The sequence below is a fragment of the Streptomyces sp. NPDC006879 genome (assembly GCF_042869595.1).
Taxonomy (GTDB): domain Bacteria; phylum Actinomycetota; class Actinomycetes; order Streptomycetales; family Streptomycetaceae; genus Streptomyces.
This window is the reverse complement of sequence record NZ_JBIAGC010000004.1, coordinates 1-55,575: the sequence shown is the minus strand read 5'-3', so window position 1 is coordinate 55,575 and position 55,575 is coordinate 1. Positions and strand designations below refer to the sequence as shown.

Below are 55,575 nucleotides of genomic sequence, written 5' to 3'. Positions count from 1 at the left end.
GGCCGACCACGCGTCGCTCGCCACCCGCGCCTTGGGCCTCGGTCTGCCCATGCTGATCTTCCACGGCCCCGACGACCGGATCGCCCCCTGGGGTCACTCCAAGCGGCTGGCCGAAACCCGACCCGCCGTCACCTTGCACACCGTGCGGGGCGCCTCCCACGGCGCCATGTGGAACCCTCGCCCGCCGGCCTATGAAGAGGCGCTGCGCCGGTTCCTCACGCCCCTCATGTGACACCGCTCGAAACCGGCCCGGTGCCGCCTCATGCCAGGCGGGCGAGTTGTCCCGGTCTGTCGGGGGCGGGTCGGCGGCAATGGCTGGTTCCGTTTGGGCTTTCGGTCGGGTACGGGCGAGACTGCTCTCCGTGACGTCCCGAAAGCCTGATGAGCAGTTGGCGCGCGACTCCAGACTCCGACTCGTCTCCCCGCGTTCGGTCGCGGCGGCCCGCAAGGCCGTGACGGACCGCCGGACCCGCCCCGCGCCCAGGCCGCCAGCCGGCACCCCGGCCGCGCCGGAGCTGGCTGCCCGAGCCAGGGTCTCACTCGCCGACGCCGTGCGGCTGGCCCGTTGGGCGGACGAACGACTCGGCCCCACCTCCACCCACCGCCCCGGACCCGGCGGTGCCCTGTCGGAGGCAGCGGTCGAGGAGGCCGCGGTGAGCCTACGGCTGGACCCCGGGCAGATCCGCACCGGCTGGGACCGCGCGCGCCTGGCCGGGCTGGTGGAGGTGCACGGTGACAGTGCCCGCCCCGGCTGGCGGCTGCGCGCCTGGGACCGCGACGACACGGCCGTGCTGCGCGGCTGGGTCGCCCTCTTCGACGCCTGGTCGCTCTTCCACCCGGCGCCCGCGGACGTCGACGCCGCCGCCGTGGCCCAGGTGGTCGAGGCCGTGCCACAACTCCTGTCCCTGCTCCAACTCTCAGCGGGGCCAGTCACCTTCCCGGCTCTGCTGGATCTGCTCGAACAGCGCGTCGCGGAACTGCGCGACGAGCGCTGTGAGATCCCCGACGCGGACACCGAGGCGCCGATCGGCCCCGCCGTACCCCAGGGCGCCCCAGCGCCGACGGGTGACGCCCCGCTCCCGCCGCTGTTGGACTGGGCCCTGGACGGGCTGGCGGCTGTCGGCGCACTCACCCTGGAACGCGCGAGCCGGGCTCACGCACAGGCCACCCTCACCCCGCTGGGGAACTGGGCGGTGTGGGTCAAGCTGGAACAGATCTGCGTGGCTGCCCAGAGCCCCGCCGGGAACATCGAGCAGTCCGCCGCCGCCATGCTCCACGGGTGTGCCCGGCTCACCCCCGGCCCTGCCCGCGCCGAGTACCGGGCCTGGCTCGCCGCCCGGCCCGTCGGCAGTGCCGTCGCTGAACTCCTCGAAGCGGCCCGCGGTGAGGACGCGCTGCTCCGCGGGCTGGCGTTCGAGGCCCTGCGCGTGGTCGGCGCGCCGGCCGAGCCGGAGGTGCGTGCCGCCCTCGACGAGCCGGCACTGCGCCCCTACGCCCTGCTGTGGCTGGCTGAGTACGAAGGGGCCGACCCCGAGGACGCTCCCGCCGTGCTCACCCGGGAGGAGGCCACGTGGCTCTGGGTGGACACCGCCGCCGCCGTCGCTGACCACGGGGAGACGGAGCTGTTGGTGCGCCACCTCGACTCCGCCGTGCACACCACCGTGCCCCGACTGCTCCAGGAGGTCAGGGCCGTCGGGCACCCGCGGACGGTCCAGGTGCTGGTTGCCCTGGCCGCCGCCCACCCCGACCCGGCCCTCGCCAAGGCCGTCCGCCGGGCGGCCTTCCAGGTCCACACCGGGGGAGCCTGATCCCCTCGCGTGGGCCCGCCCCGCCGGGGGAGGGCTTGGTCAGGGGGCCGGTGCGTAGGTCCCGAAGCTCCAGATGTTGCCCTCGGGGTCCCGCGCCATGTAGTCGCGGGCCCCGTAGTCCTGGTCGGTCGGCTCCATCAGGATCTCCACCCCGTGCTCCACCGCCCTGCGGTAGTGCTCATCAACCCCTTCGACGACCACGTACACACCCGCCGCGCCGCGGTGCGCGCCCATCGCCTGCGCGAACAGGCTGCCGGTTTCGCTGCTCCCCAACATCACCACGCCATTGCCATAGGACAGTTCGGCGTGAGTGATCGAGCCGTCCTCCCCCTCGTGAACGGCCACCTGGGAGAACCCGAAGGACTCCGTCAGGAGCTTGATGGCCGCCCTCGCGTCCCGGTACAGCAGGGTGGGGCAGATCGACGGAGCTCCTGCCACGGCACCCACCTCCTCTCATGAACCGCCCGGCTGCGACCCGGGCCGTCTCGATGTGATCTACGGCACAGTGTTGCAGGGGGCACTGACAGTCAGTGGAAGGCGTTGCGCCGGGCCCTGCCGCCGACCCGGTAGCCGCTGGTCAACCACGCCGGCCACCATCGGGCCGATGTGTGCGTCCACGCGCCCCCGGAGCCTGTGCCGCGGGGGCCGTGATGGCGAAAAAGGGGTTGCGGCCCACCGGTAGACTGGCTGCATGGCGAATCTCCTTGTGCATTAGCGGCGTCGAAGCCCCGCATCCCGTCCCAAGTGCGCTGCCCTTCCGCCGCCCATACCGCCCTGGAGTATTTCCGTGATCACCGCCACCGGCGTCGAGCTGCGCGCCGGCGCCCGCGTCCTCATCGAGTCCGCTTCCTTCCGCATCGCCAAGGGCGACCGCATCGGCCTGGTGGGCCGCAACGGAGCGGGCAAGACCACCCTCACCAAGTGCCTCGCCGGCGAAGGACAACCCGCGGCCGGCAGCATCACCCGATCCGGTGAGGTCGGCTACCTTCCGCAGGATCCGCGAACCGGCGACCTGGAGATCCTGGCCCGCGACCGGATCCTGTCCGCCCGTGGCCTCGACGTACTCATCCGCAAGATGCGTATGAACGAGGAGCGCATCGCCAGCGGTACCGGTGCCACCCGTGAGAAGGCGTTGCGCCAGTACGAGCGCCAGGAGACGGAGTTCCTCACCAAGGGGGGCTACGCCGCCGAGGCGGAGGCGGCGACCATCGCCGCCGCACTGGGGTTGCCCGACCGCGTGCTCGGCCAGCCGCTGCACACCCTCTCCGGAGGCCAGCGGCGCCGGGTCGAACTCGCCCGCATCCTGTTCTCCGATGCCGACACCCTCCTCCTCGACGAACCCACCAACCACCTCGACGCCGATTCCATCGTCTGGCTGCGGGACTACCTGAAGACCTACCGCGGTGGCTTCATCGTGATCTCGCACGACGTCGACCTGGTCGAGACCGTGGTCAACAAGGTCTTCTACCTGGACGCCAACCGATCGGTGATCGACGTCTACAACATGGGCTGGAAGCTGTACCAGCAGCAGCGGGAGGCCGATGAGAAGCGTCGCAAGCGGGAGCGTCAGAACGCGGAGAAGAAGGCCGCGGCGCTGAACTCGCAGGCCGACAAGATGCGCGCCAAGGCCACCAAGACCGTTGCCGCGCAGAACATGGCCCGCCGCGCCGAGCGCCTGCTGTCCGGTCTTGATGCCGTGCGGGTGCAGGACAAGGTGGCCAAGTTGCGCTTCCCCGAGCCCGCCCCGTGCGGCAAGACCCCGTTGACCGCGGAGGGGCTGTCGAAGTCCTACGGCTCGCTGGAGATCTTCACGGATGTGGACCTCGCCATCGACAAGGGCTCCCGGGTGGTCATCCTCGGGCTGAACGGCGCGGGCAAGACCACGCTGCTGCGCCTGTTGGCCGGGGTGGAGAAGCCCGACACCGGAGAGGTCGCCCCGGGGCACGGACTCAAGCTCGGTTACTACGCGCAGGAACACGAGACCCTGGACCCGGAGCGGACGGTGCTGGAGAACATGCGGTCCTCTGCGCCGGACCTGGACCTGGTCGAGGTCCGCAAGACGCTGGGTTCCTTCCTCTTCTCCGGAGACGACGTGGACAAGCCGGCGGGGGTGCTCTCCGGTGGTGAGAAGACCCGCTTGGCCCTGGCCACCCTGGTCGTCTCCTCCGCCAACGTCCTGCTGCTGGACGAGCCGACGAACAACCTCGACCCGGCCAGCCGCGAGGAGATCCTGGGAGCCCTGCGCACCTACAAGGGCGCGGTCATCCTGGTCACGCACGATGAGGGAGCGGTGGACGCGCTGGAGCCGGAGCGGATCATCCTGCTTCCGGACGGCGTGGAGGACCTGTGGGGTAAGGAGTACCGCGATCTGGTGGCGCTCGCCTGATTTTCGAAGCCGGCAGCCGGCGTGCTGCCGGCCCGCCAGTCGCTTGATCGAAAGCCGGATGGATCATTCGGCGCATCGGCGCTCCTTCATCTGGGTGAGTAAGTCTCGTACTGCGTGACTCTGGACTTCGGGGCCGCGGATCCGGAATGGATCCGCGGCCCTTCGCGAGTGCCGCTTGCTCCTGGGGCGCTGACCTGCTGATTCGTTCATGGATGCAACCGGAAGCGATCTTCGAGATAAGTGGAACCTGGAATTCCCATTAGGTTCGCGTCCACCGCGCAGGAAAATGCCGTCCGACCGACCTTGCCGAATGGGTGGCCATCGAGCCCGGGAGGGGTGATCATGAGAAGTCCAGAGCGCACTTCCCATGAGGAGGACCGGGTGGCCGAGACTCTGAAGAAGGGCAGCCGGGTAACCGGCGCCGCGCGCGACAAGCTCGCGGCAGACCTGAAGCGAAAGTATGACTCCGGTGCGAGCATCCGGGCGTTGGCCGAGGAGACTGGCCGCTCCTACGGCTTCGTCCACCGGATGCTCAGTGAATCCGGAGTGGTGTTGCGCGGGCGCGGTGGTGCTACGCGCGGCAAGAAGGCGGCCACGGCCTGAGATCATGGCCGTGGTCGGTCGGGCCTGGTAGCGGGGTCTGACCGGAGAACCGCAGTCGGATGATCCTTGCAGTCTGGTGACCCCCGGTCGGCCGGCAGGCCGTCCGGGTGGTTACTGTGCAGTCACTTACTGCCTACTGCTCTCATCCGGAGGCGTTCATGGCTTCGCTCGAACCTGCCCTCGTCCTCGACAAGGACGGCGTACGGCTCACCGTCGACGACGCGGTCGCCACGGTTACGTTGACCAACCCGGCCAAGCGCAACGCCCAATCTCCCGCACTCTGGAGGGCGCTGTCGGAGGCCGGGCGGTCACTGCCCGGTGACGTAAGGGTGGTCGTACTGCGAGGTGAGGGCAAGTCCTTCTCCGCAGGGCTCGATCGACAGGCCTTCACCCCCGAAGGCTTTGAGGGGGAACCGTCCTTCCTTGATCTGGCACGCGGCTCCGACGCCGCGCTCGACGCCGTCATCGCCGAGTACCAGGAAGCCTTCACCTGGTGGCGGCGTCCGGACATCGTGTCGATCGCGGCCGTTCAGGGCCATGCCATCGGTGCGGGCTTCCAGCTGGCCCTCGCCTGTGACCTGCGGGTCGTTGCCCAGGACGTGCAGTTCGCGATGCGTGAGACCAGCCTCGGTCTGGTGCCGGACCTCACCGGTACCCATCCGCTGGTCTCCCTCGTCGGCTACGCCCGGGCGCTCGAAATCTGTGCCACGGGGCGTTTCGTGCACGCCGCGGAAGCCGAGCGCGCTGGTCTCGCCAACCTCGTGGTGGAGGCCGAAGAGCTGGACGGCGCGGTCTTGGACCTGGCTGCGGCCCTGATCGCCGCCCCACGGGACGCCGTGATCGAAACCAAGGCGCTGCTGGGGGGCGCCGCCAGCCGAGACTTCGAGCAGCAGCGCACCGCCGAACGAGCCGCGCAGGCGCGCAGGCTCCGTGACCTCGCGGGCGTCTCCGACTGACCCCCTCCGACCAAGGACCGTCGGGTCCAGCACATGCGTCCACGCCCGGCCGGGTTGACTCCGGCCGGGCGTCCTCATTGCTCCAGACACCCGCATAGCCGGGGCGCCAGGGGGCATGCGCACCTACTGTGGGCGAACAGAGCGAACCGTCAGGCCCGAAGGGACGCATGGCGATGACCGACACCCAATCAGGCCCTCTCTTCGACCAGCCCCCCCGAGGCGGCGGAGATCCGGCGACCCGCGGTCGCACCACCATCGCCGACGGCGTGGTGGAGAAGATCGCCGGGCTGGCAGCTCGGGAGGTGACGGGCGTGCACGCGCTCGGCGGTGGCAACTCCCGCAGTTTCGGTGCGGTGCGCGACCGGGTGCCCGGTAGTGGCTCGAAGTCCCTCACCCGTGGGGTTAAGGCCGAGGTCGGAGAGGTGCAGACCGCCCTCGACATGGAGATCGTCGTGGACTACGCGGTATCCATCGCCGCTGTGGCTCGGGACGTCCGGGAGAACGTGATCTCGTCCGTGGAGCGGATGACCGAGTTGGAAGTGGTCGAGGTCAACATCGCCGTGACCGACGTCAAATTGCCGGATGAGGACGAAGAGGCGCCGGAGTCGAGGCTTCAGTGAAGGGTTGGGCTGAGAGGAGCTCTGGATGAGTATGGCTGTGGCCTTCATGCTGGCCGGCATGGCCCTCGGGTTCGCCGGGTACTTCGGCGGGTTTCCTGCCTTCCTCTTGGTGGCGGCGCTGGGGGCGATCGGGTTCGTGGTGGGCCGTTTCCTGGACGGTGACCTGGAGCCGGGTGACTTCTTCCGCCCGCGTGAGCGCGACGAGCGGGGACGGTGAGCGGGGTTGGGTCAGCCGGCCGGAACACCGGTACCCCGGGCCGTAAGGGTCCCGTCCGCCGAACGTGGGGCCACTCACATCGCAGACCGGGTGGTCGCGAAGATCGCCGCACGGGCGGCCCGAGAGGCACTGACCGAGCACTCGTCCCTCCAAACGCCTCCGCACGCAACGGTGACCGTGCACCATGACATTGCTCGTGTACGCATCACATTGGAGCTTGACTACCCCTCCGATATTGGTGGCCAGTGTGCCGCCGTTCGCCGGGCGGTCGCGCACCGGATCGAGGAACTGGCCGGAATGGCGGTGCCGGAGGTGGACATCGAGGTGGAGCGGTTGCACGAGGTGCACCCCCTGCCGACCGTGCGAGGGAGGCTGCGATGAGCGCTGGCGCGCAGCAGCATGGTCTGCCCGGTACCGAGGCCACCCCCACCGAGGTCACCCCCACGGAGCGGGCCGCGGGCAGCGGGCGCCTCTGGTCGACGCGCCGGCTGCCAGCTGCGCTGGTGGCCTTCTTCATCCTGGGCACTACCGCCCTCTTCCTCTACGACCTCGCTGAGGTGCGGGCCCATCGCCCGGCGATGCACTGGCGTCGGGCGCTGACCGCGACGCTTGCCGAGCACCGGCTCGACGCGGGCTGGGTGGTCGCGGGTGCCGTGGGCTCACTGCTGCTGGGGGGCGGGCTGGTCTACCTCGCGGTGACACCGGGTCTTCGAGACCTGCTGCCCATGCGGCAGCCGGAGGGGGCTGAGGGCGTACGGGCCGCTCTGGACCGGAAGGCAGCCTGCGTACTGGTGCGGGACCGGGCCATGGAGGTGTCCGGAGTGCGAGCTGTACGCGTTCATATGGCTCGGTCACAGGTGACGGTGCACGTCGACTCGCATTTCCGGGAGCTTGCGGACGTACGGTCCGACCTCGACCACGTCATGGCGGTGGCGGTGGCGGAACTCGGCCTGGCAAGGACGCCGCAGGTGCGAATCCGAGTGAACCGCGCCAAGGAAAAGAGGTGAACTGGGCATGCTGAAGACGGTCAACCGGGCCCTCCTCGGGCTGACCGGGATCGTACTCCTGGCCTTCGGAGCCGTGCTGCTGACCGGGTCCTGGCCCTACGCGGGACGCACGGACGTCCTCCTCGACAGGGCAGAGCCGGAGCGTTGGCAGAGTGCGGGGTGGTGGTGGCCGGTGGTGCTCACCGGGCTCGCGCTGGCTGTCCTGCTCGCACTGTGGTGGTTCCTCGCCCAGCTCCGCCGCCCGGGCCCGGCCACGCTCCTGGTGGACACCGGCGACGGAGCGGGTGCGGTCCTTCGTGTACAGGCCCTTGAAGAGGTCATGGACCGGGAGGCCGAGCAGGTCGACGGCGTGGTGCGAGCCCGCATCACCCTGCACGGCCGTCGGGACGCGCCTACTGCCCGTGTCCGCCTGCTGCTCGAACCCTATGCGGTGCCCGCGGACGCCCTCACCGCACTGACCGGCCGGGCGCTCCTGCATGCCAGCCGTTCGACGCGCCTGAGCGGCATTCCCGCCGAGGTCCGTCTGACGGCTGTCAGCCGACGGGCTCGGCGGGTTACCTGAGGGCCCATGCCCCGGGCCACCAGAGCCCCGGCCGAAGGTCAGAACCCGTGGCGGGCGCCTCCGTCCACCGCGAGCATCGTGCCCGTCAGGTAGGAGGCGGCGGGGGAGAGCAGGAAGGCCGCGGTGCGTCCGAACTCCTCGGGGGTGCCGTAGCGGCGCAGTGGAATCTGGGACTCGTTGGCCGCGCGGGACGCGTCGGCGTCACCTGACAGGGCATCCAGCTCCCGCACCCGGTCCGTGTCGATCCGCGAGGGCAGTAGCCCGACGACACGGATCCCGCGGGGGCCGAGCTCGTCGGCCAGCGATTTGGCGAAGCCGGCCAGGCCCGGACGCAGGCCGTTGGAGACGGTCAGGCCCGGGATCGGCTCGTACACCGAGGCGGACAGCACGAAACCGATGACCCCGCCGTCCCCCAGCGAGGCCGCGGCGGCGCGGGCGAGGCGCACCGCACCCAGGAACACCGACTCGAAGGCGGTCGTCCACTGGGCGTCGGTGATGTCCGCCACGAAGCCCGGGGCCGGGCCGCCCACGCTGATGAGGACGCCGTCGAAGCGACCGAACTGGTCGCGGGCGGTGGTGATGAGCCGCTCGGCCGCACCGGGGTCGGCGTTGTCGGCACCCAGACCGATGGCCTGTGGGCCGAGTTCGGCGGCGGCGGCCTTGGCGCGCTCCTCGTCCCGGCCGGTGAGGACGACCTTGGCGCCCTCGGAGGTCAACTCGCGGGCCGCGGCGAACCCGAGACCACGAGTGGCTCCGGTCACCAGGTATGCGCGGTCTTTCAATCCAAGATCCATGCGCCCATCCTGCCGTGCCGCCACGGCGACTGACCAGTGCCCCCGACGGAGCGGGCCGGAAGCGCACCGACATCCCAGGCCCCACCTGCATGGCTTCGGGAGACGTGGAAACCCGCCGTGGCCGGGAGGACTTGAGGTCGGGGCCAGTGTTTCGGCCGCAGGGGTTCGCGACGGCTCGCCGACCCTTTCGCCACGGCGCTAGGACGCGGCGCTACCCACCGGCTCGGAGGCCGCGGTGGATGCGTTGCGGTGAGCGGCACGCTGTTCGCGTTCCCGGCGCTCGCGCCGTACCAGGATGATCCAGCCAAACGGTACCGCCGCCGCGAAGAGCCACCACTGTACGGCGTACGCCATGTGGGGGCCGATGGAGTCGTGATCCGGGTCGTTGATCGTCTCGGGGCTGCCACCGGGCGGGGCGGGGCGGGTCAACTCCACGTAGCCGCCGAGCACCGGGCGGGAGAGCAGGGCCGCCTGTTGGGTGCTGTTGATGAGCATGACCTGGCGGTCGGGAAGGCCGCTGAGGTCTTTGATGCCACTGGCGCCGGAGGTCTCGTCGGCCTTCAGCCGACCGGTGATCGTGACTTCATGGCCGGGGGCCGCAGGCACTGGGGGGAAGGCCCGCTGATCCTCCCCGGCGGGGACCCAGCCGCGGTTGACGAGGAGGACCTGCCCGTCGCGCAGGACCAGTGGGGTCAGGACGTGGAAGCCGACCCGGTCGTCGTTGGAAGTGCGGCGGCGTACGACCACCTCGTGCGACCTGTCGTAGGAGCCGGTGGCGGTGACCTGGCGCCAGTAGTCGGACCGCGGGACGGTGTGCCCGGGTGAGGTGAGTTCGGTGACGGGTACCGGTCCGGCGGCGAGGTTGTGCCCGAGCAGGTCGTTCTGGGCCACCCGGTGCTCATGACGGTGGAACTGCCAAAAGCCCAGCTTGACCATCGCGGGGATGAGGAGCAGGGCGAGCAGCGTGAAGCACACCCACTGCCGGGTCAACACAAAGCGGTACACCCCACGACGGTACCTCCCGGCCGTGGGGTGCTTGGGTGCAGGGGGCCTCACACCCTGTCCACGATGCCGGCCCTCCCCTCGGCGCGCGCGCAGTGTCCGCCGCAGTACCAGTGCCCCTCGACCTCGACGCCCTGGCCGATGATCTGGACCCGGCAGTGCTCGCAGATGGGTGCCATCCGGTGGATGGCGCAGGCGAAGCAGTCGAAGACGTGCACCGCGCCTTGTGCGTGGACCTCGAAGGACATGCCGTAGTCGTTTCCGCAAACCTCACAACGTGCCATGCGCCACAGGGTGGGACGCTTCGACGGTGCGGAGCGAGCGGACGGCGGGCGAGTCGCCCTTCAATCACCCGTCTGCCGGGGCCACGTCCCGGAGCAGCTGGGTGAAGGCGGCCTCGTCGACCACCGGCGTGCCGAAGGTCTTGGCCTTTGCCGTCTTGGAGGTGGCGGATTCCGGGTCGTTGGTCACCAGCAGGCTGGTCAGCCGGGACACGCTGGTGGCGACGTGGAGTCCGGCTTCGACCGCGCGGTCCTCCAGGAGCTCCCGGTCCACCGAGGTGTCACCGGAAAAGGCAACACGCATGCCCTGTTTGAGTGGTTTATCTGTCTCGTAGCGTCCAGGATTGGGGTACGGGCACGGCGGTCGCTTCCTCGAAGGTCGCCAACTCGTCGCCCGATAGGAAGCCTGTCGCCCGATCGTGGGGCGGGCGGGCGAATCCGACCACTCCGTCAGCGGCCGACATTCGAGCAGGGGGAGGCGTACTCCCCCGCGCGCCGCGGCGTGCAGGGAGGGCCGGAATGCCTCGGCGAGGACACGGGCGTCGTCCAGGGCGTGGTGGGCGCGTTGTTGGACGACCCCGAAGTGCGCGGCCAGCGACTCCAGCTTGTGGTTGGGCAGCGGAAGCCCGAGTTCCTTGGACAGCGCGATGGTGCACAGTCGCTGGCGCACCGGCGCGGAAGCCCGCGCCCGGGCGTACTCCCTTGAGATCATCTGCCAGTCGAAGATGGCGTTGTGGGCCACCAGCACCCTGCCCTGCAAGCGGGTGGAGAACTCGTAGGCGATGTCCCCGAAGAGCGGTGCGTTCTCCAGGGCGTCGCTGGTCAGGCCGTGGATCCAGACCGGTCCGGGGTCCCGCTGCGGATTGACCAACGTATACCAGTGGTCCTCTACGTTGCCCTGCGCGTCGAGCCGGTAGACGGCCGCAGACACTATCCGGTCGTCGCGGGCGAGGCCGGTGGTCTCGACGTCGACGACCGCGTACCCCTGCGGGTAGCTGGTCGGCCACGTGGCTGCTGCGGTGGTGCGGTCGTCGTCGAGCATGGTCACAGAGGATACGGGCCGTCGCCGACAGGTACCGCCCCGATGGGGCGATGGCCCTGCGCCGCCGGCCCCTCGCGGGGGACGGCGGCACCCCGCGACATCACGTCGCCAGCAAGGACCGCACCAGTGCCCGTACGGACAGGGTGAACAGTCGTTCCGGATCGGGTGGCCTGGCCAGTGCCCGGACGAGGGCGGGGTCCTCGGCGGGGTCGTGGTCCCCGGTGTCCCACAGTTCGCCTTCGGCCGGTGACTGGATCGGGGCGCGTTCCCGGTTGCGTTCGACCAGGACGAAGCCGACGATCTGGAACTGTACGGCCCGCACCGCCTGTGCGGCGCGGGCGCCGCGCAGGCCCGCGGCGTGCACCTCGCGAACCAGGGCGCGCTGGGCCGGCAGGAACATCTGGTCCGTCAGGCCGCGCTCGTGGACCATGGCGATCAGATGGGGCCGAGCGCGCAGTTCGTGGCGGAGCCCGCGGGCCACCGAGACGATACGGTCGGTGGGGGTGCGGCCACCGGGGCGGATCGCGCCCATCTCCTGTAGGGTCCGCTCGACCAGGGCGTCCAGCAGCGATTCCCGATTGCCGACGTGCCAGTAGATGGAGGTCACGGCGGTGCCGAGTTCGGCGGCGAGCCCCCGCATGGTCAACCCCTGCACACCGTGCTGTTGGACCATTTCGGCAGCCGCGTCGAGGATCGCGGTACGTGTCAGCGGGCTTCTCGCCACTGCCGCAACCCCATATCCAGTGAGCTGTCGAGCCGTCAGTTCGTTCTCTGCAAGCCCCTTTACCCTTCATCGGGCGCGGTGTAACTGTGTTACAGAACCGACCGAAGGGTGGTGCCGGCGATGGCACGCATACGGTACGGAGCGCGCACCGAAGCCGAGATCGCGGCGGCGCGCGAACGAAACGCCAAGCTCCCCGAGATCTGGTCCACCGGCGTGGTCGCGCTGTGGGAGAGCGACGCGGAGGTGGTGGCCGCGGTCCTGCCGCCACCGTTGCAGCCCACCGGGCGGCCCCTGGTGCGGGCCGCCATCAGCACCGTCGAACTACCCGGGTACCCCCTGGGGGCCGGCTCGGTGGCAGTGGCCGCCCGGCATGGCGAGGTGGAGGGCTGGTATCCGCTGGTGATGCCGATGACCCACGAACGGGCCCTGACCGGTGGACGGGAGGTCTTCGGCGAGCCCAAGAAGCTCGGCGAGGTGACGCTGGAGCGGGCGGGACTGGTCGTTCGGGCCGCGCTGGCCCGTCACAAGATCGCCTTCGTGGAGGTGCGCGGAGCCGTCTCGGGTGAGCTGGCGCTGCCCGCACCGGCGCGCAGGACCGACTTCTACTTCAAGTTCCTGCCGGCCGTGGACGGCAACGGACTCGACTCCGAACCGCTGTTGGTGCACTGCACCCGCCGGGAGCGGGTCCGCAAGCTGGAGAGCATCACCGGAGACGTGGTCCTGCGGGAGTCCATGTACGACCCGGTCGCAGACCTTCCGGTCCGTCGGGTCGTGGAGATCACCATCGGTGAGAAGACCACCCAGCAGAGCGGTGAGCCCGTCGAACGGGTCAGTGCCCAGAGCCTCCTGCCGTACCTCCACCAGCGTTACGACGATCCGCAGCAGCTCTTCGACGGCACACCTGAGGGGAGTGCGTGATGCGGCTCGCAAGGGGTCAGACCGCAGTGGTCACCGGCGCCGCCAGCGGGATCGGACGGGCGCTGGCCCACCGGTTCGCCGCTGCCGGACTGCGGGTGGTCCTCGCCGACATCGAGGAAGCCGCACTCGCCGAGACCGCGGCGCAGATGGCGGCGGACGGCGCCGAGGTCCTCGCCCAGGTCACCGACGTCGCCGACGCCGATTCCGTCCTCGCCCTCGCCGACGCCGCCTACGGGGCCTTCGACGCCGTCCACGTCTTGTGCAACAACGCCGGTGTCGGCTCCGGGGCGGAAGGCCGCATCTGGGAGCACGAGGCACGCGACTGGCAGTGGGCCTTCTCCGTCAACGTCTGGGGGGTCTTCCACGGCATCCAGGCCTTCATCCCCCGCATGATCGCCGGGGGTGAGCCGGGCCATGTGGTGAACACCTCCTCCGGGGACGGCGGGATCGCCCCGCTGCCCACGGCGTCCGTCTACGCGGTTACCAAGGCGGCCGTGGTGACCATGACGGAGTCGCTCTACGCGCACCTGCGGGCCGAAACGACCGCCATCGGGGCCTCCGTGCTGTTCCCCGGCCCGCACATGCTGCGCACCGGCCTGTGGGAGTCGCACCGCAACCGCCCCCAGCGGTACGCGAAGCAGCGCCCGCGCCGCAACCCCTACCGCACTCTGACCCAGTGGGAGGCGGCGATGAAGCAGGCCGGCCGTGAGGTCGCCTTCACGCCCGTCGAGCAGGTCGCCGAGCACGTGGTGGAAGGGATCGGCGCCGACCGGTTCTGGATGCTTCCGGCCAGCGAACACAGCGACCGACAGATCAGGGCTCGGGCGCAGTCGATGCTCGACCGCGCCAACCCCGCCTACCTGGAAAGCTTCATCCTCGACTGAGGGGTGCACCGTGTCCGGTGACCTGGCCGAAGACCCGTACCTGATCATTTCCTCCGACTGTCACGCGGGGCTGCCGACCGAGCAGTACCGCCCCTATCTCGAATCCCGGTTCCACGCACGGTTCGACGACTTCCTGGGCCAGCGCGAGGCCCGTCGCGCCGAAGCCACCCGGCTCGGCATCCGCAACGAAGCCTTCGCGGACCAGTGGTTCCGTGACAACGAAGAGGGGCTGCGCGGCGGTTGGGACAGTGCCCAGCGGCTCAAGGAACTCGACGGTGACGGCGTGGCCGCCGAGGTGGTCTTCCCGGACGCCGATGCGGTCGACAGCCGCACCGTCGCCCCCTTCGGTGTCGGTCTCGGGCTCTCCGGCGACCAGGACCCCGAACTCGGCATGGCCGGCGCACGGGCGCACAACCGCTGGCTGGCCGAGTTCGTCGGTCAGCAGCCCGAACGCCACTGCGGAGTGGCGCTGCTGCCCGTCACCGGCGACCCGGACGCCGTGGTCGCCGAGGTCCACCGTGCCAAGGCGTCAGGGCTGGGAGCCTTGATGATCCCCGCGATGTGGGTGGACCGGGCCCCGTACCACGACCGCCGCTACGACCCCGTGTGGGCCGCCGCCGCCGAGACGGCGATGCCGGTGCTCACCCACTCGGGGGCGGCACCCCGCCACGAGTACGGCGACCACCTGGGCATCTACGTCTCGGAGGTCACCTGGTGGCCGGCCCGCCCGCTGTGGTTCCTGCTGTGGTCCGGGGTCTTCGAACGACATCCGGGACTGAAGTTCGGCATCGCCGAGTCCGGCTGCTGGTGGCTGCCGAACCAGCTGTGGTTCATGGACCGGCTCTACCTCGGGGCACACGGAGGCAAGAAGCTCTCCCCGTTCGAGGAGCTCCGACGGCCGCCCAGCGCCTACCTGGACCGACAGGTGTTCATCTGCGCCACCAACACCAAACGCCGGGAGCTCGCCCAGCGCTACGAGATCGGCGTCGACAACATCCTGTGGGGCAGCGACTTCCCCCATCCCGAAGGCACCTGGCCGGCTACCCGCTCCTGGCTGGGCAGGACCTTCCATGACATCCCGGTCTCCGAGACCCGCCGGATGCTGGGCCTGTCCGCCGCCGAGGCGTTCGGCTTCGACACGGCCGCCCTCGCCCCGTTGGCCCGCCGGATCGGCCCGACGCCGGCCGAGCTCGGCCAGGACCCGGACCAGTCCGCGGTCCAAGCGTCCTGGGCGCGTTCGCGACAGGTGGGGCGGCACTGGCTGACCGGCCACGACCTGCCCGTCCTGGGAGCGGACCGGTGAACCGTGCCGCGAGTGGACCGACGGCGGGCGCGCCTGCCGGGGTCGACGGACAGCGCTACACCGTCATCTCCGCGGACTGCCATGCGGGCGCCGACCTCCTCGACTACCGGCCGTACCTGGAGAAGCGGTACCACGAGGACTTCGACGCCTGGGCCGCCGACTATGTCAACCCGCACGAGGACCTCCTCGCCGATACCGCCGACCGCAACTGGAACTCAGCCCTTCGGCTCGCCGAGCTGGAAGCCGACGGCATCGTCGCGGAGGTTGTCTTCCCCAACACCATTCCGCCGTTCTTCCCCAGCGCCTCCCTGATGGCACCACCACCCGGGCGAGCCGAGTACGAGCAGCGCTGGGCCGGGCTGCGCGCCCACAACCGCTGGCTCGCCGACTTCTGCGGGCGGGCCCCCGGCCGCCGGGCGGGTGTCGCCCAGATCCTGCTGAACGACGTGGAGGAGGCGGTACGGGAGATCCGTCGCACTCGTGCGGCAGGGCTGACCGGGGGTGTCCTACTGCCGGGGGTGCCGCCGGGCTCCGGTCTTCCCGAGCTGTACTCGGCCGTCTACGACCCGATTTGGGCAGTCTGTGCGGACCTGGAGGTGCCCGTCAACCACCATGGTGGCTCGGCCTCCCCGCCGCTCGGCGACGAACCCGCCGCACGTGCTGTGTTCATGGTGGAGACCACCTGGTTCTCACACCGAGCCCTGTGGCACCTCATCTTCGGTGGGGCCTTCCGCCGCCATCCGGGGCTGCGTCTGGTTCTGACGGAGCAGGGCTCCGGCTGGATCCCCGGTGTGTTGGAGATGCTGGACTACTACCACGGCAGGCTGGTGGCTCCGGCTGCCAAGGAGGTGACCGCGGAGTCCAGGTTCGGGGCGGGGTTGGCCGAGGCGATGGGCGACGGGCCGAGCGCGGTCTGGCGGGAGCACTGCTTCGTCGGCGCGAGCTTCATGCGTCCGCACGAGGTGCCGCTGCGGGACCGCATCGGCCTCGACAAGATCATGTGGGGGAGTGACTATCCGCATGACGAGGGCACCGCCCCACACTCCCGCGAGGGCCTACGCATCGCCTACGCCGGGTTGCCGCCCGCCGAGGTCGCGCTGATGGTCGGTGGCAACGCGGCCCGCGTGTACGGGTTCGACCTCGCCGCACTGGCGCCGCTGGCGGCCCGGCATGGCCCCACACACGCGGAGGTCTCGGTGCCGCTCGCGGCACCACCACCGGGGGCCACCAGTCCGGCCTTCGCCAGAGGCGGATCGGTCCGCGTCTGGTGACTGTCGCCCGGGTTCGTCTCGGGAGGGCTCTGATGTCGACCGCTCCCCAGGCGAACCCGCGGTAACCCTTATCAATACTGATTGGTAACAACCCCTGGCGGACCCCTGGAACGCGCCTCTATGGTGCGGACATGCCGAACCTGCCCGATGTCGTGCTGTGGTCCATACCCGCCTTCGTGCTGCTCACCGTCGTCGAGGTGGTCAGCTACCGCATCCACCCCGACGAGGACGCCGCCGGGTACGCGGCCAAGGACGCGGTCACCAGCGTCAGCATGGGACTGGGCAGTCTGCTCTTCGATCTCCTGTGGAAGATCCCGATCGTGGCGATCTACACGGCGGTGTACGAACTGACCCCGCTGCGCGTGCCGGTGCTGTGGTGGACGATTCTGTTGATGTTGTTGGCCCAGGACTTCTTCTACTACTGGCAACACCGCGGGCACCACGTCATCCGCATCCTGTGGGCTTGTCACGTGGTGCACCACAGCAGCCGCAAGTTCAACCTCACCACAGCCCTGCGCCAGCCCTGGACCAGCCTGACCTCCTGGCCCTTCTACCTGCCGATGATCGCTTGTGGTGTGCATCCCGCGGCGGTCGCCTTCTGCTACTCGATCAACCTCGTCTACCAGTTCTGGATCCACACCGAGCGCATCGACAAGTTGCCGCGGCCGTTCGAGTTCCTCTTCAACACCCCCTCCCACCACCGGGTTCACCACGCCTCCCAAGGGGGCTATCTGGACCGGAACTTCGGTGGGATCCTGATCGTCTGGGACCGGCTCTTCGGCTCCTTCGTCGCAGAGACCGAGCGCCCGGTCTTCGGACTCACCAAGAACATCGACACCCACAATCCGCTGAAGGTGGCCACCCACGAGTACGTGTTGATCGCCCGGGACGTCCGGGCGGCGCGTAGCTGGCGCGAACGTGTCGGCCGACTCTTGCGTGGTCCCGGGTGGCAGCCAACCCCAGCCGGCGGGCCGGGCTCGGGGACGGTGCCCGGTGCCCGCGAGTCTTTCCCAGACCGATCCACCGGGTCGGCTGGCCGGACCGAAGCCGCCGCTGTGGGCCGCGTGGACGGGGAAGACCGCGTAGAAAACATGGCGGTGCACGGTGACGCGTGACAGGGCAGGCGTACTCCTGCTCGGAGCCTTCGCCCTCGCATCGAGCGCCGATCTCCTTTCCCTCCTCGCCGACTGGGATCCGGGGCACCTGCTGGCCAAACCCCTGCTGATGCCCTTGTTGGCGGGTTACGCAGCCACCCGGCGGGCTCCCCGCCTATTGGTCGCCGCGCTCCTGTTCGGCTGGGGTGGAGACGTCGCCCTTCTCTTCGACGCGGACCCGGCCTTCCTCGTGGGCATGGGCTCCTTCGCCCTCGGGCACGTCTGCTACCTGCTGCTCTTCGGCAAGACAAGGGGTTCCGCCTTCGTTGCCGCGGGCTACCTGGCGGCCTGTGCGGTCATGGTGGCCTCGCTCTGGCCGGACCTCCCCGCCGAACTACGCGTCCCCGTCGCCGGCTACAGCCTGCTGTTGACGGCCATGGCACTGCGTTCGGCCGCCCTCGGCCTTGCCACGGGAGTGGGTGGGGCGCTGTTCCTGCTCTCCGACACCCTGATCGCCACCGGCGTGGCCGAATGGCCCCAGCTGCCGGCTCCCGAGTTCTGGATCATGTTCACCTATCTCGGCGCCCAGTCCCTGCTGACCTGGGGCGTTCTCGAAGGGCCCCGCGGCCGGGTGGACGCGGCGGCGGCGTACCGTGGACAGGCCATAGAAGTCTGACCTACACCCACGCCTACGCCATGAGGACCACACGATGCGCGCCACCGTCATCCACGCACCCCACGACATCCGGGTGGAGGACGTGCCGGACGCCTCCGTCCAGCAGCCCCAGGACGCGGTGGTGAGGGTTCTTCGGGCCTGCATCTGCGGCAGCGACCTGTGGGCCTACCGGGGCGCGGCCAAGCGACTGCCGGGTCAGCGGATCGGACACGAGTTCCTCGGCGTGATCGAGCACATCGGGTCCGACGTGTCCTCGGTGAGGGTGGGCGATCTCGTGGTGGCCCCGTTCACGTGGTCCGACGGCACCTGCGTGTACTGCCTGGAAGGGCTGAACACCTCCTGCGCGCACGGTGGCTTTTGGGGCTCGCCGGGTTCCGACGGCGGCCAGGGGGAGGCGGTTCGGGTCCCGTACGCCGACGGCACGCTCGTCAAGCTACCGGCCGACGCGGCGTCCGACGAGCGACTGCTGACCGCGCTGCTGGCACTGTCCGACGTGATGGGAACGGGTCACCACGCCGCGCTGGGTGCGGGCGTGGCTCCGGGGAGCACGGTCGCGGTGGTCGGTGACGGAGCGGTGGGCCTGTGTGGCGTCCTGGCGGCCAAGCGGCTGGGGGCCGAGCGGATCATCGCGCTGGGGCGCCACTCGGCGCGGACCGACCTCGCCAAGCGCTTTGGTGCCACCGACGTCGTCGCTGAACGGGGCGAAGCCGCCGAGAGCGCCGTGCGGGAGTTGACCGGCGGCGCCGGCGCGCACGCCGTGATCGAGGCGGTGGGAACCGAACAGTCCATGCGGACCGCCGTGAACATCACCCGGGACGGCGGAGCGGTCGGCTATGTGGGAGTCCCGCACGGTAGCGGCACCGGCGTCGACCTTGGTGTCATGTTCAGCCGCAACATCACATTGCGCGGTGGTGTGGCACCGGTACGCGCGTACCTCCCCGAACTGCTCGCCGACGTCCTCGACGGCACCATCGACCCCTCCCCGGTCTTCGACCGTGAGGTAGCCCTTGAGGAGGTGCCCGAGGGCTACCGAGCGATGGACGACCGCAGCGCACTCAAGGTGCTGATCAGCCTCTGACCGCGCCGTCACCTCGCACGAGAGGTGCGAGGCGCTTGCAGGCGACGGCGGAACACGCGTGAGGGGCCGGGCTGGCACGCCCGGCCCCTTCGCCCGTCGTGATCGACGAGGTCTCACCCGTGCTGCGGTGGTCGGCGTCCGCCCCTTGGCGCGAGGCGGACGCCCTCTGCGGAACTAGCGCACCGCGCGCAGCGCGTTGACCACACCGGCACCGTAGTAGCCGGTCAGGCGGCCGTTGCTCTTGCAGGTGGTCGCCTCGATCAGTTCACCGGCCGAGTTGTAGACGTGCGTCGGGCAGGCCGTCTTGCTCGCCTGCGCCTTCAGCATCCACTGGAGCTGGGCCGGAGTGGCCCACGGGTGCTCGCTCTTGAGCAGCGCCGCGACGCCCGCGACCTCCGGTCCGGCCATCGAGGTGCCCTGCTTGTAGCCGTACTCGCCGCCCGGGATGGTCGACAGGATGCGGCCGTTGGCGTCCGGGGTGTCCGGGACCTGCCACTTGTCGCCACCGGGGGCGGACACGTCGATGACACCGAGGCCGTAGTTGGAGTAGTACGACTTCAGGCCCTTGTCACCGGTCGCACCGACGGTGACCACGCCCGGCAGCTGAGTGGGGACGTCCCAGCACTCCTTCGGGTTGATGGTCCGCGAGCCCGGGGTGGTGTCGTTCGGGCTGCTGTCGTCGACGATCGCGTCGGAGTCCAGGTCCCAGTTGGAGTTGCCGGCCGAGGCGACGCTGAGCACGCCCTTCTTCGCCGCGTAGCGGGTGGCGCGGGTCAGCGACTCCACCAGGGCGCCCTGGTCCGGGTCGTCCTTGCAGTTGAAGTACCACGGGTCGACGTAGTAGCTGTTGTTCGTGATCTCGATGCCCTTTTCTGCGGCGAACATGAAGCCGCAGACAACCGCCTCCGTGTAGAAGAGGCTGGTCGCCGGCTCGGAGACCTTGATGCCGGCTACCTTGACGCCCGGCGCGACACCGCTGACGCCGATGCCGTTGCGTGCGGCGGCGATGATGCCCGCCACGTGGGTGCCGTGGTCACTGCCGTCAGCGTAGGGACGCCAGGCGCCCTCAGAGGTGTCCGCCACGCCTCCGACGCAGTTCGCCGACTGGGAGCGGGAGAAGTTCGGCGCCAGGTCCGGGTGGGTGTCGTCAACACCCGTGTCGATCACGCCGACCGTCACCCGGCGGCTGCCCTGGCTGATCTTGTGGGCCTTGTCGGCGCCGATGGCGCGCAGGTCCCACTGGTTCGCCTCCAAGGGCTCCATGCCCGGCTTGGCGGCCTTCTTCGCCTTGGCCGCCGCTTCGGCGCTCAGGACCTGCGTCGATCCCTCGTCCGTGGTCTGCACGGCCTGGAGCGGGGCCGTGCGGGTGGCGCCGGCCGAGGCTACGCCCCAGGCCTTGCGTATCTGCTGTGCGAACTCCGGGTTCGCCGAGTGCACGACGATCACGCCGATCTTGTGATGGGTCGTCACCACGGACCCGCCGGCTCGCTCGATCGCCCGCGTCACGTGCTTCACCGAACCGTAGTGGCTCAGGTTCACCACGTACGAGAGCTCGGGGCCGTTCGTGCTGACGGCTGCCGTGGGCGTCTCGTTGAGCGGTGCGGCGGAGGCCGCACTGGGGAGGAAGCCGAACGAGGCCGTGAGTGCCAGGCCGAGCGGCACCGCGAGAGCAGCCCGACGCCTGGATCCCAGATGAGCCATGGGTTCTCCACATCATCCGTGAAATTGCCGCCCACGCACGGGTCGTGATGGACGGGGACATGACGAGTGAAACTAGCGCTGATCTTCCTGCCGGAGCAATGAATTCCGGAAGAAAAATCGGTTGTTGAACCGAAGAGCGCTCGCAGCCGTGCCGTTGGCAGGGGGGTATGGACCATCACACCCCGCACGGAGGCCGCTTTGTCCGTCCCCATTCCGTCCGCCGCTGCATCCGCCATGCAAGGAGAGTCCGTGACAACCGACGCGCTGCCGCCACGACGCGGCACGGACACCCGTCCGGCCGCACCTCGGGCCGAGCAGTTCACCGAAATGCAGGGAAGCCAGGAATTCGGCGAACTGCGTCGTTCCTACCGGTCCTTCGCCTTTCCCTTTACGGTGGGCTTTATCGCCTGGTACCTGATGTACGTGCTGCTTTCCAACTATGCGGGCGGCCTGATGGGTACACAGCTCTTCGGGAACTTCAACGTGGCGCTGTTCCTGGGGTTGTGTCAGTTCGCCAGCACCTTCCTGATCGCGTGGTGGTACTCCCGGCACGCAAGCAGCAAGCTCGACCCCAGGGCCGAGGCCATCAAGGCCCGTATGGAGGCGGACGCATGAGCTTCCCCCAAGCCCTCGCGGCCGCGCAGCCCCTGGCGTCCGGCGGTGCCGGCGAGCACCGCACTCTCATCATCACCCTGTTCGGGCTCTTCGTCCTCGCGACCTTGGCCATCACCGTCTGGGCCGGTCGTCAGACCAAGGGTGCCGCCGACTTCTACGCCGGTGGTAGGCAGTTCACCGGCTTCCAGAACGGCCTGGCCATCTCCGGCGACTACATGTCCGCCGCCTCCTTCCTCGGCATCGCCGGTGCCATCGCCCTCTTCGGCTACGACGGGTTCCTCTACTCCATCGGGTTCCTGGTCGCCTGGCTCGTCGCGCTCCTGCTGGTCGCCGAGCCGCTGCGTAACTCCGGTCGCTACACCATGGGCGACGTCCTGGCCTACCGGATGCGCCAGCGGCCGGTGCGCACCGCTGCGGGCGCCTCCACCATCGTCGTGTCGATCTTCTACTTGCTGGCCCAGATGGCCGGCGCCGGCGTCCTCGTCTCCCTGCTGCTCGGCATCACCAGCGAGGGCGGACAGGTCGCCATCGTCGCCCTGGTCGGCGTCCTGATGATCGTGTACGTGTCCATCGGCGGCATGAAAGGCACCACCTGGGTCCAGATGGTCAAAGCCGTGTTGCTCATCGCCGGCACCCTGCTCATCACCTTCCTGGTCCTGCTGAAGTTCGGGTTCAACATCTCGGACCTGCTTGGTGCCGCCGCTGAGAACAGCGGACAGGGCTCAGCCTTCCTTGAACCCGGCCTGAAGTACGGCGTCGACGCCACCTCCAAGCTCGACTTCCTCTCCCTCGGGCTCGCACTGGTCCTGGGCACCGCGGGGCTGCCGCACATCCTGATCCGCTTCTACACCGTTCCCACCGCCAAGGCCGCCCGTAAGTCCGTGAACTGGGCGATCGGCATCATCGGGGGCTTCTACCTGATGACCATCGCCCTGGGTTTCGGAGCCGCCGCACTGCTGGACCGCGAAGAGATCACGGCTTCCAACAAGGCCGGCAACACGGCCGCGCCGCTCCTCGCCCAGGCGGTCGGCGGTGGGCCCGACTCCACGGGCGGCGCCATTTTGCTCGCCGTCATCTCCGCGGTGGCCTTCGCCACCATCCTCGCCGTGGTCGCGGGGCTCACCCTGGCTTCTTCCTCGTCCTTCGCGCACGACATCTACGTCAACGTCATCCGCCGCGGTGAGGCGACCGAGAAGGAGGAGGTGCGGGCCGCGCGCTGGGCAACCGTCCTCATCGGTGCCGCGGCCATCGGCCTCGGCGCCCTGGCCCGCGATCTGAACGTCGCCGGCCTGGTGGCGCTAGCCTTCGCCGTCGCTGCCTCGGCGAACCTGCCCACCATCCTCTACAGCCTGTTCTGGAAGCGGTTCACGACCAAGGGCGCGCTCTGGTCGATCTACGGCGGCCTGACCTCGTCGGTAACCCTGGTGCTGTTCTCGCCCGTGGTGTCCGGTAAGCCCACTTCCATGTTCAAGGACGCGGACTTCTACTGGTTCCCGCTGCAGAACCCCGGCCTCATCTCGATTCCGCTGGGCTTCCTGCTCGGCTGGCTGGGCACGGTGTTGTCCACGGAGCCGGCCGACCCGCAGAAGTACGCCGAACTTGAAGTCCGTTCGCTCACCGGTACCGGCGCACACTGATCTGGCGCCCTACGTCCGCCGGGGCCACAGGGCGGTTCCCAGTGGCCGCGTCGTACTTCCCTACGACGCGGCCACCCCCCCTCTCGTTCGATCCGGCACCTCTACCGACCGCGAGCTTCGCGTAGGCTCGGTGGCAACACCCGACCCGAGGGACACCCGAGGGGCACGGACCGGGGAGGAGGCCCTCAGTGCTGATCGACACCTACGGCCGAGTGGCCACTGACCTGCGTGTTTCTTTGACAGACCGCTGCAATCTGCGGTGCACCTACTGCATGCCCGAGGAAGGCTTGCAGTGGCTGGCCAAGCCGGACCTCCTCACCGATGACGAGATCGTCCGACTGATCGGCATCGCCGTGACCGACCTCGGTGTCACCGAGGTGCGCTTCACCGGCGGAGAGCCCCTGCTGCGGCCCGGGCTGGTCGGGATCGTCGAGCGTTGCGCCGCGCTCGACCCCCGTCCCAAGATGTCCCTGACCACCAACGGGATCGGGCTCAAGCGCACCGCGAGTGCGCTCAAGGCTGCTGGGCTCGACCGGGTCAACGTCTCCCTGGACACCCTGAGGCCGGAAGTCTTCAAGACCCTCACTCGCCGGGACCGCCATCGGGACGTCGTCGACGGCATGGCTGCCGCGCGGCAAGCCGGGCTGACTCCGGTCAAGGTAAACGCGGTCCTGATGCCCGGCCTCAACGACGACGAGGCACCCGACCTCCTCGCGTGGGCGATCGCGAACGACTACGAGCTGCGCTTCATCGAGCAGATGCCGCTGGACGCCCAGCACGGGTGGAAGCGCGAGGGCATGATCACCGCCGGCGACATCCTCTCTTCCCTGCGGAGTCGCTTCTCCCTCACCGAGGAAGGCGAGGGCGAGCGGGGCTCGGCGCCGGCGGAGCGTTGGATCGTCGACGGCGGGCCGGCCACCGTCGGCGTCATCGCTTCGGTGACCCGTCCCTTCTGCCGCGCTTGCGACCGTACGAGGCTGACCGCCGACGGACAGGTGCGGACCTGCCTCTTCGCGACAGAGGAGTCGGACCTACGCGCGGCGCTGCGCTCGGGCGCCTCGGACGAGGAGATCGGCCGACTGTGGAAGGTCGCCATGTGGGGCAAGAAGGCGGGCTCGGGGCTGGACGACCCCTCCTTCCTCCAGCCCGAGCGTCCGATGTCAGCGATCGGCGGCTGAACCCCCGGGGGACGACTCCCAGTCGGCCAGGGACACCACGTCCTTCAGGAAGCCGCGTACGTCCAGGAAGCGGGACAGGTGCTCGCGGTGCGCCTCACAGGCCAGCCAGGTCTTGCGCCGCTGCGGTTCGTGCAGTTTCGGATTGTTCCAGGCGAGCACCCAAAGGGCGGTGTCCCGGCAGCCCTTGGCGGAGCACACGGGCGTGTCGTCTGCGGTGGTCGAGGATGAGTGGGGGAAGTTCACGGCCCAACCCTAGAGGCAGATCGGTGATCCGTGGTGAGGGTGCGATGTCAGCCGGTAGATCATGATTCGAGGCTAGATCGCCCGATTCCACCCGCTATTCGAGCGCCGTGCCCCCGCTGCGCGCTGCTCCACCGGGGATTGCGTGACAGCCTGCGGGACAAGCAGAAATGGCGACGCCGGGCAGCCACGGGGGGAGCTGCCCGGCGTCGGTCCATCGCTCCGACGGGGGATGCGGAGCGCGTACGAAGTATGGCATGCAGGGGCCGGTGCGGTGCACCGGAACCTCATGATTGATCTGAGCTTTTATTGAGCTTTCCCGCGTCGAGGGCTGGTCGCACCGGTGCCGGGATGAAGGTGGACGGCAGGCTCGGCGTGTTCTCCCGCCCCGCGTTGGCGATCACCACCGCCACGTACGGCAGGAGGGCCCCCACCACCAGGGTCACGACGGCGACGTGCCGCTCCACGTTCCACAAGACCGCGGTGAGGATGACCGAGAGGGTCCGCACGGACATCGAGATCACGTAGCGCCGTTGCCGGCCACGGACGTCTTCCTCAAGTCCCTGCCGGGCTCCGGTGATCCGGAAGACCTCGGTCTCGTTCCGTTTCCGCCGCACTTCCATCACCCGCTGGTTCCCGCCGGACACCCCTGGCCCGGGTCGTCTCCACGGTACGCCCGGCGTCCTTCGTCGCGGAGACCGGGGTCAGGCCATAAGGGTGTGGGTCGGGAGACGGGTCCCGCAGGTGGATCAATCCGACATGCGGCATTCGGGGTTCGGTATGAGACTAGAGGCCACGCGCGCACCGCGCGCCCGACGAGGAGGCTATATGCACTGGCTGTGGGCGATCATCGTCGGATTCGTCCTGGGGCTCATCGCACGACTGATCCTGCCCGGCAAGCAACACCAACCCCTGTGGATGACCGCCATCTTCGGCATCATCGGCGGTGTGATCGGCAATGCCGTGGCGACGTGGATCGGTGTAGGAGACACCCGGGGCATCGACTGGATCCGGCACCTGCTCCAACTCGCCGGAGCGGTGCTCGTCGTCGGCGTCGGCGACAGTGCGTACATGGCCATGACCGGCAAGCGTCGGACCACATGATCGGTGGCGCTCCCGCCAGCGCCCACGTCGGCCGGCCCAGACCCTCGGGGTCCGGGCCGGCCGACGTCACGTCCGGGCGGTCCGGGAGGCCGCCGCGGTCTCGTTCAGGCGCCCACGAACTCCACGGCTGCCAGGTTCTTCTTGCCGCGGCGCAACACCAGCCAACGCCCGTGCAGCAGGTCCGCCTCGCTGGCCACCGCGTCCTCGGCAGTGACCTTGACGTTGTTCACGTAGGCCCCGCCCTCCTTCACGGTGCGCCGCCCGGCGGACTTGCTGGCCACCAGGGCGGTCTCGGCGAACAGGTCCACCACCGGACCCAACTGGCTCACCTTCGCGCTCGGCAGCTCGGACAGGGCCGCGGCGAGCGTCGCCTCATCCAGTTCGGCCAGGTCGCCCTGGCCGAAAAGGGCCCTTGACGCGGAGATGACGGCGGCGCACTGCTCGGCGCCGTGCACCAAGGTGGTCAGCTCCTGCGCGAGTGCCCGCTGAGCCGCGCGGGCCTGTGGACGCTCGGCGGTCTGCTTCTCCAACTCCTCCAGCTCGGCACGGCTGGAGAAGCTCAGGATCCGCATGTAGGAGGAGATGTCCCGGTCATCCACGTTCAGCCAGAACTGGTAGAACGCGTACGGCGTGGTCATCTCCGGGTCGAGCCATACGGCTCCCCCTTCGGTCTTGCCGAACTTCGTACCGTCCGCCTTCACCATCAACGGAGTCGCCAGCGCGTGCACCACCGCGCCCGGCTCCAGCCGGTGGATCAGGTCCAGGCCGGCCGTGAGATTGCCCCACTGGTCGCTGCCGCCCTGCTGAAGGACACATCCGTGGCGTCGGTACAGTTCCAGGAAGTCCATGCCTTGCAGCAGCTGGTAGCTGAACTCGGTGTAGCTGATGCCCTGGTCCGACTCCAAGCGGCGAGCGACCGAGTCCTTGGTCAGCATCTTGTTGACGCGGAAGTGCTTGCCGATGTCCCGCAGGAACTCGATGGCGGACATGCCCGCCGTCCAGTCCAGGTTGTTCACCAGCTGCGCCGCGTTCTCGCCCTCGAAGGACAGGAAGGGGGCGATCTGCTCCCGCAACCGCTCCACCCAGTTGGCGACGGTCCGCGGATCGTTGAGCGTGCGTTCCGCGGTGGGGCGTGGGTCGCCGATCTGCCCGGTGGCGCCGCCCACCAAGGCCAGCGGCCGGTTCCCGGCCAGCTGGAGCCGGCGCATGGTGAGCACCTGCACCAGGTGCCCGACGTGCAGACTGGCCGCGGTCGGGTCGTAGCCGCAATAGAAGGTGACCGGACCGTCCGCGAACGCCTTGCGCAGCGCTTCTTCGTCGGTGGACTGGGCGAACAGCCCGCGCCACTTCAGTTCGTCGACGATGTCCGTCACGATCTTCTGTCTCCTCGATGCTGATTCAAGTCGAATGGAACACTGCCGGCCAGTCTACGGGCTGCCCCGCCGCTGCCGACGGGCGCTCGGCAGGGGCCGAGCGGCTCACGGCGCGGGCGCGGGGACCTCGCCGAGCCGGGCCGCGGGGTGGTGCTCCGCGGCCCCGCCCTGCGTCACGACTCCTCCTCCAAGTCGCTCAGACGCCCTGACTGACCGAGCTCATGTTGAAGTCGGGGATGCGCAGTGCAGGCATGGCCGCCCGGGTGAACCAGTCGCTCCACTCCCGTGGCAAGGTCTTCTCCGTCCGCCCCGCCTCGCTGGCCCGGGAGAGCAGGTCCACCGGAGACTCGTTGAAGCGGAAGTTGTTGGCCGCACCGACCACCTCGCCGTTCTCGACCAGGTAGACGCCGTCCCGGGTCAGGCCGGTCAGCAGCAGGGTCGCGGGGTCCACCTCGCGGATGTACCACAGACAGGTCAACAGCAGGCCCCGCTCGGTACCGGCGACCATGTCCGTCAGCGACTGTGTGCCCCCGCCGTCCAGGACCAGGTTTCCGATCGCCGGGGTCACCGGCAGGCCGGTCAGCCCGGCGCTGTGCCGGGTGGTCACCAGGTGGGTCAGTTGCCCCTCGCTCATCCATCGGGTGGGCGCGAGCGGCAGGCCGTTGTCGAACACCGAGGCGTCGTCCCCGGAAGTGTGGGCGATGACGAAGGGTGCTGCCTCCAGCCCGGGCTCGTGCGGGTCGCTGCGCAGCGTCAGCGGCAGGTCGCTGAGGCGGTCCCCGACCCGGGTCCCGCCGCCGGGCTTGGAGAACACCGTCCGGCCTTCCGCCGCGTCCCGGGCCGCAGCCGACCACATCTGATAGATGAGCAGGTCGGCCACGGCGGTGGGCGGCAGCAACGTCTCGTAGCGACCTGCCGGTAGGTCGATCCGGCGCTCCGCCCAAGCCAGGCGCTGCGCGAGCTCGCCGTCGAGGGCGGCCGGGTCCACGTCCTGGAAGTCCCGGGTGGAGCGCCCAGCCCAGGCGGAGCGGGAGCCGTCGGGGGACTTGGCGTTGAGCTCCAGCGTTCCGGTGGGTTGGTCGTGTCGTAGCCGCACTCCCGTGGAGGTGCCGATGTAGGTGGACACCAGCTCGTGGTTGGCGAATCCGTAGAGCTCCCGGCCGCCCGCTCTGGCCCGGGCGAAGGACTCGCCGAGGGCCGGGGCGAACGCGGCGAAGACCGTCGAGGAGGTCTCGGCGGGAGCCTCGGTGAAGCCGGGTGACGTGGCGACGCCGTCCACCAGCGGCTGGGCGTCCTCTGCCGGGTCCGCGCCCTGCGCCGCGGCTTCGGCGGCCCGGACCAGGGGCTCCAGTTCCGCCGCCGTCACGGCCGAACGCGAGACCACGCCGGAAGCGGTGCCCTCCTTGCCGTTCACCGTGGCGACGACGGTGAGCGTACGGCCGCGGGTGACACCGTTGGTGGTGAGTGCGTTGCGGGCCCAGCGGAGGTTCGCGGTGGAAGTCTCGTCGGCGATGACGACGCAGCCGTCTGCACGGGAGAGCTCCAGCGCCCGCTCGACGATCTCGTGGGGTTTGGTGGTCCGCGCGGTCATCGACCCGCCTCCTGCGTGGTGTTGAGGATGTTGACGCCACGGAACACCGCGGTCGGGCAGCCGTGGGAGACCGCCGCCACCTGACCCGGTTGGGCCTTGCCGCAGTTGAACGCGCCACCCAGGACGTAGGTCTGCGGCCCGCCGACCGCCTCCATCGAGCCCCAGAAGTCGGTTGTCGTCGCCTGGTAGGCGACGTCGCGCAGCTGTCCGGCCAACCGGCCGTTCTCGATGCGGTAGGCCCGCTGCTGGGTGAACTGGAAGTTGTACCTCTGCATGTCGATGGACCAGGAGCGGTCACCGACCACGTAGATGCCCCGTTCGACCCCGCCGATGAGGTCTTCCGTCGACAGACCGCCCGGGTCGGGTTGGAGCGAGACGTTCGCCATCCGCTGCACCGGCACGTGGCCGGGGGAGTCGGCGTAGGCGCAGCCGTTCGAGCGCCCCTGCCCGGTGAGCTTGGCGATCCGCCGGTCGAGTTGGTACCCGACCAGGGTGCCGTTCTTGACCAGGTCCCAGCTCTGCGCCTCGACGCCCTCGTCGTCGTAGCCGATCGTGGCCAGCCCGTGCGGCGCCGTGCGGTCGCCCGTCACGTTCATGACGGAAGAGCCGTACGCCAGCGTGCCGAGTTTGTCGAAGGTCGCGAACGAGGTTCCGGCGTAGGCCGCCTCGTAGCCCAGGGCCCGGTCCAACTCGGTCGCGTGCCCGATCGACTCGTGGATGGTCAGCCACAGGTTCGACGGGTCGACGACCAGGTCGTAGCGACCGGCCCCGACGCTGGGTGCCCGCATCTTCTCGGCGAGCAACTCCGGGATCTGCTCCAGTTCCGCGTCCCAGTCCCAACCGGTGCCCGTCAGGTACTCCCAGCCCCGCCCGGCCGGAGGCGCCAGCGTGCGCATGGAGTCGAACTCACCGGTCTTCTCGTCCACCGCGACGGCGGTGAGTGCGGGGTGCAGCCGCACGCGCTGCTGGGTGGTCACGGTCCCCGCGGTATCCGCGTAGAACTTGTTCTCGTGCACGGTCATCAAGGACGCGTCCACATGGGCGACGCCCTCGGCGGACAGCAGTCGGCTGCTCCACTCGGCCAGTAGGGCGGCCTTCTCCTCGTCCGGCACCGAGAAGGGGTCCCGCTCGTACTCGGACACCCAGACGCGGTCCTCGTGCACCGGCTCGGAGGCGAGTTCCACCCGCTCGTCCGACCCAGCGGCCTTGATCACCTGGGCCGAGAGCTTCGCCATCGCCACCGCCTGCCCGGCGACCCGGGCGGCGGCGTCCATCGTCAGGTCCACGCCGGAGGCGAACCCCCAACTGCCGCCGTGGACCACCCGCACCGCGTATCCGAGGTCAGTGGTGTCCGAGGAACCCGAAGGTCGTGCGTCGCGAAGACGCCAGGAGGCGCTGCGCACCCTCTCCAGACGGAAGTCGGCATGATCTGCGCCCAACGCGCGGGCCCGCGCCAGCGCCGCGTCAGCGAGCGCCCGCAGGGGCAACGCTGAGAAGGTCGGGTCGATTCCGTGAACCACGGGCGGCCTCGCTCTCGGGAGTCAGGAGGTGTTGACGCGGGTGTCATTCCAGCACCGGGAAGTGAACCACGCGGTGGGTGGCAGAGCCGAACGATTACCCGCCAGTGGGCGCAACTTGGTCCAACTGCGCCAGTCCGAAAGCAGGTTGGGTCATGAGCGAGGACCTTCAGTCATCGAACGGGCATCCGTCGAGCCGGCGGCCGGCGTGGTGGGACACGGCGCTTGGTGGCGTGCCGCTCTTTGGGGCGAACCGCCGAGCGGTCCGACGAGCCCCCCCGGCTGCCTTCGTCCTGCCGGCCGCAGCCGGTACCGGCGGCCCTAGGCCCAGGGCTTCGGCCCGGTCGCAGTGGCCGGATCGCAGCGGTGGGAGTTCCGTGCGCCGGTCATTCCCACCGGTGTGCGCTTCTGTAGGGACTCGACAGTGACCGTCGCAAGGCGCTGTCAGGGCCCGATTGCCCGTATCGCCCACCTGACCGCTAGGTTTTTGGGTAACCAGATCGCTAGGGAAAGGGTGATCCGTTGAGCCGCTCGGTTCTCGTCACCGGAGGAAACCGGGGCATCGGCCTCGCCATCGCCCGCGCCTTCGCCGACGCCGGTGACAAGGTCGCATACACGTACCGCTCAGGTGAGCCTCCTCAGGAGCTCGCCCAGCTCGGTTGTCTCGGCGTCCGCTGCGACATCACCGACCCCGAGCAGGTGGAGCAGGCCTACAAGGAGATCGAAGAAAAGCACGGCGCAGTCGAGGTCCTGGTGGCCAATGCCGGTATCACCAAGGACCAGCTGCTGATGCGCATGTCCGAGGAGGACTTCGCCTCCGTCCTCGACACCAACCTGACCGGCACCTTCCGTGTGGTCAAGCGGGCCAACCGGGGGATGCTACGGGCCAAGAAGGGCAGGGTCGTCCTGATCTCCTCGGTCGTCGGGCTGCTCGGGTCCGCGGGGCAGGCCAACTACGCCGCTTCCAAGGCCGGCCTGGTGGGCTTCGCGCGCTCCCTTGCGCGGGAGCTCGGTTCGCGCAACATCACCTTCAATGTCGTCGCGCCCGGATTCGTGGACACCGACATGACCAAGGTGCTCACCGAGGAGCAGCGGGCGGGCATCGTCGCCCAGGTGCCGCTGGCCCGGTACGCGAAGCCGGAGGAGATCGCGGCGGCCGTCCGCTTCCTCGCCTCCGACGACGCCTCTTACATCACTGGAGCCGTCATTCCCGTTGACGGCGGATTGGGCATGGGTCACTGAAACCATGAGCGGAATTCTCGACGGCAAGCGCATCCTGATCACGGGTGTGCTGATGGAGTCCTCCATCGCCTTCCACACCGCCAAGCTGGCACAGGAGCAGGGCGCCGAGGTCATCCTGACCGCCTTTCCGAGGCCCACCCTGACCGAGCGTATCGCTCGCAAGCTGCCCAAGCCCGCCAAGGTCATCGAGCTCGACGTCACCAACGACGAGCACCTGGGCCGACTGGCCGGTCTCGTCCGGGAGGAGCTGGGTTCCCTCGACGGTGTGGTCCACTCCATCGGCTTCGCACCGCAGGACGCGCTCGGGGGCAACTTCCTCAACACTCCCTTCGAGTCCGTCTCGACTGCCATGCACGTCTCCGCCTTCTCCCTGAAGTCGTTGACGATGGCCTGCCTGCCCCTGATGGAGCAGGGCGGCTCGGTCGTCGGCCTCACCTTCGACGCGCAGTACGCCTGGCCGCAGTACGACTGGATGGGCCCGGCGAAGGCGGCACTGGAGGCGACCAGCCGCTACATGGCCCGTGACCTCGGCAAGCAGAACGTTCGCTGCAACCTGATCTCGGCAGGGCCGATCGGATCGATGGCGGCGAAGTCGATCCCGGGCTTCGGCGAACTGGCGGACGTCTGGAACCACCGCTCCCCGCTCGAATGGGACATGAGCGACCCCGAGCCCACCGGCCGCGGTGTCGTCGCGCTGCTCTCGGACTGGTTCCCCAAGACGACCGGCGAGATCATCCACGTGGACGGCGGCGTGCACGCCATGGGTGCCTGACCTTTCAGGACCCGCGAAACGGATCCAGTGGCCCGACCTTCGGAGAAGGTCGGGCCACTGCGTGTTCCGCCACTCGGCGCAGTTCCTGGCGGGCTTTCGATTCGAGAAGTCGGATCAATGACTGCAAACTGACCTGGCTGGGCTTCTTCCCGGCGTGCTGCGGCCAGCTGAACTGCGGTGAGGAGGTGCGGGAGTGCGTCCGAGGCAGAGCCGAGTGTTGGCCCTGTGGGTCAGTTCCCTGGTGTTGGTCGGCCTGTTGGCGCCGGGCCCCCTCGCGGAGGTGACCAGGGGGATCACCCAGCTGGGTGCCGATATTGAACGCTCCCGCACCGTACGGGCCACCTTGCCGGCCGGACCACCGGTGAGGCCGGCCGTGGGGCTGCTCGCCGCGGTCCCCGCGGATCTGCCGGTCGAACCTCCGCCGCAGCCACCCCGACCGGAGAAGGGCAGTCTCTTCGGTGCAGACTGCCAGGCCACCATTACCGGGTCACACGTCACGGCGTACTGTCACAACCGCTATCCCGCCGTCGATCTCGTTCGGCTGCACATCGAATGCGACCGGTGGTGGGACCTGGACGGAGACAGCGCAGCGGTCCCGGTCGGACCCGCTGCCCACGTACGGCTCGCCGGCCGCTGCTGGAAGGAAGTGCGCAGGGCCTGGCTCACCCATGAGCGGGGCTGACCTCACCCCTTGGCGCTCGTGGCCGGGGCTCCCTCTCCACGGCCCCGGCCGCCCAGGCAGGAGAAGGGGTAGCCGGCCGCCTCCGAGGCCGCCAGATCCGACTCCCCGCGCCGGATGGCCTCGACGAGCCGGCCGTGATCCATGAGGGCCTGCGAGGTCAACTCCGGACCGACGTCCTCGCGCAGCCAGTCCCGCAGCAGGCCGCCGAGGTCGGCGTACAGGGCGGTCATCACCTCGTTGTGGGCGGCGGATACCACCGCCAGGTGGAACGTGGCGTCCGCCGATACGAAGGCTTCCGCTTCACCGCTCGCCCAGGCCTCCTCCCGTCGGACCAGGAGGAGCTCCAGTTGGCGCAGGTCACGATCGGTTCGCCGCTCCGCGGCCAGCCGCGCAGCCGAGGACTCCAGGGCCGCGCGGAGTTCCGCGATGTGCCGGGGGTCCGCCCCGGCGAAGCGCCGGTGCATGACGCCTGACAGCTCGCTGGTCGCCAGTACGTAGGTGCCGGAACCCTGCCGGATGTCGAGCAGGCCGTTGTGGGCCAGTGCCCGCACGGCCTCCCGGACCGTGTTGCGTGCCACTCCGAGCAGCTCGACCAGCTCGGGCTCGGTCGGGATGCGTGATCCGACCGGCCACTCGCCCGAGGTGATCTGGTTGCGCAGCTGGGCGATGACCTGGTCCACCAGGGCCGAGCGCCGCGGCGAGGTCAACGGCATGGTGCAGTCCCCACTTCGTACGGATCGATGCTTGCGCCCAGCGTAGATCGTGTGGACGCCCCCCTTGGAGAGTCAATCATCCCATGATTCTATGATGGTGTGATGCCCGATGATGAGACCCGGATCCTGAGTCGCCCCGCCACACGCCCTACCCGCCTCGGTGTCCAGTCTTCCGGCGGTCACCATCCGCCGACCTGGTTCCTCCCCCTGCTCACCCTCGGCATCGTGCTGGCCGCCCTCAACCTCCGTCCTGCCATCACCAGCCTCGGAGCCCTCCTGGAGGAGGCGCGCACCGGCCTCGGCATGAGCGGGACCGTCGCCGGCCTCCTCACCTCCGTACCACCCCTGTGCTTCGCGCTCTTCGGCATCGCCGCACCGAGGCTCTCCCGGCGCCTGGGTCCCACGGTGGTCGTCTGCGCCGCCATGGGTGCCATCGCCGCGGGGCTGCTGATCCGCCCGTTCGCCCGGGGCACCGCGGGATTCCTCGCCGCCAGCGCACTCTCCCTCGCGGGCATCGCACTGACCAACGTGCTGCTGCCGGTGATCGTCAGGCGCTGGTTCCCCGGTCGGGTCGGGAGCATGACCGGCCTGTACTCCATGGCCATGGCCGTCGGCACCTCCGTCGCCGCCGCCGTGACCGTTCCCATGACACATGCCCTGGGCGGCGGTTGGCGCGCGGGGCTGGGCCTGTGGGCGGTCCTCGCCGCTATCGCGGTCCTGCCCTGGCTGCCGGTGGCGAGGGAGGGACGCCGAAGTCGCGCCGTCACCCCCGAGGCGATCGCCGCGACATCCACGGGCGGCCTGCGGATCACCCGTAGCCGCACGGCCTGGTCACTCGCCTGCTACTTCGGCCTCCAGGCCACCGGTGCCTACATCACCATGGGCTGGATGCCGCAGATCTTCCGTGACGCGGGGGTTCCGGCCGGGACCGCCGGGGTCCTCCTCGCCCTCACCATGGTCATGGGCGTCCCCCTTGCCTTCGTCATCCCCAAGCTGGCCGGCCGGGTCAGGAACCAGGGCGTGATCGCCTTCGTGCTGGGACTCTTCGGCCTCGCCGGGTACGCGGGCCTCTCCTTCGCCCCCGCCGGCGGTTCCTGGCTCTGGGCCCTGCTGCTGGGCGTCTCCAACTGTGCGTTCCCCCTCGCCATCACCATGATCGGGCTCCGCGCCAAGTCCGCGATAGGCGTGGTCAAGCTCTCGGCTTTCGCGCAGAGCACCGGCTATCTGATCTCCATCCCCGGGCCGCTGCTGATCGGAGTCCTCTACCAGCACAGCGGCGGCTGGGACCTGCCGCTGGCGCTGATGGCGGCACTGATGGTTCCGCAGATCGTCGTCGGCTGGCTGGCCGGTGGGGACCGCACGATCGAGGGTGAATGCGGCGTGCGAGACTGAGCGCATGTCCGTGCTTGACCCGAACCCCCGAAACGGCCGCAAGAAGCTGGGCCTCGTCCTTGGATCGATGCTGCTCGTCACCGTGATCATCGCGATCGTGGCGACCCTAGCCTCCCCCTGAATCCAGACGCTCCCGCGGGAGCGAGCCCGCTGGTGGGGTTAACCCCACCAGCCCCTAGGGGGCGGGGCTCAGGGGGAAGTGGGTGGATCACCGGATGGGGCCGAACCGCAACTGCGCCTAGATTCCAAAGGGTCCGGGCGGCGCCGTTGCCGCCGGGAAGTCGGGCACTCATCCACGGAGGCGGTCATGCCGGCCCGTTCGTTCGCCGCGTCCCCCCGCACACGTCCCCACTCCCTCGGCCAGGGCCCCCGCACGGCGTGGGCAGGGCCGCGGGGGGCCACCGTCCGGCTGCCCTGGTGGGCTCTCACCTTGCCGACGCTCAGCTTCCTGGCGCTGCTCTGCCTGCTCGCCGGATCGGGCCCCGCCAGCGCGGCGGGGGAGATTGGGGGCGCCCGGGAGCTCACGGAGTTCCTCGCACGTATGTGGCGGGTACTGTCCGCATGACCGCGCGCCGGGTGCGTGCCGGACGGGCTCGACCGGGCCCCCCAACCCCCTGCGCCCGGTGGCCGATTTCGTGCGAAGCTGGGAGCCATGACCGCCGATACACCTCGCCGGATCGTCCTTGTCCGGCACGCGAAGGCCGACTGGCCTCAGGTATCCGACCACGAGAGGCCGCTGGCCGAACGAGGGCGGACGGAAGCCCCCGCCCTGGGCCTGAAACTGGCCGGCACGGGAATCGCCTTCGACCTCGCCCTGTGTTCCACCGCGGCCCGTACCCGGGAGACCTGGAAGCTCGCCGTCCAGGAACTGCCCCACCGGCCCCGGACCGTCTACGAAGAGCGGCTGTACGAGGCCTCCGTCGGTGAGTTGATCGCTCTGCTCAACGAGACCTCCGAGGAGGTCCGCGACCTGCTCGTCATCGGACACAACCCGGCGATGCACGGGCTCGCCGACGCCCTGACCGGGCGCGCGGAGGGCGATGCGCTGGTCCGGATGAACCGCTACGGCTTCCCCACGGCGGCGCTGGCGGTCCTCGGCTTCAGCGGTTCGTGGAAGTCCGTCGAGCACGGCGTCGCCACGCTGCTGGACTACTGGACCCCCAAGCACTGACCCGACTCGGAGGTGCCGTCACCGACGGTCGCCCCGACCGGCCGGTGGGCCCCGCCATCGAGGGGGACCCACCCAGTGCCGTTGGGGCGCGCCCCGCGCCCGGGGGAACGCCGACGAGGCGGCGGCCTCAGTCCAGACCGGCCGCCTCCACCTCTTCTCGGGTCACCCCGAGGAGGTAGAGGACCGTATCGAGGAACGGTACGTTGACCGCAGTGTGCGCGGCTTCGCGGACCATGGGCTTGGCGTTGAACGCCACGCCGAGCCCCGCGGTGTTGAGCATGTCCAGGTCGTTCGCGCCGTCGCCGATCGCCACGGTCTGTGCGAGGGGAACGCCGGCCTCGGCGGCGAAGCGGCGCAGCAGCCGGGCCTTTCCGGCCCGGTCCACGATCTCTCCTGTCACCCGGCCGGTCAGCCTGCCATCGACGATCTCCAGCGTGTTGGCGGCGGCGAAATCGAGGCCCAGCCGCTCCTTGAGGTCGTCCGTGACCTGGGTGAACCCACCAGAGACCACTCCGACCTGGTAGCCGAGCTGCTTGAGCGTGCGGATCAGCGTCCGGGCTCCGGGGGTCAGTCGCACCTCGGCCCGCACCTTGTCGACCACGGAGGCGTCGAGGCCGGCCAGCAGGGCCACCCGGGCGTGCAACGACTGCTCGAAGTCCAGTTCGCCGCGCATCGCCTGGGCGGTCACCTTGGCCACCTTCTCATCACAGCCGGCGTGCGCGGCGAAGAGCTCGATGACCTCGTCCTGGATGAGCGTGGAGTCCACGTCCATCACGATCAGGCGCTGGGCCCTGCGGTGCAGGCCTGCCGAGACGACGGCCACGTCGACGCCGATCTGGGCCGCCTCGGTGGCGAGGGCGGTGCGTAGCGGCGCGGTGTCGGTGCCCGAGACGGCGAACTCCACCGCCGTCACCGGGTACTTCGCCAGGCGGAAGATACGGTCGATGTTGCCGCCGGTGGAAGTGATCTTGGCGGCTATGGCCGCGGTCGATTCGGCGGTCAGGGGATGACCCAGCACGGTGACGTGTGAACGTCCACTGCCACGTGGCTGGTTGTCGCCCGTACCGGAGAGGATCTCTGCGGAGAGCCGCAACGACTCGGCCCAACTGTGCACGGTAGCCCGTAGTTCGCCCTCCAGGCCCGCGGACGGCTGGGTGACGAGGGCGCACAACACGATGCGGCCCCGCGTGACGACCTGCTCGATGTCGACCACGTCGACGGAGAAGGCGGCGAGTGTGTCGAACAGCCCGGCCGTGATGCCGGGACGGTCCTTGCCGAAGATCTTGACGAGGAGGGTGGGGACCTCTGAGGTTTGCGAAGCGCTCATGGTGCCCTCACCGTATCGTCCCGTCCACCCACCGGGTGATCCCGTCCCGCCTGGCGGACGCCGATGGCGCCCCTCACCACCGGGGCGGCACTCCCGGCCCTGGAGGTGCGGAGGGGGGAACGGTCGGAGGACCGTCACCGCCCCGCCGGTCCTTCGACCCGGGTGGCTGGTCCCGGTACGGATTGGGCTCGCCGCAGGCCTGTCCGTACCCGGAGGGCTGGGCGTAGGGGCCGGGCGGCTCGGCGCCCCTCGCCTCCGGGCCCGCCGGCACCGGCGCCGGACCGGCACCGCCACGAACGGGAAGCAGCCCGCCCACCACCCCCGCCGCCGCACCCCAGGCCCCACCCAGCAGCACCGCTGCCCCCAGGTCGCCGCTGAGCTCCAGCCCAGCGCCGACCGTGTCCAGCCCCAACACCGACAGGGCGGCGTCGGCGCGGACCCCGGTCAGCCACACCATCAGCGCGACGAGCACGGCGTTGGTGACTCCCAACGCCAACGCACACCGTGCCACCCGGCGGGCAACGCCCCCGCCGGGCATGCGCACACCGGTGAGCAGACCGGCCGTCACCATCAGCAGTGCCACCGCGACCGGGAGCAGCCACACCCTGGCGTCGAGCTCCGCCAGCCGTCCGATCGTCACGGGCTCCCCGGTCGAAACCGACAACAACCCGCCGATCGGATCGGGTAGCACCCCCAGTAACTCACCGCTCGCCCGAACGTCCCAGGGCACCAGGAGCCCCAGGGCCAGTCCCAGCCACGCCCCGTTCGGCGCGCCCAGGAGGGCGGCGCCCAGGACGCGCCCCGGGTGCTCGTCGCCGGCTGCCGCGTAGAGCGCGGCGGCCAGCCCTGCGAGGACCGCTACCAAAGCAACCGTGACCAGCGCCGAGACCGCGGGTCGCGCCCAGCGGTCGAGGGCGCTCCAGCGGGGAGGCAGCGAGGTGCGTCGCGAAGCCAGTACGGCAATGGTCAGCACGGTGAACACCCACAGCGTCGCACCGACCAGTGAGGCGCCGAGGTCCACCGCGAAACCCACGGACGCCTTCGCCTCGACCAGGTCCGCCACCTGTCCGGGCAGGGCACCTGCGAAATCCCCGATGCCGCCGAGGTCCTCCAAGCCGGGCACCCCGAGCTCGCCCGGGCCACCGCCCGCTGCCAACTCGGCCCCGTCGAAGGTCACCACGTCGCGCCCCGCCCAGGCCAGGCCGCAGAGCGTCAACAGCAAGACGCCGGACAGCACCCCGGCGCGCAGCAGGAGCCCCCCAACCGTGCGGCCGGCCCCGCACAGCCGCAGCGACCGTACGAAGAACCAGCCCAACACCAGGGCACCCACCAGACCCACGCCCAGCGGAGTGAGATCGAGACCGGTACGGGCAGTCCCCGCGTCCAGCCCGAAGGCCGACACCTCGCCGGAAGGGCTCACCGAGCCTCCGACGGCCAGCACCACGGTCGCCGCGGTCATCGGGCCGAGCGCGCCGACAGCGTCCGCCCCCAGCAGGTGGAGCCCCAACGCCGCCACCGCGGCCATCGAGAGCAGTGCCCACCCGACCGCGGCCACGCAGGGGACGACCACCCCGCGCCCCACGCCGTCGCCCGAACCGCTGGGACTCATGGGACCCCCGAAATCGTGCCCGACCCTTCAGGAACACTCCTCAGGGCGTGACCCATGCCCCGTCAACGCGGCCATGGCTGCTTTTCACTGTCCCGCTGCTCCTGTCCGGCGTCAACCAGCGCTCACATGGACGCCGTTCACCCCAGGTCGCACGCCCGCGCACGCAACTCGCGGCCTGCGCCCCCCGCTCACTTCCAGCGAGTGGCATCCGGCCGGAAACGGTTCCCCCAGAACTCCACCATCCCTACACTCCGTTGCTGTCAGGCACCTCGCGGGAGGACAAGTGGGGCATGGAGTGCCGGAACTCGTACTGGAACTGAACGGAAGGGCCCGGGCCCTCGATCCGTCCAGGTCCTACACGCTCGGTAGGGATCCACACAGTGACGTCGTCATGGAGGACGTGCGGGTCTCCTGGCACCACGCGACCGTCAGATGGGCCGGCCGGGGCTGGGTCATCGAGGACCAGGACAGCACCAACGGCACCTACGTCCACGGCCAGCGGGTCCGACGCGCCGAGTTGGCCGCAGGCACCCGGGTCCATCTGGGCAACGCCTGCGACGGTCCGCGGCTCGACTTCACCGGAGCGCCGGTCGTCGTGGGGGGACCGGCCGGACACCCCAACCACCCGCCGCCGTCACCCGGTCAGCCCCCGTCGACGCTTCCGGCGGGCCATCGGGACCAGCCCTACGTGCCGTACCAGGGCAGTGGCGGCCAGGGCGCGGCCGGCGGGTACGGGCCGTACGGCGGTGCCTTGGCGCACGGCGACCGTAGCCCCACCACCTTCCACCGGATATCCCTCGGCCGGGTCATGACCATCGGGCGGGCCCTTGACAACGACCTCGTGGTACCTGACCTCCAGGTCTCCCGCCGACACGCCGAGTTCCGATCCACCGCGGGCCGTTTCGAGATCCACGACCTCGGCAGCCACAACGGCACCTACGTCAACGGGCAACCGCTGCCGCGCTCCGGCACCGCGCTGCTGGGGCCGGCGGACATCGTCGGGGTCGGTCACTCGACCTTCCGCATCGTCGGTGACCGGTTGGAAGAGTTCGTCGACACCGGTGAAGTGTCCTTCTCCGCTCGTCACCTCACCGTCACCGTCGATGGCGGCAAGAACATCCTCCGCGACGTTTCCTTCGGAGTGCCCGAGAAGTCCCTGATCGCGGTCATCGGCCCCTCCGGGTCGGGCAAGTCCACCCTCCTCAAAGCACTGACCGGATACCGCCCGGCGAACGAGGGCGAGGTCCTCTACGACAACCGCAACCTCTACACACAGTTCGCCGAACTACGCCAGCGCATCGGGCTGGTCCCCCAGGACGACATCCTGCACAAGGAACTGACGGTCCGCACCGCACTGCGATACGCGGCCAAGCTGCGCTTTCCCGGTGACACGGCGGAGTCCGAGCGGACCGCGCGGATCGATGAGGTACTGGTCGAGCTGAAGCTCGACATCCACAAGGACAAGAAGATCACCTCGCTCTCCGGCGGCCAGCGCAAGCGGGTGTCGGTTGCCCTGGAACTGCTCACCAAGCCTTCCCTGATCTTCCTGGACGAGCCGACATCCGGCCTTGACCCGGGCATGGACCGGGACGTCATGAAGCTGTTGCGCGCCCTGGCTGACGACGGTCGTACCGTTCTCGTCGTCACTCATTCCGTTGCCGAACTAGCCACCTGCGACAAGTTGTTGGTCATGGCACCCGGCGGCTCGGTGGCGTACTTCGGACCACCCGACGAGGCGTTGAACTTCTTCGGCTACCAGAGCTGGGCGGACGTGTTCTCGGCCTTCGAGAACTACCGTGACTACGACTGGTCCGGCCGTTGGAAAGGATCGCAGCACTACCAGCTCTACGCCGCTGATCTCGATGCCGTCGCCCCGCAGTCCTACTCCACGCCCCGAGCCCAACAGGTGCGACCCCCCAAACCGCAGGGGTGGTTGGCGCAACTGCACACGCTGATCCGACGCTACCTGTCGGTGATCGCGTCCGACCGCGGCTTCATGGCGTTGATGCTGGTGTTGCCGGCGGTCCTGGGCGTGGTCTCCAGCGTCATCCCGGCTGCCTCCGGACTGGCGCCGCCCAAACCACCTGACCGCTTCAATGTGGACGCCGGGACGATCATGCTCATTCTCGCCGTCGGCATGTGCTTCTCCGGCGCGGCCAATTCGGTCCGTGAGCTGATCAAGGAACGGGTCATCTACGAGCGTGAGCGTGCCACCGGACTCTCTCGTTCGGCGTACCTGATGTCAAAGGTGATCGTGCTCGGAGCGGTCACGATTCTGCAAGGCGTGATCATCTGCGCCATCGGCTTCCTAGGTCGCGAGCTTCCCGAGGAAGGCCTCCTGCTGCCCCCCGCCGTCGAGCTGTGCGTGGCGATCACCGCGCTCGGCTTCACCTCGATGATGTTCGGGCTGGTCATCTCCGCGCTGGTGAGGACAGCGGAGAAGACGATGCCGCTGCTCGTGATGTTCGCGATCATCCAGGTCGTTTTCACCGGAGTGCTCTTCAAGATCTACGGCTCGCCAGGGCTCGAACAGTTCGCCTGGCTCATGCCGTCCCGATGGGCGGTTGCCGCCGCTGCCGCCACCCTCGACCTCTCTCGCCTCATGCCGCCCTGGGACCCGGACCGTCCGACGGACGTCGACCCGCTCTGGGTGCCCGAGGTCGGACAGTGGGGGATGAACCTGGGCATCCTGCTGTTCATCGGCCTGGTGTGCGGGATCGCCGTGGTGCGGCTCCTGCGCAGGCACGAACCGGAAGTGATGCGCCGGTAGCGCCCGCCCGGAGAACCGCAAGACGACAGGCCAGAAGACCAGGCTGCCCCACGGTCGTGAGGCAGGGGCGGTCGCCCACCGCAAACGCCGCAGGGCGGCACCCGTGGTGAGGGTGCCGCCCTGCGGCGATGGGGGCTTGCGGTCGGCGGGGCCTCGGCCTGCTCTGCCAGTCAGGTCGTCGGCCCGAGCCTGTCCGCGCCGGGAGGATCAGTACGCGCCGAAGACGTTGTCGATCGAGCCGTAGCGGGCGGCGGCGTAGTTGGCCGCGGCGGTGATGTTGGCGACCGGGTGGTACAGGTCGTGCGGGGTGCCCGGGACGTGGTACCTGTCGAAGGTGGGCTGGATCACCTGGAGCAGGCCCTTGGAGGGGATGCCGTTGCGCGCGTTGATGTCCCAGTTGTTGATCGCGAGCGGGTTGCCGCTGGACTCACGCATGATGTTGCGGTGCAGCCCGTTGTAGGTGCCCGGAATACCGTTCTTCTTCATGATCGCGAGCGACTCTCGGATCCAACCGTCAAGGTTGTTCGCGTACACCGGCTTGCGGGTGGCCGAACGGTTCGCAGCCGCCTTGGCGGCACGCTCCTTGGCTGCGGCCTTGGCTGCCGCAGCAGCCTTCGCCTTGGCCGCGGCGTCCGCCTTCGCCTTCGCGGCCTTCGCCTTGGCTGCGGCCTTCGCCTTGGCGGTGGCGGCCTTGGACGCGGCCTGGTGCTGCTGGATCAGGCTGGTCTGGAGGTTCTTCAACTGCTCCGTGCCACTGACGCCCGCATCGAAGCCCACGGGCGCGGTGGCGACGACGGTCTTGGCCGGGACGTCGCCGGCCACCGTGGTGTCCGAGGCGCCGGCCGGGACGAGGGAGAAGCCGAGAGCGGCAGCCGCGAGCGTACAGACACCCGCGATGGAGAACTTTCGGGCCTTACTCAGGCGCTTGCGCCCGGGATTACTGGATGCAGACATGGCAGAGCAACCTCTTCGAATAGCGGGAGTCGCAGGAAAACGCCGCGAGGTTCGAAACTCCGCGGCGCTGTGCGACGGCAGCCATTCTTAGCGGCGGCAAAATGCACTGGCAAAGGTGTGACGTACGATCCTGCATAGTGGATCAGGGGCCGCGTTCAGACCTCGTCCGGGCTGCTGAAACAACCGCTATGCCGTGCTCACGGCGTCCTTATGTCCCCTTCCGTTTCTCCACTAGGCTGGTTCGTAAGTGATGTGCGCCCTATGCTCGGGCTCACATGACCTCTCCTACCGGCTCACCATGAGTTGCTGACGCAATTCGAAGAGTGATTGCTTTTTCGCCCTCCGGGGCCCGACCCGCGATACCCGGAGGGCGTGCGGCGTCAGCGACGGCGCCGCGCCGCGTTGCCGAATCGCCTGAACACATATGAGGGCGACCCTCCGCCTTGCGATGCACCACATCTGACGCCGCACGCTGCCCCACCGGGTATCGCCGGACAGCCCTTAGTCCCCAAGGAGAAGGAGGGCATCACCGAACTCATGCCAGAGGTAGTGGTGCTCCAGAGCCTCCTCTTACCCCCGTCGCACCGCAGCGCCTCCCACCACTGCCTCCAGCATCAGCAGAGGGGAAGTGCGCGGTTCGTGCAGACCGGTCAACAGCCCGTCCACCACGCGCACCCCCCGCGCCGCGGTCACCACCAGCTCCGTCCAACCCGCAGCCGGTCCCACCACGCAGTCCTCGTTCGTCGCCGAGTCCAGGGCCCGCACCGCCGTGGTCCCGACCGCCACGATGCGCCCACCGCCCGCCCGTGCCGCGTTCACCAGCCGGGCCGTCGTGGCCGGAACCGCGTACCGCTCGGGATGGGGCGGCTCGTGCACCTCGGCTGAGGTCACGCCCGTGTGCAGGGTCACTGGGGCGAACTGGACTCCGCGCCTGACCAACTCCGTCACCATGCGCGTGGTGAAGGGCCTGGCTGCGCTTGGCATCTCGGCCGACCCCGCCCCGTCGGTTGGCGGGAGCGCGAACACGCTCTGGTACGCGGACAACGGCTGGTCGCGTTCGGTGTAGGCGTAGCGGATAGGCGACCGTGGGCGTGCAGCAGGGCCGACACGCCTTCCCGCTCGCCTAGTAGTGCCGTGGGGGGCCACGCCCACCACAGCCGGGTCGCTCCAGACACCAGTGGTTCCTCCAGGACCAGCGGTACACCGGGCCGCAACCGCAAGACCGCTCCCGCAGGCGGCCCCCCGGAGCGTGGTCGCGTCGTCCCGTGGCCGTCCGGGGTGCGCAACTCAACTGCCCAGCGGCCGTCGTCGGCCCGGGTGGAGAAGTGCACGACCAGTGGCTCCCGGTCCAGCCGCGCGTCGATCGCAGCCGGCAGCGTCGTCGAAGTGTTGACGACCAGGACGTCGCCGGCCCGCAGGTGACCGGGCAGCTCGGTGAAGGCGTGGTGCGAGACCGAGCCGCCCTGCGAGAGCAGCAGCCGCACGGCGTCCCGCCCTCGGCCGGGGCCGCGCTGCTCCGCCGGTACCTGCGCCGAGAGGTTCTCCGGCACCCGGAGAACGTCGTACAACGTCATCGCGCATCACGCGATGTCACCTGCGACATTGCAGCTGTATGTGTGGCACTTTCGGCACCCGCCGGATCGCCTCCGTTGCCCTCCGCCAGCTGCCCCAGGGTGTACCGACCGCTCGGCTGCCGCTGCGCCAGCAGTCGCCACAGTGCCGGAGCCACCTGCGCCGGCTCCGGCACCTCCGAGAGGTCTTCACCGGGTTCCGCCGCGGCCAACATCCGGGTCCGCATCGCCCCGGGATCCACCCACCACACGCGCAGCGCCGGCTCCTCCACCGTCAGGACCGCCGCCCACTGGTCGGCCGCAGCCTTCGTCGCGCCGTAGGCGCCCCAGTGCGGGTACGCCGCCACGGCCGCGTCCGAGCTGATGGTGAGCACCGCCCCCCGCCCCCGGTCCGCAGAAGTGGCAGCGACTCCTGGAGCAAGCCCAGCGGCGCCACCACGTTCACCTCGAGCGCCGCGCGAAAGGCCGCGAGCGAATGCTCTGCCAAGGGGACCAGGGGTTCCGCCCCCAGCACCCCCGCGTTGTTCACCAACAACTCAAGCCCACCCAGCCCGCGGGCCGCGGCCACCAGCTCCGCCCGGTGTCCCGCCGCGGTGACATCCCCGGCCACAGCCTCCACCCGCACTCCGCTGGCCGCCAGCTCCCGGGCCACCTCATCCAGCGGCTGCGCCCCCCCCGGGCGCCCAGCACCAGATCCCAGCCTCGCCCCGCCCACTCGTGGGCCAGTGCCCGGCCCAAGCCCCGGGATGCTCCTGTGATGATCGCTACCGCCATGTTCCCGCACCTTTGTGCTCGTCCCCGGTACAAGGCCAGTGACGCAGTTGTCACCGCGGTCGCTCGCCGTGCGCCGACGGCTTCACGCTAGGGACGGTCCAAACCGGCGGGATCGGCCGCCGGACCCAACCAGGCGCCTTCCTTGGACCTAGAGCCGCGGGCCGACGCGGCTGTCCCGGCTGCCGCCCTCTCGCGGTGCCCCGACCTAGGCCGCCGGCCCGATCCGCCCTTCGTGGGTCGCGGGTACGGTGATCCACATGACCCAGGGACCTTGCACCGGACTGTCGGCGGTGAGCGACGCACTGCTCGCGATGAGCCGGAACCTTGAGGTCCGCGACGTGCTCAAGACGATCGTCGCCTCGGCGCGCGAACTGCTGGACGCCCAGTACGCGGCCCTCGGGGTGCCAGACGATCATGGAGGCTTCGCCCAGTTCGTCGTCGACGGCGTCAGCGAAGAGCAGTGGCGGGCCATCGGCCCGCTGCCCCGCCAGCACGGCATCCTTGCCGCCATGCTCCACCAGGCCACCCCGGAGCGCCTGGCCGATGTCCGCAAGGACCCCCGGTTCGGGGGCTGGCCAGCGGCTCACCCGGAGATGTCCGACTTTCTCGGCGTTCCAGTCCGCAACGGCGAGGAGACCATCGCCACCCTCTTCCTCGCCAACAAGCGCTGCCCAGGAGCATCGCGCACCGACTCGGATGTCACTGGTGCCCCGGGCGCACAGCGCGACTGCGCTTTCACCGAACAGGACGAGGCCCTGCTTGGCATCCTTGCTCAACACGCGGCGATCGCTCTGACCAACGCCCGCCTCTACGAGCGCAGCCGGGAACTGACGATCTCCGAGGAGCGCGGCAGGCTCGCCCATGAGCTCCACGACGCCGTCAGTCAGAAGCTCTTCTCCCTGCGCCTGACCGCACAGGCCGCCGCGGCCCTCGTCGACCGCGATCCCGTCCGCGCCAAGGAGGAGCTCCAGCAGGTCGCGGTACTCGCCGCCGAGGCTGCCGAAGAACTACGCGCGGCCGTGGTCGAGCTGCGGCCTGCGGCCCTGGACGAAGATGGCCTGATCGCCACCTTGCGCAACCATGCGCAGGTACTCGATCGCGCGCACACCGCACAGGTGACGTTCCACGGTGGTGGCGTACGCGCTCTGCCGGCATCGCAGGAGGAGGCGTTGCTCCGGGTCGCCCAGGAGGCGTTGCACAACGCCCTGCGGCACGCGGATGCCCGCCGCGTCACCGTCGCCCTCAGCCGCAGCGGTAACGGCGCGCTGATGCGCATCACCGACGACGGACGCGGGTTCGACACCCGTACCGTCCGCCGCGCCGGACGCCACCTCGGCCTGGTCTCCATGCGTGACCGCGCAGGTGGGGTCGGCGGCACGCTCAATGTGCACTCGCAGCCCGGTTCGGGCACGACGATCGAGATGGAGGTCCCCGGTGGCTGACAAGACCATCAAGGTGCTGCTCGTAGACGACCACCAGGTGGTCCGCCGCGGACTGCGGACGTTCCTGGAGGTCCAGGACGACATCGAGGTGGTCGGCGAGGCAGGGGACGGCGCCGAAGGCGTCGCCCAGACCGAGCGACTGCGCCCCGACGTGGTGCTGCTCGACATCAAGATGCCCGGTACCGACGGGGTCGACGCCCTGCGCAGGCTGCGCGGGCTCGACCTCCCCACCCGGGTGCTGGTGGTCACCAGCTTCACGGAACGGCGGACGGTCGTTCCCGCCCTGCGCGCCGGCGCCCGAGGATATGTGTACAAGGACATCGATCCTCAGGCCCTGGCCGCAGCGATCCGCTCGGTCCACGCCGGCCACGTGCTCCTCCAGCCGGAGGTGGCCGAGGCGTTGCTCGCCCAGGACGAACAGCCGGTTGGTTCCGGGCGGGCGGGATCGCTCACCGACCGGGAGCAGGAGGTGTTGACCCTCATCTCCGACGGCCGCTCCAACCGGGAGATCGCCCGGGCTCTGGTGCTCTCCGAGAAGACGGTCAAGACGCACGTGTCGAACATCCTGATGAAGCTCGACCTCTCCGACCGCACCCAGGCCGCACTGTGGGCGGTGCGCCACGGCGTCGGCGGCTGACTTTGTGATCGGGTGGCAGCGGGGTGCGGGCACGGCTGAGAAGGTACGGTCCGCCGCTGCCACAGCTTGATCGGACTGTCAGGCTCCGGAATGAGATTCATACCGTCGGGTGTATGTAGCCCACATGGCGCAACCTGATCGTCCTGTGCACGTTCTCCACGGCGTGCTGCGGCGGCTGGCCGCAGCGACACCCAGGAGGAAGTACACAGTGAAGAACTTCAAGAAGGCCGCCGCGCTCACCGCCATCGCAGGCGGCCTCGTCGCGGCCGGCGCCGGTGTTTCCGTCGCCGACAGCCACGCTCACGGAGAGGCCCTCAAGTCGCCCGGCGTGCTCTCGGGCAACCTCGTCGAGGCGCCGGTGCACCTTCCTGTCAACGTGGTGGGCAACTCGGTGAACGTCATCGGCGTACTCAACCCGGCCTTCGGCAACCAGGGTCTCAACCACTGATCCGAGGTACGTCGGCGCGACGGCGCCCGTGACGTCCGCGGAACCCCGGCCTCGGTCCACCCCCGTGTCGTACCGAGGCCGGGCTCTCGGCCCGCGTGCTCGGCCACCGCACCGCTGCGATCCCCTTGGGGCAGGCACGTCCCGGCTGCCCGGTGATACCCCGCACTGCAATATCACCCGTCAACGAGTAGCAGCCCGCCTCAGCCGTCACGTCCCGGCCGTGACCGAACCAGGTATCGCGCGCACGGCTCCGGTCCCAGGCCAATCGGTAGCCCCCGTACTGCTACCACCGACCCCGCTCCCGCTCTTCCACGTACGCGTTGTACGCGGCCACCTGAGCTCTACGAGCCGTGCGCTCCACCGGCCGCAGGGCCAGCGCCCGAGCCGAGATCTCCGAAGCGCTCACCGCACCACCGTGTCCGTTCCCGTACGCCAGCTCCACCATCAGAGCGATCCGCTGCGCCAACTCCAGCACCCGCGCGGCCCGCGGCGGATAGCCCGGGGCGAGGACCTCCCGTCCCACCTCCGCACGAGCCCGGTAGGCCTCGCGGGCGGCGTTCGCCAGCGGTCCTGAGGACGCGACGTCGAGCCGGGTGAGCACTTCTGTCGCCTCGCGCAGGGCCTCCGCCAACTCCCGCTCCGCCTCTGCCAGCGAGGGCACGTCCGCCGGTGGAGCCTCACGCACCGCAAGGCACTGCCAGACCACCTCGGCGTGCACGTCGCCCGCCGGCCCGGCCTCGTACACCTCGGGGACGAGCCCGTAGGCGGCCCCGGTGCCAACCACCGCTTCCTCCGCCTCCAGGGCCCGGGCGTTGAACTCCGGCGGACCGCTGAGCCCCAGCGGGTGCCCGGGCGCCGGCAACGCGACCCGGAAGCCGCTGAGCCCCAGCACCCGCAGGCGGCCCAATGCGAGCGACAGACCCACCGGCCCGGTTTCGCCGGGCAGCCCCACCACCCGGTGTACGGCGTCCCCACCGACGATCGCCAGTACGGCATCATCCGGTGACACGAGCCCGGCAAGCAGGGAGTTCCCCCAGGCGGCCAGGCGTCCAGAACGTGGTTCGACAAGCATGCTCCCCACCATACGGACCCCGGGGGTGCCCCACGGAGAGCCGGTCGAGGCCGCTGCGGACCACGCCCTGATCCCCGGACCCCCACCGCAGTGGCGTAGGTTTTCCCTGGGGGCTGCCGCCTACAGGCGCACTGTGACATACGAGACTGCAATGGGAGACAACGCGCTCATGAGCGATGTACTGGAGCTGGAGGACGTATCCGTGGTCCGCGAGGGCCGGGCTCTGGTGGACCAGGTCTCCTGGTCGGTCAAGGAGGGGGAGCGCTGGGTCATCCTCGGCCCCAACGGCGCGGGGAAGACCACTCTCCTCAACGTAGCCTCCAGTTACCTCTTCCCCACCAAGGGCACCGCGACGATCCTGGGCAGCGCCCTCGGCACCCCGGGCGTCGACGTCTTCGAGCTCCGCCCGCGGATCGGCGTCGCCGGCATCGCGATGGCGGACAAGCTGCCCAAGGGCCAGACCGTCCTGCAGACCGTCCTCACCGCCGCCTACGGCATGACGGCCTCCTGGCAGGAGGACTACGAGGAGGTCGACGAACTGCGGGCCCGGGCCTTCCTCGACCGCCTTGGTATGAGCGACTACCTCGACCGGAAGTTCGGAACCCTCTCGGAGGGGGAGCGCAAGCGCACCTTGATCGCCCGCGCTCTGATGACCGACCCCGAGCTCCTGCTCCTCGACGAGCCGGCCGCAGGTCTCGACCTCGGTGGTCGAGAGGACCTCGTGCGCCGCCTCGGTCGACTCGCCCGTGACCCGTTGGCTCCCTCGATGCTGATGGTCACTCATCACGTCGAGGAGATCGCCCCCGGCTTCACTCACGTCCTCATGATCCGGCAGGGCAAGGTGGTCACCGCCGGCCCGATTGATCTCGAACTCACCTCTCGCAACCTCTCCCTCTGCTTCGGCCTCCCGCTGGTCGTCGAGCGCAACGGCAACGACCGTTGGAGCGCTCAGGGTCTGCCGCTGCGCTGACGGCGCGTTCGTCCCCTGTCCTGGCCGCGCCTTCGGACCTACCATGGCTCCCGTGGACATTGATGCATGGGTGTGGTGGCTGATCGGTGCGGTTGGACTGGGCATTCCCCTGGTGGTGACTGCCATGCCGGAGTTCGCGATGTTCTCCGCCGGAGCGGTCGCCGCGACCGTCACCGCGGCCCTCGGAGGCGGAATCGTCCTCCAAGTCCTGGTTTTCGCCGTGGTCTCAGTGGCGTTGCTCGCCGTGGTGCGCCCGATCGCCAAGAGACACCTCGTCCAACGCCCCACACAGGCCACCGGGATTGACGCGTTGAAGGGGCGCTCCGCCGTCGTGCTGGAGCGCGTGGACAACAGCGGGGGACGGATCAAGCTCGCCGGCGAGGTCTGGTCGGCCCGGTCCCTGGACGAGGAAACGGCTTTCGAACCGGGGCAGCAGGTGGACGTCGTCGAGATCGACGGGGCCACGGCAGTCGTCATGTGACACAGCAGTCCGCCAACGTTGGCGGAAACCTGTCACAGCTCTCACCCGGGTCTGAAAGACTCCGATCACCGGTCCGACACCGGCAACAGGCAAGAAGGGTACGGGGAACAGCATGCAACCGATCATCATCGTCCTGATCATTTTGGTGGTGCTGGTCTTCATCGCCCTGGTGAAAACGATCCAGGTCATCCCACAGGCGAGCGCCGCCATCGTCGAGCGCTTCGGCCGCTACACGCGCACCCTCAACGCGGGGCTGAACATCGTCGTCCCGTTCATCGACTCCGTGCGCAACCGCATCGACCTCCGTGAGCAGGTCGTCCCCTTCCCGCCCCAACCGGTCATCACCCAGGACAACCTGGTCGTCAACATCGACACCGTCATCTACTACCAGGTGACCGATGCCCGAGCGGCGACCTACGAAGTGGCCAGCTACATCCAGGCCATCGAGCAGCTCACCGTCACGACTCTGCGCAACATCATCGGTGGCATGGACCTGGAGCGGACCCTGACCTCCCGAGAGGAGATCAACGCTGCGCTGCGTGGAGTCCTGGACGAGGCCACCGGCAAGTGGGGCATCCGGGTCAACCGAGTCGAGCTCAAGGCCATCGAACCGCCCACCTCCATCCAGGACTCGATGGAGAAGCAGATGCGCGCCGACCGTGACAAGCGCGCCGCCATCCTGCAGGCCGAAGGCGTACGGCAGTCCGAGATCCTGCGGGCCGAGGGCGAGAAGCAGTCGTCGATCCTGCGGGCCGAGGGCGATGCCAAGGCCGCCGCGCTGCGCGCCGAGGGCGAGGCCCAGGCCATCCGCACCGTCTTCGAGTCCATTCACGCCGGTGACCCGGACCAGAAGCTGCTCTCCTACCAGTACCTCCAGATGCTCCCGAAGATCGCCGAAGGCGACGCCAACAAGCTCTGGATCGTGCCCAGTGAGATCGGTGACGCCCTGAAGGGGCTCAGCGGCGCCCTCGGCGGCTTCGGCCCGCAGGGCAGCGCGCCCACGCCGCCCGCCCCGCGCACCGAGCGGCGCGAGCAGCCCCGTATCGACTGAGGTTCTTCCCTGCTTCGGGCATGATCGACGAGGCCCCCCGACCTTCATGGCGGGGAGGCGACTCGCTCATGTGAAGGAGATGGCTTTGTCCATCTGGGAATCCCTCGCGATTTTCGTCGCGGGCATCGGTGCCGGAACCATCAACACCATCGTCGGTTCCGGCACCCTCATCACCTTTCCGGTGCTCCTCGCCACCGGCTTGCCCCCGATCACCGCGAACGTCTCCAACAGCCTGGGGCTGGTGCCCGGGTCCATCAGCGGAGCAATCGGGTACCGCGCCGAACTACGCGGCCAAGGAAAGCGGTTGGTGCGCCTCGGCGTCACCTCGCTACTCGGTGGCCTGGCCGGTGCGGTGTTGCTCCTGACCCTGCCCTCAGAATCCTTCAGCACCATCGTGCCGGTGCTGATCGCGCTGGCACTGGTTCTGGTCGTCGCACAGCCCAGGCTGGCCGCCGCGCTGAGGCGCCGACAGCAGGCCGCCGGAGCCACCGAACACCCTGACGGTGGCCCCGCACTGCACGCCGGCATGCTGTTCTCCAGTGCCTATGGCGGATACTTCGGCGCCGCCCAGGGCGTCCTCTACATCGGGCTGATGGGACTGCTCCTGAACGAAGAGCTCCAACGGATCAACGCGGCCAAGAACGTCATAGCCGCCCTGGTCAACGGGGTGGCCGCCGTCTTCTTTCTCTTCGTTGCCGAATTCGACTGGATCGCGGTCGTGCTCATCGCCGTCGGCTCCACGATCGGCGGACAGGTGGGCGCCCGAGTGGGGCGCAGGCTGCCGCCCAACGTCCTGCGTGTAGTCATCGTCGCCGTCGGTCTTACGGCGATCACCCAACTGTTGCTGCGCTGACCCTCTCCGTACCAGGAGGGTCCACCCAGGGGTGGACCCTCCTGCCCTTGATGGGCGGGGCGGGATCAGGCCGAACGAGCCTCAAGCCACTCCGGAAGCGCCTCACGGTCGGCAGTGCCGAGCGCCAGCAGCATTGCGTCGGCCGGAGTCGGCTCGAACGGTCGACGCAGCAGCGGCATGCCCGCCTGCTCCGGCGTGCGGGCCGCTTTGCGGTGGTTGTCCTGAGCGCAGGAGGCCACCGTGTTCATCCACGTGTCCCCACCGCCCTGTGCCCTCGGTACGACGTGGTCCACTGTCGTCGCCCGCTGCCCGCAGTAGGCACAGCGGTGTTGGTCCCGCACCAGAACCCCTCGCCGCGACCACGGCGCCCGTTGTCGGAAAGGCACCCGTACGTATCGGCAGAGCCTGATCACCCGCGGTACCGGAAGCTCCACGGTCGCCGCGCGCACCAGCAGTTCGGGATGGGACCGCTCGACCACGGCCTTGTCCTGAAGCACGAGCACCACCGCACGGTTCAGCGTCACCGTCGACAGCGGCTCGAAGCTTGCGTTCAGCACCAACGTGTCCCGCATTTCGCCCACCCTCCGTTGCCGGCCCCACCTCCTGGCGGGCCCGGACCCCGTATCACTCTGGACTCACGAGCCATGAGGGACAACGCAATATCCAGCGGTCAAGACCGTGCTCGCGCAGAACCTCTTTTGAAAAGAGAAATGCCCGGTCCTGGTCTCATTCAGACCAGGACCGGGCAAACGGCCGGAGAACGATCAGCCTTGGGCCGGTGACTCGTACTCGCCGATCAGATGGCCCCGCGCCAAGGTGTGGAAGCGCAGGTTGAAACCGACCACGGCCGGTGACGCCTCCGAATCCGGCCCCAGCTTCTCCGCGTCCAAGGCGTAGACGGTGAAGACGTAGCGGTGTCGCTCACCCGCGGGCGGCGCCGCACCCCCGAACTCCTTCGATCCGTAGTCGCTGCGCGCGTGCACCGCACCAGCCGGCAGCCCTTCGAACTTTCCGCCCCCGGCGCCTGGCGGCAGTTCGGTCACCGAAGCCGGCAGATCGAAGAGCACCCAGTGCCAGAACCCGCTGCCGGTCGGCGCATCCGGGTCGAAACAGGTCACCGCGAAGCTCTTGGTCTCCTTCGGGAAACCCTCCCAGCGCAGATGCGGCGAGTGGTTGCCACCGGCGCGCAGCTGACCGTCACCCAGCTCGGACCCCGCCGCGAGGTCCTCACTCACGACGGTGAAAGACGGTACGGGCGGATGGAAGTCATGGGGGAGGGGCGCCCTCTTGGATTCGGTCACGACGAAGCCTCCTGCAACAGTGGACGAGTCTGCCTGACGTGGCGGAGCCTAAGGCCTGCCCCGCAGCCCGCGGCGGCGCGCGCGACAGCCCTTAGAACCAGTTGCGCTGCGAACCCACCGCGGAGATCCACTCGTTCAGGTAACCAGCCCAGTCGGTCCCATGGTAGGAGTCGAGGCCGACCGTGAACGACCTGTAGGTGTCGCTTCCTTCGCTGAACAGGCCGGGCTTCTTGTCCATCTCCAGGACGACGTCCATCTCACGGTCATCGGCGATGAAGGTGAGTTCGACCTGGTTCAGGCCACGGTACTGCTGGGGCGGCAGGAACTCGATCTCCTGGTAGAAGGGCAGCTGCTGCCGAGTCCCGCGGATGTGCCCGCGTTCCATGTCGGCGCTGCGGAACTGGAAGCCCAACCGGCCGAACGCGTCGAGGATCGCCTGCTGTGCCGGCAGCGGGTGGACGTTGATCGGGTCGAGGTCGCCCGCGTCCACCGCCCGGGCGATCTCGAGCTCGGTCGTCACGCCGATGTTCATGCCGTGCAGGTGGTGGCCGGCGAAGTGGGTGATCGGGGTCTCCCAGGGAATCTCCAGTCCGAACGGCACCACGTGGACCGCCCCGGGCTGCACCTCGAACGCTCCTCCGAGCCGGACCCTGGTGAACTCGATGTCCTGCTTCATCTCGTGGTCGCCGCTCTCGACCTCGACCCGGGCCTGCAACCCGACCGAAAGCCCCTCGATCTGCTGCGGGACGGAACCGCCCTGGATGCGTACCTCGCCCTGCACCACGCCGCCCGGGACGACGTTCACCTCCGCCAGCACCGTCTCCACCGACGCGCCACCGGCGCCCATCGCCGCGAGCAGCTTCTTGAAGCCCATGGTCCGACTCCCCTTCGTGCCTTCTTGTACGTGCCTCGAACATGCCTGATCGTCGGCTCGCGCCGACCCGCGGTACCAAACCCCGTTCGTCCACTACAAACGCAGAACCACAGGTCCCGGTTCCGCCAATTCCGGTTCCACTACGCTCCTATGGATGAGCGCGCGCCCTGACCGTACGCCCTTGCCCCGGAGCTTCTTTGACCGGCCGGTCCTCACTGTGGCCCCCGACCTCCTCGGGCGGACGCTGATCCGTCGTGCAGAAGAAGGCAGGATCGAGCTACGGATCACCGAGGTGGAGGCCTACGAAGGGGAGGCTGATCCCGGTTCGCATGCCTACCGTGGCCGTACCAAGCGCAATGCCTCCATGTTCGGCCCTCCTGGGCACGCCTACGTGTACTTCATCTACGGGATGTGGTTCAGCCTCAACCTGGTGTGCGGGCAGACAGGTACTGCCAGCGGCGTTCTGATCAGAGCCGGTGAGGTCCTGAGCGGCCAAGAGCTGGCCCGTAAACGTCGACTTTCAGCCCGCCATGACCGGGAACTGGCCAAAGGGCCGGCACGCCTGGCCACAGCACTCGACATCGACCGAAGCCTGGACGGCGCTGACCTGTGCGCAGGCCCGGGAGCCCCCCTGTCACTACTGGTGGGGGTGAGCCCACCCTCCGACCTGCTGCGCTGTGGCCCTCGCACGGGAGTGGGGGGCGACGGGGCCCGTCATCCTTACCGCTTCTGGCTCGACGGAGATCCCACCGTGAGTCCCTACCGAGCTCATGCGCCACGCCGTCGCTCAACTTGACTCGACTTGAACCGGGGCCTAACGTAGCCCGAGCCGCTTGAAACGGTACTGCCTCCGACACGGACCCAAACGGGCCCGATCTAGGTATCCCGAAGCGGCCAACCACTACCTACGATTCACCCCTGGCGGGGATCAATTCGACATGCCCGAATTCTGAACCGCCGGCTCGATTGGGAGCTTCAAGGGAAAACAGCTAACGTGGTGAACGCGCCGAAAGGGATATCGCGAAAGCGAGAAACTGGAAGGCGGACCCGCTTCGACCGGGAATCGGACGCGAAAGAGTCTGATAGAGTCGGAAAAGCCCGAGAGGGTAAAGGCCACTCCAACGGCCGACTGGATGAGGGATTCCGAACCGGAAACGGAACGGAAATCGGATCTGGTAGGGTTGGAAACAACGAAGGGAAGCGCCCGGAGGGCCCGGTAACGGGAACGAAGGAAGCGTCCGTTCCTTGAGAACTCAACAGCGTGCCAAAAGTCAACGCCAGATTGAC

The 55,575-nt window shown here is 69.3% G+C and carries 57 protein-coding genes and 2 pseudogenes (1 of these 59 only partly in view); 37 read left to right on the top strand and 22 right to left on the bottom strand.

Annotated elements, in window-relative coordinates:
* Both ACFYMC_RS04725 and ACFYMC_RS04720 read left to right on the top strand, forming a co-directional pair.
* Nucleotides 1–232: the 3' portion of an alpha/beta hydrolase gene (locus tag ACFYMC_RS04725; protein WP_388518802.1), read on the top strand. 893 nt of this gene lie to the left of the window's left edge; 232 of the gene's 1,125 nt are visible here — the last part of the coding sequence; its start codon lies beyond the left edge, outside the window; its stop codon occupies nt 230–232.
* A gap of 130 nt (nt 233–362) precedes the next feature.
* Nucleotides 363–1,808, top strand: coding sequence for a hypothetical protein (locus tag ACFYMC_RS04720; RefSeq protein ID WP_388518799.1), 1,446 nt, complete (start codon nt 363–365; stop codon nt 1,806–1,808).
* Between the two features lie 39 nt (nt 1,809–1,847).
* Here the strand turns inward: ACFYMC_RS04720 and ACFYMC_RS04715 are convergent, their stop codons facing one another.
* The gene (locus ACFYMC_RS04715; protein ID WP_388518796.1) at nt 1,848–2,246 is read right to left on the bottom strand and encodes a VOC family protein; all 399 of its coding nucleotides are present in this window, start codon (nt 2,244–2,246) and stop codon (nt 1,848–1,850) included.
* 349 nt (nt 2,247–2,595) lie between these two features.
* Here ACFYMC_RS04715 and ACFYMC_RS04710 point away from each other — a divergent pair, with 349 nt between their 5' ends.
* From ACFYMC_RS04710 to amaP, 8 genes are all read left to right on the top strand, one after another.
* A complete protein-coding gene (locus ACFYMC_RS04710) occupies nt 2,596–4,194 on the top strand; it encodes an ABC-F family ATP-binding cassette domain-containing protein (protein WP_388518794.1) in 1,599 nt (532 codons plus the stop codon).
* Nucleotides 4,195–4,575: 381 nt separating this feature from the next.
* On the top strand, nt 4,576–4,797 hold the full coding sequence (locus ACFYMC_RS04705) for a helix-turn-helix domain-containing protein (protein ID WP_388518791.1): 222 nt from the start codon (nt 4,576–4,578) through the stop codon (nt 4,795–4,797).
* Between the two features lie 158 nt (nt 4,798–4,955).
* Entirely contained in the window at nt 4,956–5,753 is a 798-nt protein-coding gene (locus ACFYMC_RS04700) for an enoyl-CoA hydratase/isomerase family protein (protein ID WP_388518789.1), read from the top strand.
* A 173-nt stretch (nt 5,754–5,926) separates the two neighbouring features.
* The gene (locus ACFYMC_RS04695; RefSeq protein ID WP_388518787.1) at nt 5,927–6,373 is read left to right on the top strand and encodes an Asp23/Gls24 family envelope stress response protein; all 447 of its coding nucleotides are present in this window, start codon (nt 5,927–5,929) and stop codon (nt 6,371–6,373) included.
* A gap of 25 nt (nt 6,374–6,398) precedes the next feature.
* Complete coding sequence (locus ACFYMC_RS04690; RefSeq protein ID WP_388518784.1) at nt 6,399–6,590, top strand: hypothetical protein; 192 nt, start codon at nt 6,399–6,401, stop codon at nt 6,588–6,590.
* A gap of 90 nt (nt 6,591–6,680) precedes the next feature.
* Nucleotides 6,681–6,971, top strand: a complete 291-nt coding sequence (locus tag ACFYMC_RS04685; protein ID WP_388518781.1) for a hypothetical protein — start codon at nt 6,681–6,683, stop codon at nt 6,969–6,971.
* Nucleotides 6,968–7,597, top strand: coding sequence for a DUF6286 domain-containing protein (locus tag ACFYMC_RS04680; protein ID WP_388518778.1), 630 nt, complete (start codon nt 6,968–6,970; stop codon nt 7,595–7,597). Before ACFYMC_RS04685 ends, ACFYMC_RS04680 begins: the two co-directional genes overlap by 4 nt.
* 7 nt (nt 7,598–7,604) lie before the next feature.
* Nucleotides 7,605–8,159: an alkaline shock response membrane anchor protein AmaP gene (amaP, locus tag ACFYMC_RS04675; protein WP_388518775.1), complete on the top strand. Its 555-nt coding sequence runs from the start codon at nt 7,605–7,607 to the stop codon at nt 8,157–8,159.
* Between the two features lie 38 nt (nt 8,160–8,197).
* Here amaP and ACFYMC_RS04670 read toward each other — a convergent pair whose 3' ends face one another.
* From ACFYMC_RS04670 to ACFYMC_RS04650, 5 genes are all read right to left on the bottom strand, one after another.
* Nucleotides 8,198–8,953 (bottom strand): SDR family oxidoreductase, encoded by a 756-nt coding sequence (locus tag ACFYMC_RS04670; protein WP_388518773.1) that lies wholly within the window; start codon nt 8,951–8,953, stop codon nt 8,198–8,200.
* Nucleotides 8,954–9,151: 198 nt separating this feature from the next.
* Nucleotides 9,152–9,958 carry an SURF1 family protein gene (locus ACFYMC_RS04665; RefSeq protein ID WP_388518770.1) on the bottom strand — a complete coding sequence of 269 codons (807 nt, stop codon included), beginning with the start codon at nt 9,956–9,958 and terminating at the stop codon, nt 9,152–9,154.
* A gap of 47 nt (nt 9,959–10,005) precedes the next feature.
* On the bottom strand, nt 10,006–10,239 hold the full coding sequence (locus ACFYMC_RS04660) for a hypothetical protein (protein ID WP_388518767.1): 234 nt from the start codon (nt 10,237–10,239) through the stop codon (nt 10,006–10,008).
* A 64-nt stretch (nt 10,240–10,303) separates the two neighbouring features.
* The gene (locus ACFYMC_RS04655; protein ID WP_388518765.1) at nt 10,304–11,284 is read right to left on the bottom strand and encodes a DEDDh family exonuclease; all 981 of its coding nucleotides are present in this window, start codon (nt 11,282–11,284) and stop codon (nt 10,304–10,306) included.
* Nucleotides 11,285–11,378: 94 nt separating this feature from the next.
* Nucleotides 11,379–12,002 carry a TetR/AcrR family transcriptional regulator gene (locus ACFYMC_RS04650; protein ID WP_388518764.1) on the bottom strand — a complete coding sequence of 208 codons (624 nt, stop codon included), beginning with the start codon at nt 12,000–12,002 and terminating at the stop codon, nt 11,379–11,381.
* Between the two features lie 120 nt (nt 12,003–12,122).
* On the opposite strand from ACFYMC_RS04650, the gene ACFYMC_RS04645 reads away from it, so the two are divergent.
* From ACFYMC_RS04645 to ACFYMC_RS04615, 7 genes are all read left to right on the top strand, one after another.
* Nucleotides 12,123–12,920 carry an acetoacetate decarboxylase family protein gene (locus ACFYMC_RS04645; protein ID WP_388518762.1) on the top strand — a complete coding sequence of 266 codons (798 nt, stop codon included), beginning with the start codon at nt 12,123–12,125 and terminating at the stop codon, nt 12,918–12,920.
* On the top strand, nt 12,920–13,804 hold the full coding sequence (locus ACFYMC_RS04640; protein ID WP_388518760.1) for an SDR family NAD(P)-dependent oxidoreductase: 885 nt from the start codon (nt 12,920–12,922) through the stop codon (nt 13,802–13,804). The genes ACFYMC_RS04645 and ACFYMC_RS04640 overlap by 1 nt, the downstream gene beginning before the upstream one ends.
* A 10-nt stretch (nt 13,805–13,814) precedes the next feature.
* Complete coding sequence (locus tag ACFYMC_RS04635; RefSeq protein ID WP_388518757.1) at nt 13,815–15,107, top strand: amidohydrolase family protein; 1,293 nt, start codon at nt 13,815–13,817, stop codon at nt 15,105–15,107.
* Entirely contained in the window at nt 15,104–16,378 is a 1,275-nt protein-coding gene (locus tag ACFYMC_RS04630) for an amidohydrolase family protein (RefSeq protein WP_388518754.1), read from the top strand. The genes ACFYMC_RS04635 and ACFYMC_RS04630 overlap by 4 nt, the downstream gene beginning before the upstream one ends.
* Before the next feature lie 131 nt (nt 16,379–16,509).
* Complete coding sequence (locus ACFYMC_RS04625) at nt 16,510–17,493, top strand: sterol desaturase family protein (RefSeq protein ID WP_388518752.1); 984 nt, start codon at nt 16,510–16,512, stop codon at nt 17,491–17,493.
* Nucleotides 17,483–18,148, top strand: coding sequence for a lysoplasmalogenase (locus ACFYMC_RS04620; RefSeq protein ID WP_388518749.1), 666 nt, complete (start codon nt 17,483–17,485; stop codon nt 18,146–18,148). Before ACFYMC_RS04625 ends, ACFYMC_RS04620 begins: the two co-directional genes overlap by 11 nt.
* A 34-nt stretch (nt 18,149–18,182) precedes the next feature.
* Nucleotides 18,183–19,226 (top strand): zinc-dependent alcohol dehydrogenase family protein, encoded by a 1,044-nt coding sequence (locus ACFYMC_RS04615; protein ID WP_388518746.1) that lies wholly within the window; start codon nt 18,183–18,185, stop codon nt 19,224–19,226.
* Nucleotides 19,227–19,400: 174 nt separating this feature from the next.
* Here the strand turns inward: ACFYMC_RS04615 and ACFYMC_RS04610 are convergent, their stop codons facing one another.
* Nucleotides 19,401–20,927, bottom strand: a complete 1,527-nt coding sequence (locus tag ACFYMC_RS04610; protein WP_388518743.1) for a S8 family serine peptidase — start codon at nt 20,925–20,927, stop codon at nt 19,401–19,403.
* Between the two features lie 249 nt (nt 20,928–21,176).
* Here ACFYMC_RS04610 and ACFYMC_RS04605 point away from each other — a divergent pair, with 249 nt between their 5' ends.
* The 3 genes from ACFYMC_RS04605 (at nt 21,177) to moaA (ending at nt 24,357) form a co-directional block, all read left to right on the top strand.
* A complete protein-coding gene (locus ACFYMC_RS04605) occupies nt 21,177–21,542 on the top strand; it encodes a DUF485 domain-containing protein (RefSeq protein ID WP_388518740.1) in 366 nt (121 codons plus the stop codon).
* The gene (locus ACFYMC_RS04600) at nt 21,539–23,179 is read left to right on the top strand and encodes a cation acetate symporter (RefSeq protein WP_388518737.1); all 1,641 of its coding nucleotides are present in this window, start codon (nt 21,539–21,541) and stop codon (nt 23,177–23,179) included. The genes ACFYMC_RS04605 and ACFYMC_RS04600 overlap by 4 nt, the downstream gene beginning before the upstream one ends.
* A gap of 188 nt (nt 23,180–23,367) precedes the next feature.
* On the top strand, nt 23,368–24,357 hold the full coding sequence (gene moaA / locus ACFYMC_RS04595) for a GTP 3',8-cyclase MoaA (RefSeq protein WP_388518735.1): 990 nt from the start codon (nt 23,368–23,370) through the stop codon (nt 24,355–24,357).
* Here the strand turns inward: moaA and ACFYMC_RS04590 are convergent.
* Together ACFYMC_RS04590 and ACFYMC_RS04585 are read right to left on the bottom strand one after the other, a co-directional pair.
* Nucleotides 24,340–24,600, bottom strand: coding sequence for a hypothetical protein (locus ACFYMC_RS04590; RefSeq protein WP_388518732.1), 261 nt, complete (start codon nt 24,598–24,600; stop codon nt 24,340–24,342). The genes moaA and ACFYMC_RS04590 overlap by 18 nt on opposite strands.
* A 284-nt stretch (nt 24,601–24,884) precedes the next feature.
* Nucleotides 24,885–25,220 carry a DUF3099 domain-containing protein gene (locus ACFYMC_RS04585; protein ID WP_388518729.1) on the bottom strand — a complete coding sequence of 112 codons (336 nt, stop codon included), beginning with the start codon at nt 25,218–25,220 and terminating at the stop codon, nt 24,885–24,887.
* A gap of 205 nt (nt 25,221–25,425) precedes the next feature.
* On the opposite strand from ACFYMC_RS04585, the gene ACFYMC_RS04580 reads away from it, so the two are divergent.
* A complete protein-coding gene (locus tag ACFYMC_RS04580; RefSeq protein WP_388518726.1) occupies nt 25,426–25,701 on the top strand; it encodes a GlsB/YeaQ/YmgE family stress response membrane protein in 276 nt (91 codons plus the stop codon).
* A gap of 104 nt (nt 25,702–25,805) precedes the next feature.
* Here the strand turns inward: ACFYMC_RS04580 and tyrS are convergent, their stop codons facing one another.
* The 3 genes from tyrS to ACFYMC_RS04565 all read right to left on the bottom strand — a co-directional run bounded on the left by tyrS (nt 25,806) and on the right by ACFYMC_RS04565 (nt 30,185).
* A complete protein-coding gene (gene tyrS, locus ACFYMC_RS04575; protein ID WP_388518724.1) occupies nt 25,806–27,074 on the bottom strand; it encodes a tyrosine--tRNA ligase in 1,269 nt (422 codons plus the stop codon).
* Between the two features lie 196 nt (nt 27,075–27,270).
* Nucleotides 27,271–28,665 carry a metallopeptidase TldD-related protein gene (locus ACFYMC_RS04570; RefSeq protein WP_388518721.1) on the bottom strand — a complete coding sequence of 465 codons (1,395 nt, stop codon included), beginning with the start codon at nt 28,663–28,665 and terminating at the stop codon, nt 27,271–27,273.
* On the bottom strand, nt 28,662–30,185 hold the full coding sequence (locus ACFYMC_RS04565) for a TldD/PmbA family protein (protein ID WP_388518718.1): 1,524 nt from the start codon (nt 30,183–30,185) through the stop codon (nt 28,662–28,664). Before ACFYMC_RS04565 ends, ACFYMC_RS04570 begins: the two co-directional genes overlap by 4 nt.
* 519 nt (nt 30,186–30,704) lie before the next feature.
* Between ACFYMC_RS04565 and fabG the strand changes: the two genes are divergently transcribed.
* From fabG to ACFYMC_RS04550, 3 genes are all read left to right on the top strand, one after another.
* The gene (gene fabG / locus ACFYMC_RS04560; protein WP_388518715.1) at nt 30,705–31,424 is read left to right on the top strand and encodes a 3-oxoacyl-[acyl-carrier-protein] reductase; all 720 of its coding nucleotides are present in this window, start codon (nt 30,705–30,707) and stop codon (nt 31,422–31,424) included.
* A 4-nt stretch (nt 31,425–31,428) separates the two neighbouring features.
* Nucleotides 31,429–32,196, top strand: a complete 768-nt coding sequence (fabI, locus tag ACFYMC_RS04555; protein WP_388518712.1) for an enoyl-ACP reductase FabI — start codon at nt 31,429–31,431, stop codon at nt 32,194–32,196.
* A 193-nt stretch (nt 32,197–32,389) separates the two neighbouring features.
* The gene (locus ACFYMC_RS04550; protein ID WP_388518709.1) at nt 32,390–32,878 is read left to right on the top strand and encodes a hypothetical protein; all 489 of its coding nucleotides are present in this window, start codon (nt 32,390–32,392) and stop codon (nt 32,876–32,878) included.
* A 2-nt stretch (nt 32,879–32,880) separates the two neighbouring features.
* Here ACFYMC_RS04550 and ACFYMC_RS04545 read toward each other — a convergent pair whose 3' ends face one another.
* Nucleotides 32,881–33,591, bottom strand: coding sequence for a FadR/GntR family transcriptional regulator (locus ACFYMC_RS04545; protein ID WP_388518706.1), 711 nt, complete (start codon nt 33,589–33,591; stop codon nt 32,881–32,883).
* A gap of 102 nt (nt 33,592–33,693) precedes the next feature.
* Here ACFYMC_RS04545 and ACFYMC_RS04540 point away from each other — a divergent pair, with 102 nt between their 5' ends.
* From ACFYMC_RS04540 to ACFYMC_RS04525, 4 genes are all read left to right on the top strand, one after another.
* Nucleotides 33,694–34,983 carry a CynX/NimT family MFS transporter gene (locus ACFYMC_RS04540; RefSeq protein WP_388518704.1) on the top strand — a complete coding sequence of 430 codons (1,290 nt, stop codon included), beginning with the start codon at nt 33,694–33,696 and terminating at the stop codon, nt 34,981–34,983.
* A gap of 4 nt (nt 34,984–34,987) precedes the next feature.
* On the top strand, nt 34,988–35,104 hold the full coding sequence (locus tag ACFYMC_RS04535; protein WP_388518701.1) for an SGM_5486 family transporter-associated protein: 117 nt from the start codon (nt 34,988–34,990) through the stop codon (nt 35,102–35,104).
* A 186-nt stretch (nt 35,105–35,290) separates the two neighbouring features.
* Complete coding sequence (locus ACFYMC_RS04530) at nt 35,291–35,548, top strand: hypothetical protein (protein ID WP_388518698.1); 258 nt, start codon at nt 35,291–35,293, stop codon at nt 35,546–35,548.
* Between the two features lie 87 nt (nt 35,549–35,635).
* Complete coding sequence (locus tag ACFYMC_RS04525; protein ID WP_388518695.1) at nt 35,636–36,154, top strand: SixA phosphatase family protein; 519 nt, start codon at nt 35,636–35,638, stop codon at nt 36,152–36,154.
* Nucleotides 36,155–36,281: 127 nt separating this feature from the next.
* Here ACFYMC_RS04525 and serB read toward each other — a convergent pair whose 3' ends face one another.
* A complete protein-coding gene (gene serB / locus ACFYMC_RS04520; protein WP_388518691.1) occupies nt 36,282–37,481 on the bottom strand; it encodes a phosphoserine phosphatase SerB in 1,200 nt (399 codons plus the stop codon).
* Between the two features lie 73 nt (nt 37,482–37,554).
* Nucleotides 37,555–39,090, bottom strand: coding sequence for a streptophobe family protein (locus ACFYMC_RS04515; protein WP_388518688.1), 1,536 nt, complete (start codon nt 39,088–39,090; stop codon nt 37,555–37,557).
* A gap of 283 nt (nt 39,091–39,373) precedes the next feature.
* Here ACFYMC_RS04515 and ACFYMC_RS04510 point away from each other — a divergent pair, with 283 nt between their 5' ends.
* Nucleotides 39,374–41,860 (top strand): FHA domain-containing protein, encoded by a 2,487-nt coding sequence (locus ACFYMC_RS04510; protein WP_388518686.1) that lies wholly within the window; start codon nt 39,374–39,376, stop codon nt 41,858–41,860.
* Nucleotides 41,861–42,067: 207 nt separating this feature from the next.
* On the opposite strand, the gene ACFYMC_RS04505 is transcribed toward ACFYMC_RS04510, so the two are convergent.
* From ACFYMC_RS04505 to ACFYMC_RS04495, 3 genes and pseudogenes are all read right to left on the bottom strand, one after another.
* Nucleotides 42,068–42,814 carry a transglycosylase SLT domain-containing protein gene (locus tag ACFYMC_RS04505; RefSeq protein WP_388518683.1) on the bottom strand — a complete coding sequence of 249 codons (747 nt, stop codon included), beginning with the start codon at nt 42,812–42,814 and terminating at the stop codon, nt 42,068–42,070.
* 501 nt (nt 42,815–43,315) lie between these two features.
* Nucleotides 43,316–44,388: pseudogene (locus ACFYMC_RS04500) on the bottom strand (S-adenosylmethionine:tRNA ribosyltransferase-isomerase).
* Nucleotides 44,385–45,159: pseudogene (locus tag ACFYMC_RS04495) on the bottom strand (SDR family NAD(P)-dependent oxidoreductase). The pseudogenes ACFYMC_RS04500 and ACFYMC_RS04495 overlap by 4 nt, the downstream one beginning before the upstream one ends.
* A gap of 257 nt (nt 45,160–45,416) precedes the next feature.
* Between ACFYMC_RS04495 and ACFYMC_RS04490 the strand changes: the two are divergent.
* The 3 genes from ACFYMC_RS04490 (at nt 45,417) to ACFYMC_RS04480 (ending at nt 47,686) form a co-directional block, all read left to right on the top strand.
* Complete coding sequence (locus ACFYMC_RS04490; RefSeq protein ID WP_388518681.1) at nt 45,417–46,601, top strand: GAF domain-containing sensor histidine kinase; 1,185 nt, start codon at nt 45,417–45,419, stop codon at nt 46,599–46,601.
* A complete protein-coding gene (locus ACFYMC_RS04485; RefSeq protein ID WP_388518678.1) occupies nt 46,594–47,238 on the top strand; it encodes a response regulator in 645 nt (214 codons plus the stop codon). Before ACFYMC_RS04490 ends, ACFYMC_RS04485 begins: the two co-directional genes overlap by 8 nt.
* Nucleotides 47,239–47,446: 208 nt before the next feature.
* Nucleotides 47,447–47,686, top strand: coding sequence for a chaplin (locus tag ACFYMC_RS04480; RefSeq protein WP_388518675.1), 240 nt, complete (start codon nt 47,447–47,449; stop codon nt 47,684–47,686).
* Nucleotides 47,687–47,969: 283 nt separating this feature from the next.
* Here the strand turns inward: ACFYMC_RS04480 and ACFYMC_RS04475 are convergent, their stop codons facing one another.
* On the bottom strand, nt 47,970–48,758 hold the full coding sequence (locus tag ACFYMC_RS04475) for a hypothetical protein (RefSeq protein WP_388518672.1): 789 nt from the start codon (nt 48,756–48,758) through the stop codon (nt 47,970–47,972).
* Nucleotides 48,759–48,927: 169 nt separating this feature from the next.
* Here ACFYMC_RS04475 and ACFYMC_RS04470 point away from each other — a divergent pair, with 169 nt between their 5' ends.
* From ACFYMC_RS04470 to ACFYMC_RS04455, 4 genes are all read left to right on the top strand, one after another.
* Nucleotides 48,928–49,728, top strand: a complete 801-nt coding sequence (locus ACFYMC_RS04470) for an ABC transporter ATP-binding protein (RefSeq protein ID WP_388518669.1) — start codon at nt 48,928–48,930, stop codon at nt 49,726–49,728.
* A gap of 52 nt (nt 49,729–49,780) precedes the next feature.
* On the top strand, nt 49,781–50,209 hold the full coding sequence (locus tag ACFYMC_RS04465; RefSeq protein ID WP_388518667.1) for an NfeD family protein: 429 nt from the start codon (nt 49,781–49,783) through the stop codon (nt 50,207–50,209).
* A 112-nt stretch (nt 50,210–50,321) separates the two neighbouring features.
* Complete coding sequence (locus ACFYMC_RS04460) at nt 50,322–51,260, top strand: SPFH domain-containing protein (protein ID WP_388518664.1); 939 nt, start codon at nt 50,322–50,324, stop codon at nt 51,258–51,260.
* 79 nt (nt 51,261–51,339) lie between these two features.
* Nucleotides 51,340–52,113, top strand: a complete 774-nt coding sequence (locus ACFYMC_RS04455; protein WP_388518661.1) for a sulfite exporter TauE/SafE family protein — start codon at nt 51,340–51,342, stop codon at nt 52,111–52,113.
* Between the two features lie 65 nt (nt 52,114–52,178).
* On the opposite strand, the gene ACFYMC_RS04450 is transcribed toward ACFYMC_RS04455, so the two are convergent.
* From ACFYMC_RS04450 to ACFYMC_RS04440, 3 genes are all read right to left on the bottom strand, one after another.
* Nucleotides 52,179–52,685: an HNH endonuclease gene (locus ACFYMC_RS04450; protein WP_388518658.1), complete on the bottom strand. Its 507-nt coding sequence runs from the start codon at nt 52,683–52,685 to the stop codon at nt 52,179–52,181.
* Between the two features lie 192 nt (nt 52,686–52,877).
* The gene (locus ACFYMC_RS04445; RefSeq protein ID WP_388518655.1) at nt 52,878–53,414 is read right to left on the bottom strand and encodes a YbhB/YbcL family Raf kinase inhibitor-like protein; all 537 of its coding nucleotides are present in this window, start codon (nt 53,412–53,414) and stop codon (nt 52,878–52,880) included.
* Nucleotides 53,415–53,505: 91 nt separating this feature from the next.
* A complete protein-coding gene (locus ACFYMC_RS04440) occupies nt 53,506–54,288 on the bottom strand; it encodes a sporulation protein (protein ID WP_388518652.1) in 783 nt (260 codons plus the stop codon).
* A 154-nt stretch (nt 54,289–54,442) separates the two neighbouring features.
* Between ACFYMC_RS04440 and ACFYMC_RS04435 the strand changes: the two genes are divergently transcribed.
* Nucleotides 54,443–55,084, top strand: coding sequence for a DNA-3-methyladenine glycosylase (locus ACFYMC_RS04435; RefSeq protein ID WP_388518649.1), 642 nt, complete (start codon nt 54,443–54,445; stop codon nt 55,082–55,084).
* The last annotated feature ends 491 nt before the right edge of the window (nt 55,085–55,575 follow it).

Coding starts and splice junctions, on each gene's coding strand:
- ACFYMC_RS04700 (WP_388518789.1), top strand. CDS start 4,956: ATGGCTTCGCTCGAACCTGCCCTCGTCCTCGACAAGGACGGCGTACGG.
- ACFYMC_RS04695 (WP_388518787.1), top strand. CDS start 5,927: ATGACCGACACCCAATCAGGCCCTCTCTTCGACCAGCCCCCCCGAGGC.
- ACFYMC_RS04690 (WP_388518784.1), top strand. CDS start 6,399: ATGAGTATGGCTGTGGCCTTCATGCTGGCCGGCATGGCCCTCGGGTTC.
- ACFYMC_RS04680 (WP_388518778.1), top strand. CDS start 6,968: ATGAGCGCTGGCGCGCAGCAGCATGGTCTGCCCGGTACCGAGGCCACC.
- amaP (WP_388518775.1), top strand. CDS start 7,605: ATGCTGAAGACGGTCAACCGGGCCCTCCTCGGGCTGACCGGGATCGTA.
- ACFYMC_RS04670 (WP_388518773.1), bottom strand. CDS start 8,953: ATGGATCTTGGATTGAAAGACCGCGCATACCTGGTGACCGGAGCCACT.
- ACFYMC_RS04660 (WP_388518767.1), bottom strand. CDS start 10,239: ATGGCACGTTGTGAGGTTTGCGGAAACGACTACGGCATGTCCTTCGAG.
- ACFYMC_RS04645 (WP_388518762.1), top strand. CDS start 12,123: ATGGCACGCATACGGTACGGAGCGCGCACCGAAGCCGAGATCGCGGCG.
- ACFYMC_RS04640 (WP_388518760.1), top strand. CDS start 12,920: ATGCGGCTCGCAAGGGGTCAGACCGCAGTGGTCACCGGCGCCGCCAGC.
- ACFYMC_RS04625 (WP_388518752.1), top strand. CDS start 16,510: ATGCCGAACCTGCCCGATGTCGTGCTGTGGTCCATACCCGCCTTCGTG.
- ACFYMC_RS04615 (WP_388518746.1), top strand. CDS start 18,183: ATGCGCGCCACCGTCATCCACGCACCCCACGACATCCGGGTGGAGGAC.
- ACFYMC_RS04610 (WP_388518743.1), bottom strand. CDS start 20,927: ATGGCTCATCTGGGATCCAGGCGTCGGGCTGCTCTCGCGGTGCCGCTC.
- ACFYMC_RS04600 (WP_388518737.1), top strand. CDS start 21,539: ATGAGCTTCCCCCAAGCCCTCGCGGCCGCGCAGCCCCTGGCGTCCGGC.
- ACFYMC_RS04585 (WP_388518729.1), bottom strand. CDS start 25,220: ATGGAAGTGCGGCGGAAACGGAACGAGACCGAGGTCTTCCGGATCACC.
- ACFYMC_RS04580 (WP_388518726.1), top strand. CDS start 25,426: ATGCACTGGCTGTGGGCGATCATCGTCGGATTCGTCCTGGGGCTCATC.
- ACFYMC_RS04570 (WP_388518721.1), bottom strand. CDS start 28,665: ATGACCGCGCGGACCACCAAACCCCACGAGATCGTCGAGCGGGCGCTG.
- fabI (WP_388518712.1), top strand. CDS start 31,429: ATGAGCGGAATTCTCGACGGCAAGCGCATCCTGATCACGGGTGTGCTG.
- ACFYMC_RS04545 (WP_388518706.1), bottom strand. CDS start 33,591: ATGCCGTTGACCTCGCCGCGGCGCTCGGCCCTGGTGGACCAGGTCATC.
- ACFYMC_RS04540 (WP_388518704.1), top strand. CDS start 33,694: ATGCCCGATGATGAGACCCGGATCCTGAGTCGCCCCGCCACACGCCCT.
- ACFYMC_RS04535 (WP_388518701.1), top strand. CDS start 34,988: ATGTCCGTGCTTGACCCGAACCCCCGAAACGGCCGCAAGAAGCTGGGC.
- ACFYMC_RS04530 (WP_388518698.1), top strand. CDS start 35,291: ATGCCGGCCCGTTCGTTCGCCGCGTCCCCCCGCACACGTCCCCACTCC.
- ACFYMC_RS04525 (WP_388518695.1), top strand. CDS start 35,636: ATGACCGCCGATACACCTCGCCGGATCGTCCTTGTCCGGCACGCGAAG.
- serB (WP_388518691.1), bottom strand. CDS start 37,481: ATGAGCGCTTCGCAAACCTCAGAGGTCCCCACCCTCCTCGTCAAGATC.
- ACFYMC_RS04515 (WP_388518688.1), bottom strand. CDS start 39,090: ATGAGTCCCAGCGGTTCGGGCGACGGCGTGGGGCGCGGGGTGGTCGTC.
- ACFYMC_RS04505 (WP_388518683.1), bottom strand. CDS start 42,814: ATGTCTGCATCCAGTAATCCCGGGCGCAAGCGCCTGAGTAAGGCCCGA.
- ACFYMC_RS04490 (WP_388518681.1), top strand. CDS start 45,417: ATGACCCAGGGACCTTGCACCGGACTGTCGGCGGTGAGCGACGCACTG.
- ACFYMC_RS04475 (WP_388518672.1), bottom strand. CDS start 48,758: ATGCTTGTCGAACCACGTTCTGGACGCCTGGCCGCCTGGGGGAACTCC.
- ACFYMC_RS04470 (WP_388518669.1), top strand. CDS start 48,928: ATGAGCGATGTACTGGAGCTGGAGGACGTATCCGTGGTCCGCGAGGGC.
- ACFYMC_RS04460 (WP_388518664.1), top strand. CDS start 50,322: ATGCAACCGATCATCATCGTCCTGATCATTTTGGTGGTGCTGGTCTTC.
- ACFYMC_RS04455 (WP_388518661.1), top strand. CDS start 51,340: ATGGCTTTGTCCATCTGGGAATCCCTCGCGATTTTCGTCGCGGGCATC.
- ACFYMC_RS04450 (WP_388518658.1), bottom strand. CDS start 52,685: ATGCGGGACACGTTGGTGCTGAACGCAAGCTTCGAGCCGCTGTCGACG.
- ACFYMC_RS04440 (WP_388518652.1), bottom strand. CDS start 54,288: ATGGGCTTCAAGAAGCTGCTCGCGGCGATGGGCGCCGGTGGCGCGTCG.
- ACFYMC_RS04435 (WP_388518649.1), top strand. CDS start 54,443: ATGAGCGCGCGCCCTGACCGTACGCCCTTGCCCCGGAGCTTCTTTGAC.